Annotated in this window: 44 protein-coding genes (2 of these 44 cut by a window edge); 23 read left to right on the forward strand and 21 right to left on the reverse strand. The window is 71.2% G+C overall.

The features are described from left to right. The 4 genes from VZQ01_RS09685 to VZQ01_RS09700 all read right to left on the reverse strand — a co-directional run. On the reverse strand, positions 1-3,925 hold the 5' portion of the coding sequence (locus VZQ01_RS09685) for an SDR family NAD(P)-dependent oxidoreductase (protein WP_426747648.1). The gene continues 4,097 nt to the left of window position 1, outside the view; 3,925 of the gene's 8,022 nt are visible here — the first part of the coding sequence; the start codon lies at positions 3,923-3,925; the stop codon falls past the left edge of the window. A gap of 75 nt (positions 3,926-4,000) precedes the next feature. Next, on the reverse strand, positions 4,001-7,327 hold the full coding sequence (locus VZQ01_RS09690) for a non-ribosomal peptide synthetase (protein ID WP_426747649.1): 3,327 nt from the start codon (positions 7,325-7,327) through the stop codon (positions 4,001-4,003). Positions 7,328-7,380: 53 nt separating this feature from the next. After that, positions 7,381-13,539, reverse strand: coding sequence for a type I polyketide synthase (locus tag VZQ01_RS09695; protein WP_426747650.1), 6,159 nt, complete (start codon positions 13,537-13,539; stop codon positions 7,381-7,383). Between the two features lie 537 nt (positions 13,540-14,076). Beyond that, positions 14,077-14,208 (reverse strand): hypothetical protein, encoded by a 132-nt coding sequence (locus VZQ01_RS09700; RefSeq protein WP_426747651.1) that lies wholly within the window; start codon positions 14,206-14,208, stop codon positions 14,077-14,079. A gap of 185 nt (positions 14,209-14,393) precedes the next feature. On the opposite strand from VZQ01_RS09700, the gene VZQ01_RS09705 reads away from it, so the two are divergent. Next, the gene (locus VZQ01_RS09705) at positions 14,394-15,386 is read left to right on the forward strand and encodes a phosphotransferase enzyme family protein (protein WP_426747652.1); all 993 of its coding nucleotides are present in this window, start codon (positions 14,394-14,396) and stop codon (positions 15,384-15,386) included. 1 nt (position 15,387) lies between these two features. Here VZQ01_RS09705 and VZQ01_RS09710 read toward each other — a convergent pair whose 3' ends face one another. Then, on the reverse strand, positions 15,388-15,888 hold the full coding sequence (locus tag VZQ01_RS09710) for a hypothetical protein (protein WP_223784630.1): 501 nt from the start codon (positions 15,886-15,888) through the stop codon (positions 15,388-15,390). A 22-nt stretch (positions 15,889-15,910) separates the two neighbouring features. Continuing rightward, positions 15,911-16,723: an aminoglycoside phosphotransferase family protein gene (locus tag VZQ01_RS09715; RefSeq protein ID WP_426747653.1), complete on the reverse strand. Its 813-nt coding sequence runs from the start codon at positions 16,721-16,723 to the stop codon at positions 15,911-15,913. Between the two features lie 89 nt (positions 16,724-16,812). On the opposite strand from VZQ01_RS09715, the gene VZQ01_RS09720 reads away from it, so the two are divergent. Continuing rightward, complete coding sequence (locus tag VZQ01_RS09720) at positions 16,813-17,238, forward strand: PaaI family thioesterase (RefSeq protein WP_223748021.1); 426 nt, start codon at positions 16,813-16,815, stop codon at positions 17,236-17,238. On the opposite strand, the gene VZQ01_RS09725 is transcribed toward VZQ01_RS09720, so the two are convergent. Then, positions 17,227-17,763, reverse strand: coding sequence for a GNAT family N-acetyltransferase (locus VZQ01_RS09725; RefSeq protein WP_426747654.1), 537 nt, complete (start codon positions 17,761-17,763; stop codon positions 17,227-17,229). The two genes, VZQ01_RS09720 and VZQ01_RS09725, sit on opposite strands and share 12 nt — an antisense overlap. A 74-nt stretch (positions 17,764-17,837) precedes the next feature. Between VZQ01_RS09725 and VZQ01_RS09730 the strand changes: the two genes are divergently transcribed. Further along, on the forward strand, positions 17,838-18,263 hold the full coding sequence (locus VZQ01_RS09730; RefSeq protein ID WP_223748019.1) for an ester cyclase: 426 nt from the start codon (positions 17,838-17,840) through the stop codon (positions 18,261-18,263). Positions 18,264-18,322: 59 nt separating this feature from the next. Here the strand turns inward: VZQ01_RS09730 and VZQ01_RS09735 are convergent, their stop codons facing one another. From VZQ01_RS09735 to VZQ01_RS09750, 4 genes are all read right to left on the reverse strand, one after another. Further along, positions 18,323-18,901 carry a HEAT repeat domain-containing protein gene (locus tag VZQ01_RS09735; protein ID WP_223748018.1) on the reverse strand — a complete coding sequence of 193 codons (579 nt, stop codon included), beginning with the start codon at positions 18,899-18,901 and terminating at the stop codon, positions 18,323-18,325. Between the two features lie 152 nt (positions 18,902-19,053). After that, entirely contained in the window at positions 19,054-20,907 is a 1,854-nt protein-coding gene (locus tag VZQ01_RS09740; RefSeq protein WP_426747656.1) for a M48 family metallopeptidase, read from the reverse strand. Positions 20,908-21,017: 110 nt separating this feature from the next. Beyond that, the gene (locus VZQ01_RS09745; protein ID WP_223748016.1) at positions 21,018-21,368 is read right to left on the reverse strand and encodes a nuclear transport factor 2 family protein; all 351 of its coding nucleotides are present in this window, start codon (positions 21,366-21,368) and stop codon (positions 21,018-21,020) included. 114 nt (positions 21,369-21,482) lie between these two features. Beyond that, a complete protein-coding gene (locus tag VZQ01_RS09750) occupies positions 21,483-23,312 on the reverse strand; it encodes a S1C family serine protease (RefSeq protein WP_426747657.1) in 1,830 nt (609 codons plus the stop codon). A 323-nt stretch (positions 23,313-23,635) separates the two neighbouring features. Here VZQ01_RS09750 and VZQ01_RS09755 point away from each other — a divergent pair, with 323 nt between their 5' ends. Then, positions 23,636-23,893, forward strand: coding sequence for a VOC family protein (locus tag VZQ01_RS09755; RefSeq protein WP_426747658.1), 258 nt, complete (start codon positions 23,636-23,638; stop codon positions 23,891-23,893). Positions 23,894-23,906: 13 nt separating this feature from the next. On the opposite strand, the gene VZQ01_RS09760 is transcribed toward VZQ01_RS09755, so the two are convergent. Next, positions 23,907-24,212 carry a hypothetical protein gene (locus VZQ01_RS09760; RefSeq protein WP_223748013.1) on the reverse strand — a complete coding sequence of 102 codons (306 nt, stop codon included), beginning with the start codon at positions 24,210-24,212 and terminating at the stop codon, positions 23,907-23,909. A 135-nt stretch (positions 24,213-24,347) separates the two neighbouring features. On the opposite strand from VZQ01_RS09760, the gene VZQ01_RS09765 reads away from it, so the two are divergent. The 3 genes from VZQ01_RS09765 (at position 24,348) to nhaA (ending at position 27,883) form a co-directional block, all read left to right on the forward strand. Beyond that, positions 24,348-25,178 carry a sigma factor-like helix-turn-helix DNA-binding protein gene (locus VZQ01_RS09765; RefSeq protein ID WP_426747659.1) on the forward strand — a complete coding sequence of 277 codons (831 nt, stop codon included), beginning with the start codon at positions 24,348-24,350 and terminating at the stop codon, positions 25,176-25,178. Between the two features lie 415 nt (positions 25,179-25,593). Continuing rightward, positions 25,594-26,322, forward strand: coding sequence for a hypothetical protein (locus tag VZQ01_RS09770; protein ID WP_426747660.1), 729 nt, complete (start codon positions 25,594-25,596; stop codon positions 26,320-26,322). Positions 26,323-26,473: 151 nt separating this feature from the next. Further along, on the forward strand, positions 26,474-27,883 hold the full coding sequence (nhaA, locus tag VZQ01_RS09775; RefSeq protein WP_223748010.1) for a Na+/H+ antiporter NhaA: 1,410 nt from the start codon (positions 26,474-26,476) through the stop codon (positions 27,881-27,883). Between the two features lie 3 nt (positions 27,884-27,886). Here nhaA and VZQ01_RS09780 read toward each other — a convergent pair whose 3' ends face one another. From VZQ01_RS09780 to VZQ01_RS09800, 5 genes are all read right to left on the reverse strand, one after another. Beyond that, entirely contained in the window at positions 27,887-29,605 is a 1,719-nt protein-coding gene (locus tag VZQ01_RS09780) for a B12-binding domain-containing radical SAM protein (protein ID WP_223748009.1), read from the reverse strand. Between the two features lie 92 nt (positions 29,606-29,697). Next, a complete protein-coding gene (locus VZQ01_RS09785) occupies positions 29,698-30,156 on the reverse strand; it encodes a lipocalin-like domain-containing protein (RefSeq protein WP_223748008.1) in 459 nt (152 codons plus the stop codon). 43 nt (positions 30,157-30,199) lie between these two features. Next, positions 30,200-31,033 carry a hypothetical protein gene (locus VZQ01_RS09790; RefSeq protein WP_223784622.1) on the reverse strand — a complete coding sequence of 278 codons (834 nt, stop codon included), beginning with the start codon at positions 31,031-31,033 and terminating at the stop codon, positions 30,200-30,202. Between the two features lie 517 nt (positions 31,034-31,550). Then, positions 31,551-32,573, reverse strand: a complete 1,023-nt coding sequence (locus VZQ01_RS09795; RefSeq protein ID WP_046711849.1) for a deoxyhypusine synthase family protein — start codon at positions 32,571-32,573, stop codon at positions 31,551-31,553. A 204-nt stretch (positions 32,574-32,777) separates the two neighbouring features. Further along, positions 32,778-33,305 (reverse strand): TetR/AcrR family transcriptional regulator, encoded by a 528-nt coding sequence (locus tag VZQ01_RS09800; protein ID WP_223748006.1) that lies wholly within the window; start codon positions 33,303-33,305, stop codon positions 32,778-32,780. A gap of 171 nt (positions 33,306-33,476) precedes the next feature. Between VZQ01_RS09800 and VZQ01_RS09805 the strand changes: the two genes are divergently transcribed. The 7 genes from VZQ01_RS09805 (at position 33,477) to VZQ01_RS09835 (ending at position 43,064) form a co-directional block, all read left to right on the forward strand. Further along, entirely contained in the window at positions 33,477-35,372 is a 1,896-nt protein-coding gene (locus VZQ01_RS09805) for an FAD-binding oxidoreductase (RefSeq protein WP_223748005.1), read from the forward strand. Then, positions 35,372-37,981 (forward strand): SDR family oxidoreductase, encoded by a 2,610-nt coding sequence (locus VZQ01_RS09810; protein WP_426747661.1) that lies wholly within the window; start codon positions 35,372-35,374, stop codon positions 37,979-37,981. Before VZQ01_RS09805 ends, VZQ01_RS09810 begins: the two co-directional genes overlap by 1 nt. Then, positions 37,978-38,928 (forward strand): NAD-dependent epimerase/dehydratase family protein, encoded by a 951-nt coding sequence (locus VZQ01_RS09815; protein ID WP_426747662.1) that lies wholly within the window; start codon positions 37,978-37,980, stop codon positions 38,926-38,928. Before VZQ01_RS09810 ends, VZQ01_RS09815 begins: the two co-directional genes overlap by 4 nt. 112 nt (positions 38,929-39,040) lie before the next feature. Next, positions 39,041-40,150: an MbnP family protein gene (locus VZQ01_RS09820; RefSeq protein ID WP_408891382.1), complete on the forward strand. Its 1,110-nt coding sequence runs from the start codon at positions 39,041-39,043 to the stop codon at positions 40,148-40,150. After that, the gene (locus VZQ01_RS09825; protein ID WP_426747663.1) at positions 40,147-41,223 is read left to right on the forward strand and encodes a cytochrome-c peroxidase; all 1,077 of its coding nucleotides are present in this window, start codon (positions 40,147-40,149) and stop codon (positions 41,221-41,223) included. The genes VZQ01_RS09820 and VZQ01_RS09825 overlap by 4 nt, the downstream gene beginning before the upstream one ends. 36 nt (positions 41,224-41,259) lie before the next feature. Further along, a complete protein-coding gene (rocD, locus tag VZQ01_RS09830; protein WP_408891384.1) occupies positions 41,260-42,480 on the forward strand; it encodes an ornithine--oxo-acid transaminase in 1,221 nt (406 codons plus the stop codon). Between the two features lie 62 nt (positions 42,481-42,542). Further along, entirely contained in the window at positions 42,543-43,064 is a 522-nt protein-coding gene (locus tag VZQ01_RS09835) for an FmdE family protein (RefSeq protein ID WP_408891385.1), read from the forward strand. 28 nt (positions 43,065-43,092) lie between these two features. On the opposite strand, the gene VZQ01_RS09840 is transcribed toward VZQ01_RS09835, so the two are convergent. Then, positions 43,093-43,977: an FAM151A/B family protein gene (locus VZQ01_RS09840; RefSeq protein ID WP_426747664.1), complete on the reverse strand. Its 885-nt coding sequence runs from the start codon at positions 43,975-43,977 to the stop codon at positions 43,093-43,095. Positions 43,978-44,199: 222 nt separating this feature from the next. Between VZQ01_RS09840 and VZQ01_RS09845 the strand changes: the two genes are divergently transcribed. From VZQ01_RS09845 to VZQ01_RS09860, 4 genes are all read left to right on the forward strand, one after another. Beyond that, positions 44,200-45,324 (forward strand): pyridoxal phosphate-dependent aminotransferase, encoded by a 1,125-nt coding sequence (locus VZQ01_RS09845; RefSeq protein ID WP_426747665.1) that lies wholly within the window; start codon positions 44,200-44,202, stop codon positions 45,322-45,324. 62 nt (positions 45,325-45,386) lie between these two features. Further along, complete coding sequence (locus tag VZQ01_RS09850; RefSeq protein WP_426747666.1) at positions 45,387-46,505, forward strand: sensor histidine kinase; 1,119 nt, start codon at positions 45,387-45,389, stop codon at positions 46,503-46,505. Then, complete coding sequence (locus VZQ01_RS09855) at positions 46,471-47,214, forward strand: LytR/AlgR family response regulator transcription factor (RefSeq protein WP_426747667.1); 744 nt, start codon at positions 46,471-46,473, stop codon at positions 47,212-47,214. The genes VZQ01_RS09850 and VZQ01_RS09855 overlap by 35 nt, the downstream gene beginning before the upstream one ends. A 52-nt stretch (positions 47,215-47,266) precedes the next feature. Continuing rightward, entirely contained in the window at positions 47,267-48,472 is a 1,206-nt protein-coding gene (locus VZQ01_RS09860; RefSeq protein WP_223784614.1) for a serine hydrolase domain-containing protein, read from the forward strand. A 15-nt stretch (positions 48,473-48,487) separates the two neighbouring features. Here the strand turns inward: VZQ01_RS09860 and VZQ01_RS09865 are convergent, their stop codons facing one another. Both VZQ01_RS09865 and VZQ01_RS09870 read right to left on the reverse strand, forming a co-directional pair. Next, complete coding sequence (locus VZQ01_RS09865; RefSeq protein WP_426747669.1) at positions 48,488-49,906, reverse strand: alpha/beta hydrolase; 1,419 nt, start codon at positions 49,904-49,906, stop codon at positions 48,488-48,490. A 195-nt stretch (positions 49,907-50,101) separates the two neighbouring features. After that, a complete protein-coding gene (locus VZQ01_RS09870; protein ID WP_408891390.1) occupies positions 50,102-51,172 on the reverse strand; it encodes a hypothetical protein in 1,071 nt (356 codons plus the stop codon). A gap of 188 nt (positions 51,173-51,360) precedes the next feature. Between VZQ01_RS09870 and VZQ01_RS09875 the strand changes: the two genes are divergently transcribed. The 3 genes from VZQ01_RS09875 (at position 51,361) to VZQ01_RS09885 (ending at position 55,732) form a co-directional block, all read left to right on the forward strand. Further along, positions 51,361-53,394, forward strand: coding sequence for a radical SAM protein (locus tag VZQ01_RS09875; RefSeq protein WP_223784611.1), 2,034 nt, complete (start codon positions 51,361-51,363; stop codon positions 53,392-53,394). A 52-nt stretch (positions 53,395-53,446) separates the two neighbouring features. After that, positions 53,447-54,193, forward strand: a complete 747-nt coding sequence (locus tag VZQ01_RS09880; protein WP_223784610.1) for a DUF2652 domain-containing protein — start codon at positions 53,447-53,449, stop codon at positions 54,191-54,193. 252 nt (positions 54,194-54,445) lie between these two features. Continuing rightward, the gene (locus VZQ01_RS09885; protein WP_426747670.1) at positions 54,446-55,732 is read left to right on the forward strand and encodes a WD40 repeat domain-containing protein; all 1,287 of its coding nucleotides are present in this window, start codon (positions 54,446-54,448) and stop codon (positions 55,730-55,732) included. Between the two features lie 12 nt (positions 55,733-55,744). Here the strand turns inward: VZQ01_RS09885 and VZQ01_RS09890 are convergent, their stop codons facing one another. Continuing rightward, positions 55,745-56,584, reverse strand: a complete 840-nt coding sequence (locus tag VZQ01_RS09890; RefSeq protein ID WP_426747671.1) for a sigma-70 family RNA polymerase sigma factor — start codon at positions 56,582-56,584, stop codon at positions 55,745-55,747. Positions 56,585-56,759: 175 nt separating this feature from the next. On the opposite strand from VZQ01_RS09890, the gene VZQ01_RS09895 reads away from it, so the two are divergent. After that, a complete protein-coding gene (locus tag VZQ01_RS09895) occupies positions 56,760-57,221 on the forward strand; it encodes a carboxymuconolactone decarboxylase family protein (protein WP_141323994.1) in 462 nt (153 codons plus the stop codon). A 253-nt stretch (positions 57,222-57,474) separates the two neighbouring features. Next, a protein-coding gene (locus VZQ01_RS09900; protein WP_426747672.1) for a hypothetical protein crosses the window boundary here: on the forward strand, positions 57,475-57,671 show its start. Its footprint extends 1,153 nt past the window's final position; only the first 197 of its 1,350 coding nucleotides appear in the window; its start codon is at positions 57,475-57,477; its stop codon lies beyond the right edge, outside the window.

Consider the following 57,671-nt stretch of genomic DNA (forward strand, 5'->3'; position numbering starts at 1 on the left):
GCACCGGGTGCGCGCTCACCTCGACGAACAGCCCGTGGCCCGCGGCCACCAGGGACTCCACCACCTGCGACAGCAGCACCGGCTCTCTCAGGTTGCGCACCCAGTACGCGGGCGTCAGCTCCGTCCCCTCCGCCACGCGCCCGAGCACCGTCGAGTGCAGCGCCACCTCGCTCGCGCGCGGGGAGAGCCCGTCGAGCAGCGCCAACAGCTCCGCGCGCAGCGGCTCCATCTGCGGGCTGTGCGAGGCCACGTTGACCTTCACCGGCCGGCAGAAGACCTGACGCTGCGTCAGCGTCTCCAACACCTGCTGGAGCGCCTGGGGGTCTCCGGAGAGCACCGTGGAGCGAGGGCTGTTGCTCGCGGCCACCGAGAGCCGGTCCTCCACGCCGCGCAGCACCTCGCGCGCCTCGTCGAGCGACAGCTCCGTCACCGCCATGGCGCCCTGGCCGCTGGTGCGAAGGAGCAGCCGGCTGCGGCGGCAGATGATGCGCGCAGCGTCCTCCAGCGTCAGGGCGCCGGCCACGTGCGCCGCGGCCACCTCGCCCATGCTGTGCCCCACCACCGCGTCCGGGGTGATGCCCCACGAGCGCCACAGCCGCGCGAGCCCCACCTGCATGGAGAAGAGCGCTGGCTGCACCACGTCGATGCGCTCCAGCCAGCCCGCATCACTCGACGCCAGCACCTCGAGCAGCGACCAGTCCACGAAGGCCTTCAGCGCCGCGTCGCAGTCCTCCATCGCCGCGCGGAAGGCGGGCTCGCTCCGGAGCAGCTCACGCCCCATGCCCACCCACTGGGAGCCCTGGCCGGGGAACACGAACACCACGGGCGTCCGCGAGGACGCGGGCCCCTGTCCCACCACGAGCCCCGGACGCGGCTCCTGCCGCAGGAAGGCCTCCAGTCCCTCGCGCGCGCCCGCCAGGTCCCTCGCCACGAGCGCCAGTCGCTGGTCCAGCGAGGAGCGGTGCAGCGCCAGCGTCGCGGCGATATCCGCGAGCGACGTCGACGACGCGGGGTCGCAATGCGGCACCAGCGAGCGCGCCAGGTCCGTCAGCGCCCGCGGCGTCCGGGCGGACAACGGCAGCAGCACCGCGCCGTCCACCGTCGGCGTCCCCGGCCAGCAGACCGACACGCCCCAGGCGTACAGCGCGCCCAGCGCATCCAGCAGCCCCCCGCGCGCGTCGTCGCGCCGCATCGAGGCCACCGTCAGCGCCTTCCGCTCCGTCCGGGCCAGCGCCTGCTCGAGCGAGCGACGCATCACCGGGTGCGCGCTCAGCTCCACGAAGGTGTCGATGCCCTCCGCCGCCAGCTTCTCCACCGCCTGCGTGAAGCGCACCGGCTGACGGAGGTTGCGGCTCCAGTAGGACGCCTCCAGCGACGCGCCCTCCAGGTCCTCTCCCGTCACCGTGGACACCCAGCGCGGAGCGCTCATCCGGGGCTTCATCCGCGCGAAGGCCGCGTCCAGGTCCTCGCGGATGGCGTCCATCTCCGGGCTGTGCGCGGCCACGTTGACGGGGATGCGCGAGCAGAACACGCCGTGCGAGGACAGGTCCGCGAGCAGCGCGTCGAGCGCCCCCGCCTCACCGGACACCACCGTCGTCGACGGGTCGTTGAAGCCCGCCACCACCACCCGCCCCTCCAGGGGCGTCAGCAGCACCTCCACCTCGACGCCCGGCAGGCCCACCAGCGCCATGCCGCTGCGGCCCGCGGTGCGCTGCTGCAACCGGCTGTAGTGGTGCACCAGCCAGACGGAGTCCTCGGTGCCGAGCGCGCCGGTGATGCAGGCGGCCACCACCTCGCCCAGGCTGTGGCCCACCACCACCTCCGGCTCCACGCCCCACGAGCGCCACAAGGCCGCGAGCCCCACCTGCACCGCGAAGAGCAGCGGCTGCACCACGTCCGCGTCCTCGGCGCGCGGATGCGGCGTCACCAGCGCCTCCACCAGCGACCAGCCCGCCAGGGGCCGGAAGGCCGCGTCCAGCGCCTCCACCTTCGCGCGGAACACCGGCTCGCGGTGCAGCAGTTCGCGTCCCATGCCGTCCCACTGGGAGCCCTGGGGCGTGCACACGAAGGCGATGCGCGGCGAAGGCCGCTCCCCCCTGCCCACCACCAGCCCGACGCGCTCCTGTCCCGCCAGGAAGGCCCGGGCCTCTTCCACGAGCTCGGCGCGCGAGCGGGCCGTGAAGGCCACCCGGTGCGAGCCCTCGCCCACGTCGCGCGCCCACGGCTGGCACAGCTCCGCCAGCGTCTCGAGGGACGCGGCGTCAGACGCGCGGGCCGCCACCTTCTCGACCTCGGCGCGCAGGCTCGCCGCATCCGACGCCGCCAGCGGCAGGAGCTCCGCGCGCGAGCCCGGGGCCTCCTCCAGCACCAGGTGACAGTTCGTCCCGCCCCACCCGAAGGCGCTCACGCCCGCGAGCGCCTTCTCGTCCTCCGCGGGCCAGGGCGACAGCCGCTCGGGGACCTTCAGGCGCAGCGTCCCGAAGTCGATGAGCGGATTGGGCGCGTCGAAGTGCAGGTTGGGCGGCACGCGGCGGTGCGACAGCGCCAGCACCACCTTGAGCAGACCGGCGATGCCCGCCGCGCCCTCCAGGTGACCGATGTTCGTCTTCACCGAGCCGATGAGCAGCGCGCGCTCCGCGTCCCGCCCCTCGCCCAGCACCGTGCCCAGGGCCCCCGCCTCGATGGGGTCGCCCAGGGCCGTGCCGGGGCCGTGCGTCTCCACGTAGTGCACGCGGCTGGGCGTCACCCCGGCGCGCGCGTACGCGTCACGCAGCAGCGACTCCTGGGCCGCCGCGCTGGGCGCCGTCAGGCCGTTGCCGAAGCCGTTGTTGTTCACCGCGCCACCGCGGATGACGCAGTAGATGGGAACACCGGCCGCCTGCGCCGCCGACAGCGGCATCAGCGCCACCATGCCCGCGCCCTCGCCGCGCGCGAAGCCGTTGGCGTCCGCGGCGAAGGCCTTGCTCGCGCCATCCGGCGACAGCCCACCGAACTTGGTGAGCGCCACGCTGGTCTCCGGCGCGAGCAGCAGGTTGACGCCGCCCACCAGCGCCAGCCGGCACTCCCCCGCACGCAGGCTCTGACAGGCCAGGTGCGCGGCCACCAGCGACGACGAGCACGCCGTGTCCAGCGTGACGCTCGGCCCGCGCAGGCCCAGCGCGTAGGAGATGCGGTTGGCCACGATGTTGAGCGCCTGTCCCGTCGCGGTGTGCGGCGTGACGGCCGCGCACGCGTTCTGGTGCAGCACCGCGTAGTCGTGCCAGATGGCGCCCACGAAGACGCCGGTGCTCGAGTCACGCAGCCCCGTCGCCGGCACGCCCGCGTCCTCCAACACCTCCCACGCCAGCTCCAGCATCAGCCGCTGCTGCGGGTCCATCTCCGCCGCCTCGCGCGGGGAGATGCCGAAGAAGAGCGGGTCGAAGCCCTGCACGCCGTCCACGAAGGACGCCCGGCGCGCCACCATCTTCCCCGGGGCCTGCAGCTCGGTGTCGTGGTACGCGTCGATGTCCCAGCGCTCCGCCGGCACCTCGCGCATGGCGTCGTAGCCCTCGCACAGCCGTCGCCAGAACGAGGCCACGTCCGGCGCCCCCGGCATGCGGCACGCCAGGCCCACCACCGCGATGGGCTCATCCACCGGACGCGAGGCCGACGTCGTCGCCACCGGCCGGGCCTCCGGCTCCGCGCGGCCCGACAGCGCCGCCGCCAGCGCGTGAATCGACGGGTGCCGCCAGAACAGCAGGGGCGACACGGGGCGGCCCAGCACGCCGGACAGCTCCGTCATCAAGGCCACGACCTTCACGGAGTCCAGCCCGTAGCGGCTCAGCCGCTCCTGGGGGTCCAGCGTCTCCAGGCCCAGCAGCGCGGTGACTCGCGCGACGAGCCACGCCTGGATGGCCTGCTCCGACATCGAACTTTCAGCCGTCATCTCCACGCCTCTTCCGCCCACGCCGGGGCCATGAACCTTCACGTCGGGCCTCGTCGGCCCGTGCCTCGGGGTGACTCAGCTCCGACGCGCCTTGCGCGCCCGGAAGAACTGCTCCTGCTTGCGCAGGCGCTCGGCCCGCTCGTCGTTCGACGGCTCGGCCTGCTTCTCGGGACCCCGGTCCAGGTACTCGGCCAGCGCGCGGATGGTCGGAAAGCGGTACAGCTCCGTCATCGGCATCTTCCGGCCCAGCCGCCGCTGCAACGACATGTGGATCTGCGTCAGGTGCAGCGAGCTGCCGCCCACGTCGAAGAAGTTGTCGTCGATGCCGAAGTGCGCGCCGCGCAGCGCGTGACCCCACAGCTCGTGCAGCGCGCGCTCCAGCTCGCTGCGAGGCGCGACGGGAGGCATCGCGCTCCGGGAGGCCGCGGCCACCGGCGCCGCCAGCGCCTTCTTGTCGATCTTCCCGTTCGGCGTGAGCGGGAACGCGTCCAGGAACACGAAGTGCCCCGGCACCATGAAGCGCGGCAGGCGCTGCTCCAGGAACGCCCGCAGCTCGCGCGGCTCCACCTTCTCGGAGCACACCAGCCAGGCCACCAGCTCCATGTCCCGCGAGGGCCCGGGCCTGGCCAGCACCAGCACCTCGCGCGTGGCGGGGTGCTTCGACAGCGCCACCTCGATTTCACCCAGCTCGATGCGGTAGCCGTTGAGCTTCACCTGGTCATCGCGCCGGCCCAGGTAGTCGAGGTTCCCATCCGCGCGCCACTGCGCCACGTCACCCGTGCGGTACATGCGCCGACCGGGCATGAACGGGTCCGGCACGAAGCGCTCGGCCGTCAGGTCCGGCCGGTCCAGGTACCCACGCGCCAGGCCGTCCCCCGACAGGCACAGCTCGCCGGGCACGCCCCGGGGCACCAGCCGCAGGTCCTTGTCGAGGATGTAGACGCGCGTGTTCGCCAGCGGCTTGCCGATGAGCACCTTCGGGTCGTCGCCCGGGAAGCGGTAGCAGGTGCTGTACGTCGTGTCCTCGCTGGGGCCGTACAGGTTGCGCACCTGGATGGGCAGGCCCTCCAGCTGGGACATCACGCTCTGCGGGATGGGCTCGCCCGCCATGTTCAGCACGGTGACGTTGCCCAGGTCCGCGCCCGCCGCGAGCAGCTCCTTCACCACGGAGGGCACCGTGTTCACGAGGATGCGCGACTCGCTGTCCAGGTACTCGGAGATCTGCAGGCTGTTGCGCAGCAGGCGGACCCGCCGCCCCACCGACAGCGTGTAGAACATCTCGAAGATGGACAGGTCGAAGCAGTACGACGTGCCGAAGAAGGTGACGTCGAAGTCCGCCGCGCGGAACTCCGTCTGGCACCAGCGCAGGAAGGACACCGCGCTGTGGTGCTCGATGAGCGTGCCCTTTGGCCGGCCCGTGGAGCCGGACGTGTAGATGACGTACGCCAGGTCCTCGCAGCCGGGACGGTGCGCCATGTCCTCGTCCGAGTCCCCCCGCGCGGTGGTGATGTCCACGCACCCCGCGGGCGAGCCCTGGCGCGCCGTCTCCAGGAGCTGCGGCTCGGTGAGCAGGACGCGGCTGCTGCTGTCCTGCAGCAGGTAGCGCACGCGCTCGGCCGGGTACGCCGGGTCGATGGGCACGTAGGCCGCGCCGGACTTGAGGATGCCGAGCGTGCCGATGAGCAGCCACTCGGTGCGGTCCACCATCAGCCCCACCAGCACGTCCGGGCCGGCCCCATGGTGCGCGCGCAGGTAGTGCGCCAGCCGGTTGGCCCGCGCGTTCAGCTCGCGGTACGTCAGGTGCGTGTCCCCCACCGACAGCGCCACGGCGTCCGGCGTGCGGCGCACCTGCTCCTCCACCAGGTCCACCATGGAAGGCCCGTCCACCCAGTCCATCGGCCGGGGGTTCAAGCCCAGCAGCAGCTCCTCGCGCTCGGACGCGGACACCACCTCCAGCGCGTCACACGTGGCCGACGGGCGCTCCACCGCGTCCGCCAGCAGGCACTCGAAGCGCTCCAGCAGCCGGCGCGCGGTCCGCGCCAGGAAGAGGTCCGCGTTGTAGTGCAGCGCCAGCACCAGCCGCTCGCCCAGCTTCAGGCACTCCATGCCCACGTCGAACTGGGCCTCCTGCTGCGGCAGCACGTACGGCGACAGCGTCAGCCCGTGCACCTGGAACGTGCGGCCCTCGTCCACGGACAGGCCGAGCATCGCCAGCGGGTCGCGGTCGCTGACCGGCAGGTAGTTGAACATCACCTGGAAGACCGGCGGGCGCGACGCGTCCCGGGGCCCGCCCAGCTTCGCCACCAGCTGCGGGAACGGGTACGCCTGGTGCTCCAGCGCCTCCAGCACCCGCTTCTGCAGCTCGCGCGCGAAGGCGCCGAAGCCCAGCCCCTCGTCCACCGAGGAGCGCACCACCACGGGGTTGACGGCGTAGCCGACGACCTCCTGCAGCGCCGCGTCCTCCGCGGACATGAGCGTGTTGGTGGGCGTCCCCACCAGCACGTCGCGCTGGCCGGTGTGCCGCGACAGCAGCACGTGGAAGCACGCGAGCAGGAAGGTGTACAGCGTCACGCCCTGCTCACGCGCCCGGGCCTCCGCGCGGCGAACCAGCCCCCGGTCCAGCTCGTGGATGACGGTGTCACCGTGGCAGCCCTGCTCCGCGGGCCGGGGCTTGTCCGTGGGCAGCTCCAGCGCGGGAGGCGCTCCCGCGAGGCGCTCCTTCCAGTAGCGCTCCAGCACCTCGCCACGAGGACCGCCGAGCAGCGCCTGCTCCCACTCCACGAACTGGCGGTACTGCGTGCGAGGCGCCGGCAGGCTCGCCGTGCCCCCGGTGACGAGCTGACCGTAGAGCTCGAGCAGCTCCCGCTGGAGCACCTGCAGCGCCCGCGCGTCGTTGGAGACGTGGTGCTGGGTGAAGACCACCAGGTGCTCGCCGCCGTCCACGCGGGTGACGCTCAGCCGGGCCACCGGCCCCGTCGTCAAGTCGAAGGGCTTGCGCACCTCCTCGATGAGGCGGCGGCGCACCTCCGCCGGGGACACGCCGCGCGAGTCATTCAGGGTGAAGGGGAGCGTGCCCTTCTCCTGGACGCGCTGGAGCAGCCGCCCGTCATCGCTGACGCCGTAGGTGGTGCGCAGCACCTCGTGCCGCTCCACCAGCGCCTCGGCCGCGCGGCGCAGGGCCTCCACGTCCAGCGGGCCGTGCACGCGGAAGGAGAACAGCGTGTGGTACGCGTGGTTGTCCGGGTCGGACTGGTGCAGGTGGAACAGCGCGGCCTGGCCGTAGGAGAGGGCGAAGGGCTCCTGCACCGCCGCCACCCGCGGGGCCGCGTCCTGTCGCGCCAAGAGGCGCTTCAGCAGCTGCTTCTTCTCCTCCAGGGACATCGATTCGGTGTCTCGAGACATGACTCGGCTCTCCTCGCCGACGGCGAGCAATGGATTCGGGAGGCTGTGGACGCTCAGGACGCGAGGCGCTCGCGAAGCAGCGAGGCGAGTCTCGCGACGTGAGGCTCCAGACTCATGGTGAGGTGATTGCCTTCCACCTCGTGGATTTCGATGCCGCCTCGGGCCTTCCCAATCCAGCCGTACTCCGGATGGTGGGGGATGAGGTGGTCCCGGACACTGGCCCGGAAGTAGAGGATGCGGGTGTCGACCGGCTGGGCCGCGTAGCGCAGCAAGGCCTCGTTGTGCGCGCGCCACAGGCGCAGGAAGCTGCCGCCGTTCTCCTGGTTCATCCGGACGAAGGCGTCGGACATCTCCGGCGAGAGCTTCTTCACGTAGTCGAGGACGAAGTCGTCCGTCACCGGCTCCGAGTGGCGCACCGTGCCCCCGTCATCCGAGGGCGTGTCGAGCATCGCCAGGAGGTCCACGCGCTGGCCCAGCGCCGTCAGCCTGCGGGCCATGTCGAAGGCCACGGTGCCGCCCATGGAGGAGCCGCAGAACAGGTAGGGGCCCTCGGGCTGGAGGCCCCGCACCAGCTCCAGGTAGTGCAGCGCCATGTCCTCGATGCGGGTGTCGGGCGGCACCTCGCCCTCCACGCCGCGCGCCTGGATGCCGTACACCGGCTGCTCCTTGTCCAGGTGCCGCACCAGGGGCAGGAAGCCGAACACCGAGCCGCCCGCGGGGTGGATGCAGAACAGCGGCGTGCGTCCGGGCACGCCCCGCTGCAAGCGCACCACGCCAGCGGGCAGCGCGGGCTCGCTCGGCGCCGCCGGAGCGGAGGTCGACGAGGGCCGGGTGGCGGACACCTGCGCGCCAATCTGCGCCGCGGAGGAGTGCTCCAACAGCGCGTTGAGCGACAGCTGCACGTCGAGCCGCTCCCGCAGCCGCGCGCTCAGCTGCACCATCAGGAGCGAGTTGAGGCCCAGGTCGTAGAAGTTGTCGTGGATGCCCACGGCCTCCACGCCCAACAGCTCCGCCAGCGCCTCGCACACCTGCGTCTCCACCTCGTCGCGCGGCGCCACGTAGGCCGTGCGCTGCGCGGGACGCGGCGCCTTCGCGCCCTGCTTCCGGGAGGCGGTGCTCTCGGGGCGCTGGGCGGCGCGGGCCTGGAGGGGCGCGCGGGACACGTAGACGTGCGCGCCCTCGAAGCCCGCGAGGATGCGCGTGAGGGCCTCCACGCCCTCCTGGTTGCTCAGCGCGCCGGGCAGCGTGAGGCGCCCGGGCGTAGCGACACCCGGAGTCCCCTCCGCCGTCGGCGAGGAGAACGTCTGGTGCATGTCGTCGAGCCGCTTGAGGGTGAAGCCCTCCACGTCCACCACCACCCCGCCCTGCTCGTCCATCAGGGTGATGTCGAACACGCGCAGCGACGCCGCGTCCTCGGTGTCATGCCGCCACCGCGTGTGCACCCGCACGCGCGCGGGGACGGGCCCGTGCACGGTCAGCCGACGGTAGGTCAGCGGCAGGAAGAGCCCCTGGGCCGCCGCGCCCGCCGTGCCCTTCTCGCGCAGCTCCAGGAGCCGCGAGTACCCCGTCACCACGTCGAGCAGCGCGGGGTGGAACCGGTAGACGCCCAGCTCCTCCCGGTACGCCTCCGACAGGGAGAAGGTCGCCAGCAGCTCCCGCCCGCCGAAGAACAGCCGCGAGTCCACCGTCGTCCAGCGCGGGCCGAAGAAGATGTGGTGCTCGTCGGCGTCCCCCATCAGCGACTGCGCGGACTCCAGGGCATCGGTGCACCGAGACTCCGCCTGCGCCAGCGGGTGGGCCCGAGCGGCGCCCTCCGTCCAGCGCGCGGTGCCCAGCACGTGCTCCTGCCACACGTCCTCGCGCGAAGAGGCGGGGCGGCTCTGGACGCGGAAGCGAAGGCGCTCGCCCGAAGGACTCAGCACCAGCCGCACCTCGCGGCGCTCTCCCGGCATCACCGTGAGCGGCGTCACGAAGACGACGTCGCTCAGCTCCACCGCCATGCCCGGCCGCTCCGCCGTCAGCGCGGAGACGACCATCTCCAGGTAGCCCGTGCCGGGCATCAACGGCTGACCGAGCACCCGGTGCTCATCGAGCACCCACTGCAGCTCGGGCGCCATCACCTGCGTGTAGACGAGGTCCTCGCCCTCCACGCGGCGCATGCCCAGCAGCGGGTGCCCCGGCAGCAGGCCCCGCGTCGAACGGGCGCCCGCGCCGCGCAGCGCCGCCACGGCCATGCCCGCCTCGCCCCACGTGTCCCAGCCGACGGACACGGCGCGCAGCCCTGTCGAGCGCAGCAGGTGGGCGTAGCCGTCCAGGAAGGCGTTCGCGGCCGCGTAGGCCACCTGCCCCGGCTCGCCGCGCAGGCTCGTCACGGAGGAGCACAGGACGAAGGTGTCCGGAGGGTCGGCCGCCAACAGCCGCCCCAGGTGCAGCGCCCCGAGCACCTTCGGCCGGAACACGGCCTCCACCTGCTCGCGCGTCTGGAGCTGGAGCGCGCCGCCCCCCGGCACGCCCGCCGCGTGGAGGACGCCCTCGATGCGACCGAAGCACTCCCGGGCCCTCGCCAGCGCCGAGGCGAGCTGGGCCTCGTCGCCCACGTCCACCGCCAGGGGCAGCACCTCGGCCCCCAGCCGCTCCAGGGCCTCGAGCTTCTCCAGCCGCTCCCGGTCCTCACCGTGGAGCTCCCCCGAGTCCCGCCGGGGCACCGAGCGCCCCAGCAGCACCAACCGGGCCTGCCGCGTGCGCGCCAGGTGCTCCGCGAAGACGAGCCCCATGCCGCCGAGCCCACCGGTGATGAGCCACGTGCGCCCGGGGAGCGGCGACTCCGCTCCGGAGGCCTCCGTCGCCGGCAACGCCACGGGCGAGACGCGCGGCCCCCAGCGCTGCGCTCCACGCAGGGCCACCACGCCCGCCGTCTCCTCGGCGGAGAGCTCGTCCACGAGCGCCCGCGCCAGGCCCTCCGAGGGCGTCGCGGCCACATCCACCAGCCGGCACGTCAGCCCCGGCACCTCCAGCGAGATGCCCCGGCACGCGCCCAGCAGCGTCGCCTTCTCCGGCCGCTCGCGCTCACCCTCCACCACCGCGTGGACACCGTCGGCCACGGCCACCAGCGCCACGGGCCGTCCACCGCCACGCTCACCGAGCGCCTGCGCCAGCCACAACAGGCTGTAGAGCCCCCGCTCCTGCGCGGGTCCCAGCGTCGAGGGCGTGAGGGAGACCTCCGAGGGCCCCGTCACGCTCCAGGCATGCACCACGCGGTCCGGGAGCCGGCCTTCCTTCGCCAGCGCCTCCACCAAGCGCTGGTGGTCCTCGCGGCTGCCGGGGCGCAGGCGATAGAGCCCGTCCTCCCGCCGCTCGAACACGTCCCCCGACTCCACGCGCGTGACGAGGGCCGCCGCGACGCCCAGCTTCGCGAGCGCCTCCCGCGCCAGCTCCGAGTCGTCCAGGAACCAGAGCCACCGCTCCCCCTCGACGCGAGCGCGCGGCGACGGACGCGGCAGCGGGGCCCACGTGGTGACGTGGAACAGGCCCTCGTGCGCATCGCGCGCGGCGGCGACGGGCGCCTCCGTGGGAGCCTCCACCCAGTGGCGCTGACGCTCGAAGGGATAGGTCGGCAGGTGGACGCGGCGACGAGGCGCCTCGCGCCACAGGGCCGCGAGGTCCAGCGCGCCACCGGCCTCCCACAGCCGCCCCAGCGTCTCCAGCAGCACCCGGCCGTCATGGGCCGCGGCCTTCGGGTGGCGCATCGTCGACAGGATGGTGGCCGTGGCGCCCTTCTCGGGGAGCATCCGCGCCAGCGCGCCGAGCCCGTTGCCCGGCCCCACCTCCAGCAACACGCGCTCCTCGCGCAAGAGCGTGCCCACGCCCCGGGCGAACTCCACCGCCTCGCGCATGTGGCGCACCCAGTAGTCGGGTGACGTGGCCTCCGCGGGGGTGATGAAGCGCCCGGTGAGGTTGGAGACGAACGGGATGCGCGGCGCGGACAGCGTCACCTGCTCCACCACCCGGCGGAACGCCGCCAGCGCGTCATCCACCATGTACGAGTGGAACGCGTGCGAGGTGCGCAGCGCGCGCGCCTGGACGCCCCGGCCCGACAGCGTCGCCGCCAGCGCGTCCACCGCCTCGGGATGACCCGCCACCACGCAGGAGGCCGGGCCGTTCACCGCGGCCAGCGACAGCCGCTCGTTCAGCAGGCTCCGCACCTCCTCGCGAGGCAGCGGCACCGAGAGCATCTTCCCCGGCGGCAACGCCTGCATCAGCTTGCCGCGCAGCGCGATGAGCCGCAGCCCGTCCTCCAGCGGGAAGACGCCCGCGAGGCACGCGGCCACCCACTCCCCCACGCTGTGGCCGAGCATCGCCGAGGGCTCCACGCCCCGGGACATGAGCAGCCGCGCCAGCGCGTACTCGACGACGAAGAGCGAGGGCTGCGTCAGCTCCGTGCGCGCCAGCCGCTCCGTCGCCGCGTCGCTGGCCTCCGCGTGGAGCACCTCGCGCAGATCCAGCCCCAGGTGCGGCCGGAGCAGCGCCGCGCAGCGGTCCACCGTGTCGCGGTACTCCGGCTCCGTCTCGTACAGCCCGCGCCCCATGGACGCGTACTGCGAGCCCTGCCCCGGGAACAGGAACGCCACCGGCGTCTGTCGGGCCGCCACCGGCTCCACCGGGAGCCTCGCCTCCAGCGCCCCGGCCGCCTGGGCCACGTCCGCCGCGACCAGCGAGGCGCGGTACGGCAGGAGCTTGCGCCCCATCGCCAGCGTGAAGGCCACGTCCCCCAGGTCCACCGAGGGCTCCCGGCGCAGGTGCCCGGCCAGCCGCAGCCGGGCGCGCTCCAGCGCCTCGGGCGTCCGCGCGGACAACACCAGCAACTGCTCGCCCTGGCTCGCCGGCATGGACTCCTGGGCCGGAGCCTCCTCCAGCACCACGTGGGCGTTGGTGCCGCCGATGCCGAACGCGCTCACGCCGGCGCGCCGGGGCGCGCCCAGCTCGGGCCAGGGCGTGGGCTGGGTGACGACGCGGAAGTTGCCCGACTCCAGGTCCAGGTGCGGGTTGGGCTTCTCGAAGTGCAGCGACGGAGGGATGGCGCCGTGGCGCAGCGAGAGCGCCACCTTCATCAACCCGGCGACCCCCGCCGCCGCGTCGGTGTGGCCCAGGTTCGACTTCACCGAGCCCAACAGGAACGGCGTCTCTCGGGGCCCCTCCGAGGCGAAGGCCCGCGTCAGCGCGGCGACCTCGATGGGGTCTCCCATGGGCGTGGCGGTGCCGTGCGCCTCCACGTACGCCACGCTCGCGGGGTCCACGTCCGCCAGCGTGTACGCGGTGCGAATCACCTCCGCCTGCGAGTCCACGCTCGGCGCGGTGTAGCCCACCTTCGAGGCGCCATCGTTGTTGACGGCGCTGCCCTTGATGACCGCGTAGATGGCGTCGCCGTCCCGCACGGCGTCCTCCAGCCGCTTGAGCACCACACAGCCCACGCCATGGCTGAAGACGGTGCCGCCCGCCCGCGCGTCGAACGTCCGCGTGGCGCCGTCCTTGGACAGGATGAAGTTCGGGTTGTGCAGGTAGCCGGTGCGCAGGGGCAGCGTGACGGCCGCCCCGCCCGCGAGCGCCATGTCCGACTCGAAGCTCAACAGGCTCTGACACGCCAGGTGCACGGCCACCAGCGACGTGGAGCACGCCGTCTGCACCGTGAGGCTCGGACCCCGCAGGTTCAACTTGTAGGAGACCCGCGTGGACAGGAAGTCCTTGTCGTTGGAGATGAAGGCCGCGAAGAACTCCTCGAGCGGCACCGGCACGCCAGGACGCGCCAGGTGCGTATAGAGGTAGCTGTTGAGCCCCACCCCACCGAAGACGCCCACCGGCATCCCCGTCAGACGGGTCGGGTCATAGCCCGCGTCCTCGAACGCGGCCCACGCGCTCTCCAGGAACACCCGCTGCTGCGGGTCCAGCAGCTGCGCCTCCCTCGGGCTGAAGTCGAAGAAGCCCGCGTCGAAGCAGTCCGCGTCCGCGATGACGCCCTTGGCGCGCACGTAGGCCGGATTGCGCAACACCTCCGCCGGCACGCCCGCGGCCAACAACTCCTCATCGCGAAACCGCGAGATGGAGTCGACACCACCGATGAGATTCTCCCACAGTTGAAGAGCGCTCTCTGCCCCCGGAAAGCGCCCTGCCATGCCAATCAAGGCAATGCCTTGCAACTCCTGGCCCCCTGTATCCATCGACTTCAGCCCCTGATGAAGCGCGTGTTCCCCAAACACACAGTAGCATGTCCTATTCGGATTCAAATCATGCTTTCAGATCTTCCAGTGACAGCGGATTGGGCGAATCTTCCGAAGGAATCAGGGAGTCCTCGTTGCGAGAAATTCACGCATGAATTCCGCGCCACCCTGAACGCACGAGGGCCCTTTTCTTCCTCAGGACCCCCTGAGATTTCCCGCGAGCACCCGGTCGCCACCCTCGAGGGCGACACCATGCAACGCCCCTCTGACAAGCCCCCGTGGACGGGACTCTCCAGGTGGGTCCGGCGAGCCATCCCGGAGGGCTCGAACCGAGCCATTCTGGAGCAGTTCCAGCGCTGTAGCCTCGCAAGCTACAACTGACTCTCGACCTCCGATTGGATGTGATTGCGCATGAGCAGTATTTGGCGGGCAGGCAACAAGGCGCCGCGAAAGGCCACGCTTGTTCCTGACCTGGAGTCATGACTCGGGCCGAGCGAGGTCGGGCTCGAGGCCCGGTGACCTGAACGCCACGTCAACTCAGTCGTGCGGCTCGAGCTCCCGGGCCAGCGCCTCGAGCAGCTCGCGGGTGCCCTCATTGAAGACGCGCGCGGCGTTGGCGGGGCACGTGCGCTCGAGGGGGAAGCTCTTGTGGACGACGGGCGTGTTCATCTCTTCCTCCGGGGTGGGGTGGGGGCTTCGGTCTCTTCGGGCCCTTCCAACAGTGCTCCCAGGGCGTCCAGGCGGGCTGGAAAAGTCCGCGCGCGGGCGGTCCCCTCCCCTGTCCACGGGCGTGCTGATGAACACTGGTTGCGATGAGGCCACGGCGGCTCGCGGGGCTTTGCGACACTCATCCGATGACCGCCTGGCCCGACGAGGAACGCTGCGCCCGGGTGCTCCACGAGCACCACGGCCTGGAAATCTCGGCGCTCGAGCCGCTCACGGCGGGCCTGGATTCGGACGCGCGGGTGCTGAAGGTCACCACCCGGCGGGGCGCGCCCTGGCTCCTCAAGCTGCGGCGGAGGTGGTCGGACGCGCGGCTCCGACTGGCGTGGCATCTCCACCATCGGGAAGGCGTGCGGGAGGTGTCCGCCCCGATGTCCTCGCTGAGCGGGGAGCTCGCGCCGCGCGCCGAGGACGTGGGCTGGACGCTCTACCCCTTCATCGACGCGCCGAGCGGCTTCGAGCGGCCGCCCACCACCGAGCACTGGCAGCGCCTGGGCCAGGCCCTGCGGCGCGTCCACGAGGCGCGCCTGCCGCCGGAGCTGCACGCGGCGCTCCCGGAGCCGGACGCCCCGCCGCTCGAGGCCGCGCGGGCCCGGCACGAGGCGATGCTCCGCGGTGCGCTCACCACGGCGGCCACGGCGCCGCTGGTCGACGCGTGGACCCGACACGCGGGGCGCATCGCGACGGTGCTCCAGCGCGCGGCCGTGCTCGCGGGGAGCGTCCGCGGCTCCGCGGAGCAGGCCGTGCCGTGCCACGCGGACCTGCACGCGGGGAACCTGCTCGTGGGCGATGACGCGCTCACCGTCGTCGACTGGGACTCCGCGACGCGAGGGCCCCGGGAGGTGGACCTCATGTTCATCGGCGCGGGTGTGGGAGGGATTGGCACCCGCGACGAGGAGGTGGCCGCGTTCATGGCCGGCTACGGGGACGTCCCGGTGGACCGGCGGCGGCTGTGCGCCTGTCGCCACGAGCGAATCGTCGTCGACCTGCTGGAGCTGAGCGACCTGCTCCTGGGCGAAGGCGGCGACGCGTCCGAGCGGGCGCGCTGGCTGGGGTACTTCACCGCGCAGTTCGACGAGGACAACGTCGTCGCCAGGGCCGAGCGGTCCTGGGCGGCGCTGTGAATCAGAGCGGCGCGGCGGCGCCCGCGGTGTCCGCGGCGGGGCTCGAGTCCTCGGTCACCGCCGAGTTCAACACCCAGTTGACGCCATATGTCCTTCCCAGGGCCCTGTAGGTGGCGCGCTTGCCACAGCCCGTGACGCCCGCGGTGGCGTCGTCGATTCTCGTGGCGCTCAGCTGCGAGCGCGGACAGCCCAGGTCGAACTCCGCGCGGGCCCGCACGTCGGGAACCCAGCCGCACTGCCCGACGCGGCAGCGCAGCTCGTAGACGCCCTCCGCGTTGCAGCCGGACATCTGGTACTGGTTCTCCCCGAGGTAGGTGGGCGTCAGCTCCTCGGCGCACTTGAGGTCCTTCGCCGCGAGCTTCTCCAGGTTCGCGTAGCGCTTCGCGTTCAGGGACGGCCCCATCTGGGCGAAGTCCACCTTGGGGTGGCTGCGACGCCCGCCGCAGCCGGACGCCAGGACCGCCATGCCCATGCCCGCCAACAACCACCGTGAGAGGTTCATGGCGCAATGACATACCACGCCGTCAACGCCCCAGCGCGGCCGCCGCCAGCGCCGCGACGCGCAGGTCCACGGTCGCGTCCGCTCCCTCCTCCACCAGCCAGGCCGCGGACAGCCCCGTCCACGCGAGCACCCAGCGCAGCAACAGCCCGCGCTCCATCCCCGAGGCCTCGGACACCCCCTGGACGCGGCGCTGGAAGACCTCCGGGAGGACCGCCAGGGGCAGCTCGGGGTTGGCCATGTCCGGGTTGGTGAAGATGTTGGCGAAGTCGAAGCCTCGCGCACCCAGCAGCCGCTTCGGGTCGATGGCCAGCCAGCCTCGTGCGCCGAAGTCCAGGACGTTGTCGTGGTGCAGGTCGCCATGCAGCACGACGGATGGCGCCGGCGTCGCGAGCACCTCGCGCGCGGCCTGGGCCGAGCGGGTGAACGCACCCCCGTGCGTGGCAGCGGCGAGCGCCAGGGGTTCGAACCAGCGCGGCAGCGGAACCAGGTCCTCCGGAGGCGGCGTCGAACGAGGCGCATGCAGCCTGTCCGCGACCGCGCAGAGGATGCGGCACGCCTCGTCATCCTCGCCACCCCGCGCCATCTGGGTGAGTGAACGGGCGCCCTCCGCGCGCTCCAGCAGCAGCGCGTGGCCCTCCGCCGCGAACACGCGCGCGGCGCCGTCTCCCGCCCACCACGTCATCACCCGGGCGCCGTGTTGCTCCTCCGCGTCCAGCGCGAGCTTGAGCATCGCGGGCGTTTGCCGCCAGCGCACCGGGAGCAGCCGCGCACCCGGGGTGACGATGGGCCCGCCCTCCGGTGTCAGGGACCAGCGGCGCAGGAATTCGTCGAACATGGGCCAAGCATAAGGCCCCGTGCGCCACGCGCCGTGCGGCCACGTCAGCACCGCTACTCACGCGCGCGGGTTTCGCTCACACTCGCGACATGGCGACCCTGCGTGAGCTGTCGGACTTCATCACCGCCGAATTCCCCCAGACGCGCGTGCGAATCCTGGAGGTGGGCCACCGGAGCGCCACCGTCGCGCACGAGGTGGGCCCCGGTGAGCTTCGGCCCGGCGGCACGGTGTCCGGCCCGGTGCTGATGGCCACCGCGGACGTGGCGCTCTACGTGGCCCTGCTGGGCGAGATTGGCCTCGTCCCGCTCGCCGTGACGACGAGCCTGAGCTTCAACTTCATGCGCAAGCCCTCCGCGGACCGCCGCATCATCGGCGTGTGCACGTTGCTCAAGGTGGGGCGGAGCCTCGCGGTGGGCGAGGTGTCGCTGTACTCGGAGGGCCTGCCGGAGCCCGTGGCCCACGCGGTGGGGACGTATGCCATTCCCCCTGCCTCGCACGGTGGCTCAAGGCCCTGAGGGACGCAGGCGTGCATAGAGCGCCTGGTCGTGCACGACGCCGTCCTTGACGGCGCTGCGCCGCAGCACGCCCTCGCGCTGGAAGCCCGCCTTCTCCAGCCCCCGACAGGACGCCGCGTTGTCGGCGAAGGGCAGCGCGAAGAGCCGAAGGAGGTCCGTGTTCGCGAAGGTCCAGCCGCAGAAGGCGTCGAGGCCCGCGCTGACGATGCCCCGCCCCCACAGCGAGCGGCCGAGCCAGTACCCCACCTCCGCGGAATGGCGCTCGATGTCGGTGCCGGGAATCATCCCCATGGAGCCCACGGCCTCGCCGGCCACCTCGATGGCGAAGTCACGAGGCGGGGACACCGCGCCCGCGCAGCCCACCCAGCCCGCCGCGTCCTGGGCGGTGTAGGGGTGGGGAAACCGGTCGCGGAGGTTGCGCCACACCTCGCGGTCGTTGGCGTGATGGACCAGGGAGGCCTCGTCCCCGCGCCGCCAGGGGCGCAGGACACAGGGGCCACACTCGATGCGGAATGGAGGGGTCATCGGACGGAGCATGCCACGCGGCCGATGTCCGCTTCGTTCAAGGCGCACGGCGGAGACGTGCCCATCCTCAGCCCATGCCCCTCTCCACCAAGGACGCCGCGCGCAGGCTCTATCGCCGACTCGAAGAGGCCATCCACTCCGGCGACTTCGACGTCGTCGATGACGTCATCCAGCAGGACGCCGTCGACCACCATCCGGACCCGGACATGATGCCGGGGCCCGAGGGCATCAAGCAGGGCTTCGCCGGCCTGCGGGCCGCGTTCCCGGACATCCGCTTCGAGCTCGAGGACCTGGTCGCCGAGGGGGACAAGGTCGCCTGTCGAATCACCGCCCGGGCCACCCACCGGGGGCCTTTCATGGGCTTCGCCGCGACCGGGCTGCCGGTGAGCTACACGCTGCTGGACCTGCTGCGCTTCTCCCCCGAGGGGAGGTTGGTCGAGCGCTGGGGGCTGGTGGAGGAGGGGCACCTGCGCCAGCAGCTCGGCCGTCCTCCGCGCTGAAGTCGCCGCGATGCGAAGGTGGAGGAGCCGAGCCGCCAAGGTCAGCAGGAGCCTTCCGCCTACGGCCCCTCGCAGTGCGGGGACGCGGACTTGCCCTTGAGGTGTTCGAGCGCATTCGCCGCCGAGGTGGCCACCGTGCCGACCCAACCGGGCACGGGCGTCTCGTCCACGAGCATCGCTTCCATCGCGGGGACGAGCGGCGGATGCGCTGTCGCGCCGAGCGCGAAGAGCGCGCAGTAGCGGACCTCAGGCGATGAGTCCTTCAGTGCCGCCAGCAGGGCCTGGACTCCGGCCTCGAACCGCGAGGAGCCCACCTCGACCTGCGGGAACATGTAGGCGAGCCCCTCCGAGGCCTGTCCCCGAACCTTCTCGCCCTCCGTCGGGTCGGACAGGACCCGAATCATGAGGTCCCACAGGGCGTCGGGCTCCGCATGCCAGGTGAGCGCGAAGAGAATCCCCTGGCGATTGTCCGCGCGTCGCTCGAGCGCAAGCAACTCGAGCAGTCGGGGCATGGTGGACGGATCCGACGAGAGGAGGTTCGCCGCGGGGATGATGCGCGCCCGCTCGGAGGCGAGGAGGTCCGCGAGCGCGGCGTCACGCTGCTCGGGTGACAACCGCGGGCGCTGCTGAGTGGCCAAGGTCTACCTCGAAGGGAATCGCCGCCAGGTTCATGGGCTTCGAGCCCACCGAGCCCCCGCATCGCGGCCTGCGGACATCGAGGCCGCGATGGGGCGAAAATCCCTCTCCGGAACTGACACCCTGGCGCCGCGACGGCGGGCGCCCTGGAACCTCACGCCGCGTCGCGCTCGGCGCTCTGTTGGTGTTCCTTGCTGGCGCGGTGGCGGCCCAGGTAGTGACCGAACGCGGCGAGCAGGGCCTCCGAGTCCTTCAGCTTGTTCAAGCAGATGGACACCTTGCCCTGCGTGGCCCCCGTCCCGTTCAGGAGCAGGTCCAGGTACTTCTTGAACATGCGGTCCTCGGTGGTCGCCGTCGTCACCTCGTCCAGGTGCACCGGCGCCGCCCACTCCTCGCAGTACACCTCCGCGAAGGTCAGCCGGACCTCGTGGCCCTCCTCCTTCGCCTCGAACGTCATCGGCGGGAAGTACCGCTCCACGTGCTCCCGCTCCTCGTCGTTGGACGGCGCGTACCGGTACGCCAGCGCCACGTCATGCGCCTTCGAGAAGCGCGACTCGTACGCCCGCCACAGCCGCGCCTCGATGCCGTCCGCGTCCTCGAACGCCTCCGCCCACGAGGACGTCACCGGCTCCACCAGCATCTGCCCCATGTCCTCCGGCGACAGCTTCACGCCCACGTTCTCCAGCCGCGCCGACAGCGGCGGGTGCGAATCGAACGGGTGCGGCGTCACCGAGCCATTCAAATCGCCCTGCAGCGCCTCCGACTGCGCGTACTCCGCGAAGCCATGCGCCACCCGCTGCGCGATGGCCACGCTCTGGTGCTGCTCGTCACGGTTGAACAGCGCCGCCTCCACGCGGTCCCGGAAGTTGGCGTACGCGACCACCTTCACCAGCGAGTGCGCCACGTCCCGCCCCGAGGTGACGCTCGCCGCGAGCCGGTCCGCCGCGAACTCACTGGCGCGCCGGCTGCGCCCCAACGACAGCTCGAACAGCCCCCGATAGGACAGCATGAAGTAGTAGACCGGCCGGGTCAGCCCACCCTCGTGGAGCGCCTCCAGGTACTGGCCGAACCGCGCCAGCATCGGCGCCAACCGCTTGCCATGTCCCGTGTCGCCGCCCAGCAGGTGCCCCATCTCGTGCGCCAGCACCGCCTCCGCCTCGCGCCGCTCCAGCTGCCGCAGCAGCGACAGGCTCACGAACAGCGTGCGCCCCCGCAGCGTCCGCTCTCCCACGCGGATGTCGCCCTCGGTGACGAAGAAGTTCGCGTCGATTCCCGCCAGCAGGTGGTCCGGCGGCGGCGTCTGCAGCCGCTGACACAGCTTGCGCACGTGCGCCCAGAGCTCCGGCGCCTTCGACTCCTCGACGACCTCCGCCTCCACCTCGAAGTCCATCGGCGGACGCTTGAAGATGGCCACCACCACCAGGAACGCCGCACCCGCCGCCATCAGCCCCACCGCCAGGATGAGCTTCACCGAGTAGCGCTGCGTCAGCACCGCCGTCACCCAGTACGACAGCCACACCGCCAGCGCCCCCTGGCCGATGACCTGGAGCGCGGTCGCGATGCGCAGCAGGTTCCAGCCCACCACGAAGCTCAGGTACTGGATGGGCCGGGAGATGAACGCCGCCAGCCCGCACATCAGCGCAATCAACGCGGAGGCGAGCCCCAACAACACCAACCCCAACGCCCCGCGGTACGCCCAGCCGAACTGCATCGCGTCCGTGCACCCGTCACCGAAGCTCGCGCGAAACCCCGCCCGCTCCTCGTCCGTGCTCATGCACGCCTCCACCGCGGAGAAGGTGCTGTACGCCTCCAACACCTCCTTGCGCTGGACCTCGTCGAGCTCCCGGTCCTGCATCACCTGCTGCGAGATGGCGGAGCGGATGCGCTCGTCGAACCAGTTGCTGGCGTAGCCCGTGAACCAGAGCCCGAACACGGGAAGGGCGAACAGCAGGAGCGCGGGCAAGACATAACCGCGCAGGACACCGGAGACGGAAGAGGTCGTGGCCATGGTCTGTGGGAAGCAGGGCCCTTATCCCATGGATGGGTTCCCGCAAACCATGGCCTCCCAGGGCCCCGAAAGACAGCCACCGGGAATTCCCATCCCGCCAGACCTTCGCGTCAACGCTTCTCGAGAATCGAGCGTGGATCGAACGTGACGCGGATGTGGGTGATGCGTCCCTCCTCCACGTGGCACCAGTTGGCCACGGGCGTGGGCGCTCCGTCGTACGGATGAATCTCGAACCAGGTCAGCACCTCCGGGCCGTCCACGAAGCGGTGCAGCACGCGCATGCGGGGGGACACCTTCCACATGCCGTTGACGAGCCCCTTCACACAGGCCTCGGCACCCTGCGCCGTGCCGAGCGCGCCGACGAAGCTCACCTCGGAGGCGAGCGTCCCACGCAGCTTCGCCTCGTCCTTCGTCGTCCAGGCCTCGAAGTACGCCTCCACCACCTCCACGGGACTCTCCACGCTCCACCTCCTGGAATGGCCGACACGTCGATGTGTCGGAGTCACCGTATTCATGGTCCTCGGCGCCGACAGCCCTGTGTCAGGTTTCCGCGGCCCCCCGCGCGGAGCGGCGCGCTACCGCCGCCATTCCGCGGGCACGTTCTTCTCGGTGGCGTAGCGCTCCAGCTCGGAGAGCTGCTGGCTCGCCAGCTTCAGCTCCGCCTCCACCTCCTGCTGGCGCCGGGCCACGGGCTTGCCCGAGGCCTCGTCCTGCCGCAGGCGCGTGCGCTCCTCCTCGAAGCGGGCGACGCGCGCCCGGGCCTTGCCGAAGGACGTGCGCCACCGCTCCTCCTCCTCGCGCGACTGCGTCCCCACCAGCCGCTGCTTGAAGCGCTCGCGCTCCCAGCGCTGGATGCCCGTGGGGTTGCGGTTCCACGTGTCGCGGGCGTCCCGCACGTCCTTGAGCGACACCTCGATGCGCTCCAGGTTCTCACCGCTGCCCTGCCCCGCCTTCAGTGACGCCGTGCCCGTCGCGGGCAGCGCGCACGTCTCCACGGGCAGCCGCGCGCCGCCGACGTGGATGCCCCGGGTGAGCCCCTTCGAGAGGAACCAGCGCAACCGCCGCGAGTCCTCCTGCGCCGCCAGGGACTGGCTCAGCGGCCGCCAGTCCTCGAACTCCAGGTCCAACGTGCACGTCTTCCCCTCCGCCTCCAGCTCCATGCGGCGCTTGAGCGACGTGGGCGGCGAGTCGAACCGCTCGAGCACCAGCACCACGAGCCCCAGCCCGTCGACCCGCTGCACGGAGAGGAGCACCTGCTGCTCGGTGTCCATCTGGAAGCGTTGCGCCTCGCGCGCCTCGTCGCGAGCCACGCGCTCGAGCAGCGCCTTCCAGCGCTCCGTGGACTCGGGCGTGGTGGGCACCGGGACGAGCTTGCTCGCGTAGGCGATGGGCAGCGCCAGCCCCAGGCCATCCGAGTTCTCGATCTTCATCGAGACGACGCCCACCACCTCGCCCTGTCCGTTCAGCAGCGGCCCACCGCTGTTGCCCGGGTTCACCGAGGCGTTGAACTGCACGTAGCCCGTCCCCAGGTAATGGCGGCCCACGTAGCCCACCTTCCCCTCGTGCACGGTGAAGTCCAGCCCCTGGGGGCTGCCGATGAAGACGAGCGGGTCTCCCGGCTCCAGGCGCGTGACGTCGCCCAGCGGCAGCGGCGCGGCCTTCGCGCCCACGACCCGGACGGTGGCGAGGTCCAGGTCCACGTCGCTGGCCACCGTCTCGCCGAGCAGCTCGCGCCCATCCGCGAGCACCGCCGTCATCATCTTGCCCGGCGGGCACACCACGTGCTCGTTGGTCAGCACCAGCTCCGGCTCCACGAAGAAGCCGGAGCCCGTCTTGCTCCCACACCGCAGGGTCAGGGTGCTCGGCCCCGCGCGGCGGGAGATCTCCGCGGTGGAGAGGGCCACGGGCCCAGGGGCCTTGTCGCCCGGAGGCGCTTCACCCGAGGCGAGGGACAGGACCTCCGAGCGCGCCTGCGCGAAGCGTGGGGAGCGGGCCACCCACACGCCCACCGCGACGGCGACCAGGAGCAGCACGCCGAGGAGCGCGCGGCGACCGCCCCTCGCGGGCTCCTCGGAGAGGACCGCCACCTCCACGAAGGGGCGCAGCTCCGCGCGGGCGCCCTGGGCGCGAAGCACCGTCAGGAGCTTCTCCGCGAAGGCGCGGAAGACACCGTGGGCCAGGGGCGCGCCCGCCCTGGCGAGCAAGCTTCGAGCCTCGGAGAACGAGGGAGCAGGCGGGCCCAGCTGCGAGATGGCCCGGGCGAGCGCGAAGCGCGCCCGTTCGTCCACCACCGCGTCCCGCAACACCACATCGACCCGGAGGCTGGCGCCGCACACACATCGCGCCACGTTCCCCGCATCCGGCGCACCACACCGGAGGCACCTCAGCTCGACCGACTCCGACATTCCCGCGCTCCCCCAGCCACCGCCCGTGGCTCCTGGCGCGCGTGCGTCCTCCGCGAGGTCGACGGCGCTCGTCCATCATGCCTCCGAACGCGCGCGCCGTCGCGTCCGTGCGTGCCCCCGCCGGAGGCCCCTCGCATGCTCGAGAAACCCGGGCTCGTGTGGGGACAGGGCTTCAGGAAGCTTCCGTTCGTGGCGAGCCTCCCGCCCGCTCGAACCCTGGAGGGACACAGCGTGATTGACCCCACGGGAATGGGCGTCGCGGATGTCGCACTCTCGGCCTGCGGCGGGTCGAACAGCTCGCGGAGGACGGGCAGACCGTCGGCGTGGGCTATGGCATCACGTATCCCATCTTCTGGATCGACCGCCTCCACCCGCACGGCGTGCGACAGCACACCGCCTTCGCGGCGCGCAGTCGCGCGGAGGTGGACGCCTTCCATGCGGCGGCCGTGCAAGCGGGCGGCATCGACAACGGCCCGCTGGGGCTGCGCGACACCGCCCAGGGCTATCCCTCGGGCTACGACGCGGCCTTCGTCTTGGACCCCGATGGCAACAACATGGAAGCCCTCTATCGGGAACGCTGAGCGCGCCTCGGCCTCAGCGCGCGAAGCCGTGGGAGCCGAGCTTCACCCAGGGCTGAGGCGTCGGGGCGCCTCCGAGGGCATGTCGCGCCACGGTGGCCTGCAGGGCACGGGCTTCGGGGATGCCGAGCAGGGGGTTCTCGGCGCCCTCCTCCAGCTCCAGCAGCCCGAAGAACTCGTGGCCCTCGGGCTGGTGGAAGTACTCGAACCGCAGGCCCGGCGGTCGCTTCGCCTCGATGGCCGCGAAGGCTGCCTGGACCGCGGCCAGCACCTCGGGAACACCTTCCTCCTTCACCTTGTATCGGACCATCAGCGTCGGCATATTCGGCTCCTCGTCGCGTTCGTGTCGTTCATCGCTTCCACCGTGTTGATGAACCACGACCTCGAAAGGTGACCGGTGGGAATTTCCGCTGAATTTTCCGCGACCTTCGAGCGCGCCCGGAGTCGTCTGCGCGCGGTGGCCTTCCGCATGCTCGGCACCGCGGAGGAGGCGGATGACGCCGTGCAAGAGTGCTGGCTGCGCGCCAGCCGGGTCGACACGCACGCCATCGCCAATCCCGATGGATGGTGGACGACGGTCCTCAGTCGCGTCTGTCTGGAGATGTTGCGCGCTCGCCAGCACCGAGGCGAGACACCGGCAGACACGGAGCTGCTCGAGGAGTCCTTCGCCCAGGGCGAGACGCCGAGCCTGGAGGACGAGGCGGTGCGAGCCGAGTCCGTGGGGCTCGCGCTCCTGGTGGTGCTCGAGACGTTGGGCCCCGCCGAGCGCATCGCCTTCGTGTTGCATGACCTGTTCAGCCTGCCCTTCGAGGACATCGCCACCATCGTGGAGCGCTCGCCCGTCGCCGCGAAGAAGCTGGCGAGCCGTGCCCGGCACCGCGTGCGAGGCAGGCCGCTGGGCTCCCCAGCGGAGCTCGACCATCACCGGCAGGTCATCGAGGCGTTCCTCGCCGCCTCGCGCGCCGGTGACCTGGACGCGCTCCTCGCGGTGCTGGCCCCCGACGTCGTCCGGCGTGCGGACGCGGGAGCGCTGCGGCCCGCGACACCAGCCGAGGTACGCGGTGCCCGCCGCGTGGCCGAGGAGACCCTCACCAACACGGGCCGGGCGCGCTTCGCCCGGGTCGCGCTCATCGACGGCAAGCCCGGCATCGTCGTCGCTCCACGGGGACGGCTGCGGCTGGTCCTCGAAGTCGACATCGCGGGAGACCGCGTCGCCGCGTTCAACGTCATCAGCGAGCATGCGCACCTGCGCAGGTTGCACATCACCCTGCTCGCGCCTGGGTCCTGAGCTGCCGCGATGGAGGTCGGATGGAGCTGCGCACGCCAGGGTCGCACATGCGGCCCGGCTCCTCGCGCCGGCCCCCTTACGATGGGGTCGCGAGGGCGCCTCACTCACGCCGAAGCCCGACATGACTCGCCGGCTCCTCGCGCCGACCTCTTCACGAGGAGGTCGCGAGGGCACCTCACTCATGCCGGAGCCCTCACGGGCCCAGGCGCCTTTCGCCGCCCCCTCCACGATGAGGCTGCGCGGGAGCGTCACACACGCCGGAGCCCTCACGGGCCCAGGCACCTCGCGCCAACGCCCACGGCGCGTCCTCGCGGAAGCCACGCGCACCAGCGCTCGCGAGGTCCTCGTCCCCTCGCTGAACACTCACACGCGGGCCCGTGCCTCAAACACACACGTCTGGCATAGACTGCGCGCCGTGCTCGAGCCCTCGCAGTCCGACCTCACCGCGATGGAAGTGGCGACGATGCGCGGCCTCGCCGAGCAGGCCGTGCTCGCCCAGCAGGGCGAGACCACGCTCGACGTGGAGACCCTGAGCGCCCGCCTGCGCGACGTGGCCCAACGAGGCGGGCCGCCCGAGCTGGGCGCTGTCCTGTGGGAACTGCTGAGCTCCGGCACCCTGACGACCGTGCGCGACCGGAAGGGACGCTCCTGCCGGATGCTCGCGGTGAAGGCGCTGCTCAAGCTCGATGGCCCCGAGGCACGGCGCCTGGCACCCGAGGACCTCACCTTCGGGCGCACCCCCACCCTCGCACCGCCGCGATGGGTCCTCGTCATCTCGGCCGCGCTCACCACACTGGGGGGCCTGGGCACCGTGGTCGTGAGCCTGGTCGGACACACCATGATGAGCCTCGCCTTCCACAGCTCCCCCATCCCCCCCTTCTCCCAGTTCGTGGCAGCACTCACCGGGGGCCTGACAGCCTGGCGAGCCCTCAAACTGGTCATCGCCCCAGAAGCGCGCCCCTCGGACCTCCGGGCGCTGCTGCTGCTCGCCGCCGCGGGCGGGCTCCTCGTCACCCTGGAGATACCCGCCAGGATGAATGGCGGGCCCAACGGCCTGCTCTCCCCCCTGCTCGCCGCGCTCCCAGCGGCCCTGACGGCCGTCTTCTTCCGCGCCTCGGGCATCCCCTTCCGAGGCAACACGTGAGCCCTCCACGCGCCGGTATTCGTCGACCCACGAAGCCGCCTGTGAGAAGGTGCCCGGGCCTCACACAACGCAAGGGTGCAGCACACCGCTGCAGGACAGTGGATGGTCGGGCCGCCATCCGAGCCGGTTGAATCGCCGGCGAGGATGCGCCATGTCGACCCCTGTTCCTCCCCGTCCCACATCTCCGCCGGAGGCCTGGGAGCCCCTGCTCCGCCTCGTGCGCCTGGCAAGCCGCCCCCTCGAGCGCTTCCTCCACATCCAGGCCGCGAGCGGAATCCTCCTGCTGGTGGCCGCGGCCGTCGCGCTCGCCTGGGCCAACTCCCCGTGGGCGGAGAGCTACACCCGCCTCTGGCACACCCCCGTCGGCTTCCGGCTCGGCGCGTTCAGCTTCGAGCGCTCGCTGGAGTGGGTCGTCAACGACGGGTTGATGGTCATCTTCTTCTTCGTCGTCGGCATGGAGATCCGCCGCGAGGTCCACCACGGCGAGCTGTCCGAGTGGCGCCGGGCGGCGCTCCCCATCGCGGCGGCGCTCGGCGGGATGCTCGCGCCGGCCCTGCTCTACCTCGCCTTCGCGGGAGCCCCCGAGACGAAGAGCGGCTGGGGCGTCCCGATGGCGACCGACATCGCCTTCGCGCTCGGCATCCTGACGCTGCTCGGCCAGCGCGTGCCGCCCGCCCTGCGCGTGCTGCTGCTGGCCCTGGCCGTCATCGACGACCTGGGCGCCATCGTCGTCATCGCGCTCTTCTACTCCTCGGGTGTCTCGCTCGTCGGGCTGCTGACGGCCGCGCTCGGCTTCGTCGGCGTGCTCGCGATGCAGCGGGTGGGCGTGCGCTCGAAGTGGGCCTACGTCGTCCCCGCGCTCGTCGCGTGGGCGGGCATCTACGCCGCGGGCATCCACCCGACCATCGCCGGGGTCATCGTGGGGCTCATGACGCCCGTGCGCGCGTGGCTCGGCCCCCAGGGACTCCTCGTCGACGTGCGCCAGGAGCTGGAGACGCTCGGGCAACAGGCCAAGGGCGCGCACTCGCCCGAGGACCTCTCACGGGTGCTCCGGCACGTGGACGTCGCGCGGCGCGAGGCCCTGTCTCCCGCCGAGAGCCTCATCGAGTCCCTCCACCCCTGGGTGGCCTTCGGCATCATGCCGGTGTTCGCGCTCGCCAACGCGGGCGTCCAGCTCTCGGGCGGGACGCTCGGCGCCTCCGCCTGGAGCGTGGCGATGGCCGTGGCCGTGGGCCTCGTCGTGGGCAAGCCCGTGGGCGTGCTGCTCGCCATCGGCGCGACGCTGCGGCTGCGCATCGGCACGCTGCCCGCGGGGCTCACCGTGCGCCACCTCGTGGTGCTCGGCCTGGTCGCCGGCGTGGGCTTCACCATGGCGCTGTTCATCGCGCAGCTCGCCTTCACGGACCCAGGCCTGCTCGCGGGCGCGAAGCTGGGCGTGCTGGCCGCGAGCGCCTGCGCGGCGGTGCTCGCGCTGGTGCTCGGCCGGCTCCTGCTCTCGCCCGTCCCCCCGGGCAACGCGGCGAGGAGCGCGGACGAGGCGGAGAGCTCCACCGAGCTGTGAGGCTCAGCCCGGCTGCAGGAAGCGCCCCTCCACCAGGTGGTCGATGACCTCCCGGGCGGAGTGGGGGTCCAGCCGGGCCTTGCTGCCCAGGTGAGACACCGCGCTGGACACCGTGGTGGGGCGCTCGAACGCGGCGAGGGCCGCCAGCAGGATGGCCCCGTCGTCGCCCTGGACCAGCGTGGGGTCGGAGAACCTGCGCGGGTTGACGGTGGGCGCGCAGCTCAAGGTGATGCCGTCGACGGAGCGCAGGACGGTCACCTCCTCCCGCGCGACCTTCACCGGAGCCCGGTGGCTGCCCAGCCAGTCCCCCAGCGAGAAGCGCCGGGGCGAGGACGCGGTGTTGACCAGCCGCGTGCGCCCGTTGACGTCGAGGTTGCGTCGGGCGTCCCGGTGCTTCCACGCCAGCGCGTCCACCTGCTCGGAGGTGCGCTGCACCGCCGCCTCCAGCTTCGCGTCGCGGAAGCGAATCATCGGGACGGACACGTCCCCCGGCTCGCGGCGCTCGAAGAAGTCGAGGAACTCGTTGAACGTGCGCGCCTCGCTCACCATGTCGAACCGCGCGGGGTGCTCGGTGACGAGCGCGCCGGGCTGTGACTCCAGCCGCTGGTAGCCCACCACGCAGTCCTGGTCGATGATGCGCTGGACCAGCGCCAGCTCCTCGACGAGCGTGGCCTCGCTGGCGAACGGCAGCCCGCCGATGCCGGAGATTTCGACGCCCAGGTTCTTGTAGCGGCGGCAGCCCTCGATGAGCTCGAGCAGCTCCCGGTCCTTCGCGCACGGCTTGAGCAGCCCGCGGCCCATCTGCTCCAGGCGCTGCTTCTCGGAGAAGCAGCCGATGTCCACCACCATGTAGACGCGCTCGAAGGTGTTCGACAGCGCCTCGACGAGCTCCAGGCGCGGCACGCCCCACAGGAAGTACGTGCAGCAGTGGCGCGACAGGTCCACGCCCGCCCAGGTGCTGCCCAGGAACTCCGCCGAGCTCCCCGCGAAGTCGTAGCGCATCTGCCACGTCTTGCCGGCGATCTCCTGATGGTCCCTCCGCACGCTCTCCTCGGAGCGCAGGAAGGGCTTCGCCCGACCGAAGGCGGCCTTCTGGTTCCCGCGCGCGCCGCCGCAGTACAGGCAGTTCTCGCCGCAGCCCTTGCCCGGCGCCACCCAGCCGGAGAAGGAGCTCAGGTCCAGCTGGCTCAGGAACATCTCGTCGAAGTGCGAGTAGAAGACGTCCTCGGTGTTGGTGGCGCCCTGCACGTACTCGAGCGGCAGCCGGCGCGCCCGGCCGTCCGGGTCCCGCCTCACGCAGTTGGGCGGCGAGTCCTCCCCCTGGCACAGGGCCAGCAGCGGCCGCTCACCGTCCCCCAGCACCACGTGGTCGATGCAGTCGAACGCGTGCAGCTCCCGCCACCAGAAGGAGGCGGAGTTGCCGCCCACGACGACGCGGATGGACGGGTCGATCTTCCGCAGCGTCCGCGCGATGAGCAGCGCGCGGTCCACGTGGTGGAACCACTTGAGGCTGATGCCCACCAGCTTGGGGCGCACGCGTCGCACCAGGGCCTCGAACGAGCGGATGACCTCGGCCTCCGTCTCGTCGCCGTCGTACAGCCGCACGAAGGCCTCGATGCCGCCGCGTCGCAGGTAGCTCGCCAGGTAGAGGATGCCGCACGTGGCCTCCCCCATCCCGGCACCGACGAGGAGCACTGGCGAGAGCACACGACCACCACCCATGGGACACGCACCGACCTTTCCGACGAAGGCCGCCCAGCGTAGTCCATCCGGGGCGGTGGACGCGCTCCAGGTTCGAGCCTCGGAGCGGGCCCTCAGTGGCTCGGCGTGCCCGCCCGGCCGCTCAGCCTGCGCCAGGTCAGCACCATCACCCCGCTGCCCCCCGCGAAGGGCATGGGGTCGGTCCGGAGCGAGAGCTTCTCGCCCTCCACGAGGACATGCCGCCGTTGCACCACCCCCACCCAGTTCGGGAAGAGGCTCCCCTCGATGGCGTGGGACACGACGCGCGCGTCCTCGTCGACGGAGTAGGTGCCGAAGTAGAAGGCGGCCCCATCCATCGCCGCCTTCGCCTCCTGGGGCTTGCTGGCCAGCGGGTCCGGGGACTCGAAGAAGGCCCTGTCTCCGCGCATGAGCTGGACGGACATGTTCGCGTGCGCGTCGTACATCAGGCAGCCCAGCAGGTGGATTCCGAAGGGGTGGCTGCGCCGGCCATCCGGCTGCACGTACTCCATGGACACGAGCTTCCAGGTTCCCACCAGTTCATCCTTGAGCATCACGTCACCTCCATGTGGAACATCGGGAATCACGTCGCGGGTCTCAGGCGGGCACGACCTCGAGCTTGAAACGGCCCAGCCGCTGGCCCGCGTCGCTCTCCACGGTGATGACGAACCGGCCCGCCCCGTCGGAGACACAGACGATCCGCTGCGCCTGGCCCGGGTCCACCACGTCCTTGCAGGAGATGGCACAGCGGCTGATCCAGAACCTCCCGTACCCGGGGAAGTGCCCCACCAACGAGCACGCATTCGCCAGGGTCAGGGTCAGGGGACAGAGCGGACGGAGGTCGAAGTGGCCCGCGAAGTCCTCGCGAGCCAACCCCGGCAGTGACGCCCGGAGCATCCTCCCGGGCTCCATCCACTCCAGCGTCATGGGCCGAATGGGGTCCGCATACGGGCTCGGCTGCCCGGGGGACCACGAGGGCCGCGCCGACGCATCAGCGCCCTTGAGCCCCACGAACTCCTCCTCCGTCAGGACCAGCAAGGCTCCGTCCAGCTCCGCGTAGCGCTCGCCCTTGTCCGTCAGACACATCCCGCTCACCCGATAGATGGGGAACTGGTTCGAGCGGTCGATACCCTCCAGGCGTCCCACGCACTGGAAGACCTCCGATTCGGTGGCCTCCACCGGGAACACCCGGAGTTCGGCGCGGCTGCCCAGGTAGTAGTGACGGGCCTTCACCGGGTTCGCCGCGGCGCCAATCAGGGCGCCGTGGAGGGCCATGGAGCGCAGCGTCTCGGAGAGGCTCAACAACGTCGTCTCGGCGTGACGCCGCTGCTCGGGCTTGAACCAGCCGAGCACGACATCATCCTTGACCGTCACGTCGAACGCCCTGGCATACGGCGCGGTCTCTCCAATGAGTTCGAGCAGAGGCTTCATTGCACGCGTCCCTTCCTGTCCACGCCTGACGACAGCGCGGAGCGAGCCACTCGGGCAGGTGATGAATCACGCCCGGTCGGAAACCCGATGTCTCCCTGGATGAGCACGGCACGATTCACGACCGGGCGGCTCATACATCACCACGCCCGTCCCTGACGTCAACCCGAAACACAGACGTACTCCAGGGCAACAATCACAGACAATGCGGGCGCCGACACACCCCGCATCACGCGCCCCGCCTGTGTTTCACCCGCGCCCCGCACCCGCGCCCGGGGCTCGCCCGCCAGGGCCAGTGCCCACCGGTCGACACCGGGCCTCACCGGGCCTCCAGGCGCGCCAGCACGGCTCGCGGGAATGCGCGAGCACCCGAGCACGTCGACCCTCGAGGAGCGTCACCTCGGCGCCGGAGCGGCCAGGCCTCGTGGGAGCATTCCACGAGGCGGCCACGTCACGGCGAATCCGGCGCGGGGCGGAGATACGGACCGCCCCGGCAAGCCGTCACAGCCCTGCGAACGTCTCAGCCGCGGTGCTTCGCGATGAGGGCGCCCGCCGCCTTGGGGTTGCCCTGGCACTCGAGCAGCGCGCGCAGCATCAGCGGGACGACGATGGTGGCGTCCGACTCGATGACGAACATCGGCGTCGTCTCCGTCAGCTTGTCCCAGGTGATCTTCTCGTTGGGCGTGGCGCCCGAGTACGAGCCGTAGGACGTCGTCGAGTCGCTGATCTGGCAGAAGTACGCCCACGGCTTCACGGGCTTCTGCAGGTCGTACTTGATGGAGGGGACGACGCAGATGGGGAAGTCACCGGCGATGCCGCCGCCAATCTGGAAGAAGCCCACGCCCTGGCCCGCGGACAGCTCCTCGTAGCGGTCATAGAAGTCCGCCATGTACTCGATGCCGGACTTGACGATGCTCGCGCTGCACTCGCCCGACTTCACGTAGGACGCGAAGATGTTGCCGAACGTCGAGTCCTCATAGCCGGGGACCACGATGGGCAGCTTGCGCCGCGCCGCCTCGAGCAGCCAGCAGGCCTCCGGATCTCCCTCGTACGCCGAGGGGTCCAGCATCTGGATGACCTCGTAGAAGTACTCGTGCCAGAAGCGGCGCTGGCCCTTCTCCGTCGCCGTCTTCCACATCGGGACGATGAACTTCTCCACCGCGCGGAACGCCTCGTCCTCCGGGATGCTCGTGTCCGTCACCCGGCGCATCCGCTGCTCGAGGATCTTCGTGTCGTCCTGCTTGGTGAAGTAGCGGTACTCCGGGAAGTCCTTGTACGCCGCGTGCGCGACGAGCCGGAAGAGCGACTCCTCCAGGTTCGCGCCCGTGACGGACAGGCCGTGAATCAGGCCCGAGCGGATGGCCGGCGCCAGGGTGATGCCCAGCTGCGCCGACGACATCGCGCCCGCGACGCTCCAGAACATCCGCCCCCCCGTGGAGACGTGGTCCCAGTAGGACAAGAGCGAGTCGCGCGTCGCCCGCGCGTTGAAGTTCTTGTAGTTCGCGAGGATGAACTCGAGGACGGGCAGTTCGGACGTCGACATGTAGGCCTCCAGCAACAACGGGGTCGATGCTCGGGAGGCGCCAGCCGAAGAAATGCCACCCGAGGACACCCTACGGTCGCGACGAGATGCCGCGCCGCCATCGGAGCGTCGAGTGGCTGGGCGCTAGCTAGCACAGCGGGAGCGGGCCGGCCAACTTCGTTCAACCCCGCCCCCAGGCGGGGCCCGCCCGGCCGCCTGCCCCCTTCAGATGCGCTCCACCACCCTCAGGGCGAAGCGCACGAAGCGCGCGTCGAGCGGCTCGTTGAGCATCAGCCGCTGCCACACCAGCCCGGAGAGCACGTTGACCACCAGCTCCCGGTCCGCCGGCCGCCGGTCGACGAGGCAGGCCCGGAGCTCGTCGCCGCGCGGCCGCACCAGCTGGGCGACCAGCCGCCGGTGGAGGTCCTCGTCGAACTGCGCCTCCGCCATCAGCGCGCGCAGCACCGGCGCCGCCTCCGAAGCGCCCCGGCACAGCTCCACCAGCGTGGAGGACAGGGACGGCCTGCGCGGGCCGCGCAGCCTGGGCGCCTGGCTCACCCACTCCGAGAACGCGTCCAGCACCAGCGCCCCCTTGCCGGGCCACCAGCGGTAGAGGGTCTGCTTCCCCGCACCGGCCCGCTTCGCCACATCCCCCATGGTGACGGCCGCATAGCCCCGCTCCAGCACCAGCTCCTGCGCCGCCACCAGGATGGCCCGGCGCACGCCCTCGTCCCTCGGTCGGCCTGCACGCATGGCTTCTCTTTACGAGACTTCCTGTCTCGGAAGAAGCCGGATTACGAGACCACGGGTCTCGTTAGCCCATTTACGAGACGATGCGTTCCGAAAGTGCGTAACGCGGTGCGCACCTGCGCAAAGCGCGCGCGTTGACGCAGCGAGCAACCCTATGTACCACTGCGCGCGACCATGGCTGACAAATCAGGATTGCTGCACCGTCTGGGTAATGCGGTGCAGAGCGGAACCGGCGAGCGCCTCGACGGCAAGTCGTCCACCGTGTCGTCTGGAGACACGCGCTTCACGCCCCCCGTCTCCCCCGCGTCCCAGGACGTCGAATCCCTCGAGGGCTGGGGCTTCGAGGACACGCGCTTCGTGGTGCAACCCGATGGCAGCACGCTGCTGACGGGCACCCGCTACAACATCAGCAACGTGGCGCTGCCGGAGCTGATGCCGTGGTTCGCCGCCAAGCTGGCCTCGCCGCTGGGCTACGACAACCGCAACGAGCCCCACTACCCGCCCCAGATTCCCGAGGCGAAGAAGGACGAGGCGCTGCTCACCGCGCTGCGCGCCTTCCTGAAGGAGGACCAGCTCACCGACGACCCGAAGCAGCGGCTGCGCCGGGGCCACGGGCACACGGGCGGGGAGATCTGGGCCATCCGCTACACGAAGCTGGACCGCGTCCCGGACCTGGTGGTCTTCCCGCGCGGCCACGACGAGGTCGTGAAGCTGGTGGAGACCGCCTCGAAGCACGGCGCGTGTGTCATCCCCTTCGGCGGCGGCACCAACGTCACCGAGGCCCTGCGCATCCCGCTGTCGGAGGCGCGCCTGGTCATCGCCGTGGACATGCGGCAGATGAACCGCGTCCTGTGGATCGACACCGTCAACCGCATGGCCTGCATCGAGGCGGGGGCCACCGGCCGCCACCTGATGAGCGAGCTGGCGAAGTTCGGCTTCACCATGGGCCACGAGCCCGACAGCCTGGAGTTCTCCACGCTGGGCGGCTGGATTGCGACCAACGCCAGCGGCATGAAGAAGAACCGCTACGGCAACATCGAGGACCTGGTGCTGGACATGCGGGTCGTCACCGCCCAGGGCATCGTGGAGCGCCCGCGCCAGGCGCCGCGTGAGAGCGTGGGCGTCAACCCGCGCCAGTACATGTTCGGCAGCGAGGGCAACTTCGGCATCATCACCACGGCGGTGGTGAAGCTCTTCCCGCTGCCCGAGGTCCAGCGCTACGGCTCGGTCATCTTCCCGGACCTCGCCGAGGGCCTGGCGTTCCTCTACGAGCTGCAGCAGTCCGGCGCGGTGCCCGCCAGCGTGCGGGTGATGGACAACACCCAGTTCCACTTCGGCCAGGCGCTCAAGCCCGCCAAGCACGGGCTGGCCGCGAAGCTGAAGAGCGAGCTGGAGAAGGTCGTCGTCACCAAGCTCAAGGGCTTCGACCCGTACAAGCTCGCGGTGGCGACCATCGTGTTCGAGGGCTCGCGCGAGGAGGTCGACTTCCAGGAGAAGACGCTCTACCGCATCGCCGCGGCGCACGGCGGCATGAAGGGCGGCGGCGCCAACGGCGAGCGCGGCTACCAGCTCACCTTCGGCATCGCCTACATCCGCGACCTCACCTTCGAGCACTGGGCCATCGCGGAGAGCTTCGAGACGAGCGTGCCGTGGAGCCGCGCGCTGGAGCTCTACGAGCGCGTGCAGCGTCGGGTGGAGAAGGAGCACGCCCTGCTGAAGCTGCCCGGCAAGGTGTTCTTCACCGGCCGCCTCACCCAGGTCTACCAGACGGGCGTGGTCATCTACTTCTACCTGGGCTTCTACGCGAAGGGCGTGGAGGACCCGGTGGGCGCCTACGCGGCGCTCGAGCACGCGGCGCGCGAGGAGATCCTCGCCGCGGGCGGCTCACTGTCGCACCACCATGGCGTCGGAAAGATCCGCCGCGACTTCCTGCCGGAGGTCTACTCCGAGGGCGCGCTGGCGCTGAACCGCAAGGTGAAGGCGGCCATCGACCCGCAGAACGTCTTCGGCGCGTCGAACAGCGGCATCAACGGCCCGGTGGCGCTCACCCCGAACGAGGAGCCTCACTGATGTCCCGCCATGTCTTTCTCACCGGCGTCACCGGCTTCGTCGGCAAGGTGGTGCTGGAGGCGCTGCTGCACCAGGGCGTCGAGCGCGTCACCGTGCTGGTCCGCGAGTCCAAGGACCGTCAGGGCCGCGTGCAGTCGGCCGCGGAGCGCTTCGCCAAGGTGGCCCAGGCCGCGTGCTTCTCACGCCTGCCGGCCGGCTGGACTCAGCAGGTCGACGTGGTGAGCGGTGATCTGGAGCAGCCCGCCTGCGGCCTGTCCGCCGCGGACCGGGACGCCGTGCGCGGCGGCGTCACGCACGTGGTGCACTGCGCGGCGAGCGTGGAGTTCGACCTGCCGCTCGCGCAGGCGACGTCCGCCAACATCCGCAGCGCGCTGTCCGTGCTGGAGCTGGCGCGCGAGTGCCCCAAGGTGGTGGGCATGGTCGACGTGTCGACCGCGTACGTCAGCGTCTGGCGCCCCGGCCCCGTCGAGGAGAAGCTGGCGCATCTGCCCAAGCCCGCCTCGGAGCTCTACGAGGCGTTCCAGGTGGCGGAGGGCGACGGCCGCGAGTGGCTGACGCTCACCGGCCACCCCAACACCTATACGCTCACCAAGAGCGTCGCCGAGCACCTCATCTGCGAGCGGCGCGGCCACGTGCCCGTGGTCATCGTGCGCCCCAGCATCGTGTCGGCCGCGCACCGCGCGCCCTTCCCCGGCTGGCTCGACAGCCCGGCGGCGCTCGCCGGGTGCCTGCTGTACAGCGGCCTGGGCGTGGTGCGGGCCTTCAACGCGGACCCGTCGGTGCGCCTGGACGTGGTGCCGGTGGACGTGGTGGCCAGTGAAGTGGTGCGCGCGGTGTTCGGCCCCATGCCGGCCGAGGGTCAGCCGGTGCCCATCGTCCACGCCACCATGGGCGTGCAGCGGGCGCTGCGCATCGACATGGCGGCGGCGGCCACCATCGAGTGGTTCAAGCACCGCCCCGGCGTGGTGAAGGCGCCCGACATGTTCGTCGGCCGCAAGGACCACGGCTTCGACGCCGCGGACCTGGTGCGGCGCGAGCTGCCCGTGCAGCTGCAGAAGGCCGCCCTGACGGTGCTCGGGCAGAGCAAGGCCCTGCGCAAGCTGGTGCGCGCGGACCAGAAGGTCCAGTACCTCAACGAGGGCTTCTCGTACTTCACGCACCACACCTTCGACTTCGTGCGCTCCGCGCCGCTGGAGGTCCCCGGCTTCGAGCCGCGCGAGTACGTGCGCGTGGTGAACGAGGGCATGTACCGCCACCTGCTGTCGCGCGACGAGTCCCAGGTGTCCTTCGCCGGGCCCAAGCACGATGACGGGCGGGCGGACAGCACGTGGCTCAAGGAGCGCCCGGCCGCCAACACCACGCTCAAGGTGTTCGGCTATGCGCTGCGCAAGACGTTCCGCCACTGCACCAGCGACGTGACGTTCGACCGGCCCTCGTTCGAGCGCGCGATGGCGCAGGTGCCCCCGGGCGCGCTGGTGGTGCTGGCGCCCACGCACCGCAGCTACTTCGACTTCCTGCTCACCAGCTACCTGTGCTTCCAGCACCCGGAGCTGGGCATCTCCATGCCGCACATCGCCGCGGCGGAGGAGTTCGGCCGCATCCCGGTGGTGGGCCCCATCCTCAAGGACTCGCAGGCCTTCTTCATCAAGCGCGGCGTGGGCCGCGAGGTGCCGGAGCTGGGCGAGGAGCTGCGCCGGCTCACCGAGAAGAACGCGTCGCTCATGTTCTTCATCGAGGGCCAGCGCAGCCGCGCGCGGCTGATGCTGCCGCCCAAGCGGGGCCTCTTGCGCGCCCTGCAGAACACGGGGCGCCAGTTCGTCGTCCTGCCGGTGGCCATCTCCTACGACCGACTCCCGGAGGAGGCGTCGCTGTGCGAGGAGCTGTCGGGCAAGCCGCGCCCGAAGATGACGCTCACGGGCGTCATGTCGTGGCTGGGCCGGCTCGCGCGTGGGCAGGTGCAGCTGGGCCGCGTCCACGTGGCGTGCGGCCAGCCCCAGGCGATGGGCCCGGACACGGACGTGCGCGCGCTGAGCCACACGGTGATGGCCGAGCTGCAGCGCCACACCACGGTGAGCAGCTTCCACCTGCGCGCGTTCCTCGCCGAGCACCCGATTCCGGGCGTCGACGAGGCCTGGCTGAAGGACGCCATCGAGCGGCGGGGCGGGCGCGTCATCGCCAGCGAGCTGCCGGTGCCCTCGCCCCTGACTCCGACGCTGGCGCACTCGCTGCGCAACCAGTGGCAGAACTGGTTCGCGGGCGACGTGCTGGCGCGCCAGCCGGGCAACCCCGCGCTGGAGACGCACCTGTCGCGTTACCGCTGGTGCGCCACGCCGCTGGCGGAGATGGGCGACGCGCGCGTCGACGCGGTGGTGAAGGCGCTCTTCGAGCCCGTGGTGCGCGACTACCTGGAGGCGACGAAGGTGAGCGCGCCGTGCGAGCTGAAGGCCGTGCCGGTGGCGCACCGTCCGCACCTGGACGGCGTGGTGCAGGCACTCTTGTCGCTCGACATCGTGAAGCCCTCGGGTGACGACCTCGAGTGGGGCCCGAACGCGGCGCAGCTCGCCCAGTTCCAGCAGGCCTGCGCGTGGCGGGGCGAGGTGCAGTCGTGAAGACGCTCGTCACGGGTGCCAGCGGCTTTCTGGGGCGAAACCTGCTCGAGGTCCTGGGCGACGACGCCATTGCCCTGGTGCGCTCGCCGCTCGACGCGAAGGTTCAGCAAGTGTCCGGCACTCCGATGGAGCCCGACGCGTGGCTGTCCCAGGCGAAGGGCACGCGCGTGGTGATTCACGCGGCGGGCATGGTGCACCACAGCCGGCACCACGCCGAGGAGATGGTGCGCTTCAACATCGAGAGCTCGCTGGCGATGGTGCGCGCGGCGAAGGCGCTCGACGCGCGGATGGTGCTGGTGTCGACGTCCGGCACGGTGGGCTGCTTCCCCCACGCCACCATCGAGGCGGACGAGCACTCGCTCTACGCGGAGGGCGTCGTCGGCCGCTGGCCCTACTACCTGTCGAAGATTCGCGCCGAGGAGCAGTCGCGGAAGCTCGCGAAGCAGCTGGGCGTGGAGCTGACGGTGGTGCGGCCTCCGGTGCTGCTCGGGCCGGGCGACACGCTCGGCCGCTCGACGACCAACGTCGCGCGCGTGCTCAACGGCCGGCTGCCCTTCATCCCCGCGGGCGGCATCGCCTTCACCGACGTGCGCGACGTGGCGCACGCGCTCGCGCGGCTGGCGAAGCGCGACACCTGGCGCGACACGTACCACCTGCCCGGGACGTCCCTGCCTCTGCGCACCTTCTTCGAGCGCGTGGGTGAGGTCGCCGGCATCAAGGTGGACAAGCCCGACGTGCCCACGCTCGTCGTGCAGGGCCTGGCGAAGCTGGGCTCGAAGGTGCCGCTCAAGAAGCTGCCGGACCCCGTCGTGCTCGAGATGTCCACGTGCCACTGGGGCTTCAAGACCCTGTGGAGCCACGATGAGCTCGACTACCAGCCGCGCGCCCACCGCCAGACGCTGAGCGACACGGTGGCGTGGCTGCGACAGTCCCAGCCCCGCGCCTGACGAGACGGGCGGGACGCGCGCATCGTGTCCCGCACCGCGCCCCGTGGCAAATTGTCGCGCGGCGGCGTGCCACACTCCGGCCGCGCGAGGCCTCTGGCAAGAGGAGCGCATCATGCCCTTGCCCGCCTGCTTCTCGAGTCCCTCCCGCTTCGCCTCCTCGCTCCTGGTGGCGTCGCTGACCCTCGGTGTCCTCGCCGCCTGTGGCGATGACGCCATGCCCGAGCCCTCCGCCCTCTCCGTCGAGGAGCGCCAGCAGCTCGAGCGCCAGATTACGGAGCTGGAGGCGGAGGTCACCCGGCTGCAGGCCCAGGTGAGCCGGCAGCAGCAGGAGCAGGGGCAGGCGGAGCAGGAGAACGCGGCCCTCACCACGCAGGTGCAGACGCTGCAGACGCAGCTCGCCGAGGCCCGGGCCCTGCTGGAGTCCCAGGACTGGGATGGCGTCCTGCTCCGGCTCGACGAGGCGCGCGCGGAGGTGGAGCGACTCAAGGCCCTGCTGCTGGCCACCCAGGGCAGCCTGTCGCTCGTGGCCAGGCTCGTCTTCGGCGACCGCCCCTTCGAATTGGACCAGTCCTTCACGACCGCGGGTGGTGACACCGTCCGGTTCAGCGAGCTGCGCTACTGGCTCACCAACGTGAAGCTGCGCAAGCAGGACGGCTCGACGGTGGCGCTCGCCGACAGCTATCACCTGATGGACGTCCTGAAGGAGCAGCCGGTGGAGGGCACCGCGTCCCCCACGGTGCTCCCCGCGCGTCGGCGCGAGCAGGTCGACGTGTCGTCGGTCCCCGCGGGGACCTACACGGGCATCGAGTTCAGCGTTGGCGTGGACCCCACCCACAATGACGACCTCAGCCGGCAGGCCGGAGAGCTGCACGTCCTGTCGAACATGACGTCCGTCAGCTGGATGTGGTTCACCAGCTACATCTTCACGAAGACGAAGGGGCAGTACGTCCCCTCGGCGGGCGGCCTCGCGGACTTCGCCTGGGAGACGGGCACCAACCCGGACTACCGCACGGTGAGCCAGACCTTCCCCTCGCCCGTCACCGTCAACTCGCAGAAGCAGCTCACCGTGCGCCTGCGCGCCGACGTGGCCACGCTGTTCTCCACGCTCAGCCCCCGCACGACGGCCACCATCAACGCCAGCAACGCCGGTGCTCGCGCCACGCTGTCCGACGCCTTCCAGTCGATGTTCTCCGTGGAGACGGTGGAGAACCCGGACCGATGACTCGCGCCCGGGCGCCCTGGCTCGCGGCCCGGCTCTGCGTCTGGCTGCTGCTGGGCGCCTGTGGCGGGGCTCCAGGGGACACCCTCCCGTCCTCTCCCGAGGGGCCCCTGGGTCTCGTGCTCCCCGCGGGGTACTCCCTCCTGCCGGAGCCGGAGGACAACCGCATGACGCCCGAGGGCGTCGAGCTGGGGCGCTGGCTGTTCCACGCGCCCCAGCTGTCCGGCAACGGGCGCGTGTCGTGCGCGACCTGCCACCTCCAGCCCCATGCGTTCGCCGCCCCAGAGGCCCTCTCCACGCAAGGCGTCTCGGGCAGACCGCTGGCGCGCCACGCGCCCACCCTCATCAACCTCGCGTGGGCGGATGGCCTGTTCTGGGATGGTGGCGCGAGGAACCTGGAGTCGCTGTCACTCGCGCCCCTCACCCATCCGGACGAGATGGGACAGACGGACCTGGAGGGAATGCTGGCGACGCTCGCCGCGGACACGTCCGCCGTCCGGAGGTTCGAGCGGGCCTTCGGTCCTGGAGCGCCCACGCTCGGCCACCTGCTGCGCGCGCTGGCGCAATACCAGCGCACCCTCGTCTCCGCGCGCTCGCGCTACGACGCGTGGCGCAGGGGTAAGCCCGGCGGCTCGCTGACGGCGCACGAGCGCCGGGGGCTCGACGTCGTGCGCCAGCGCTGCGCGCCGTGCCACGAGGGAGAACTCTTCACCGACAACGCCTTCCACAACAACGGCCTGGATGCGCGCTTCGGCGAAGGCGAGGACGTGAGCCGGGGCCGGGGGCGCGTCACACTGCGGGAGGAGGACGCGGGCCGCTACAAGACGCCCACCCTGCGCAACGTCGCGGTGAGCGCGCCCTACATGCACGACGGGCGCATCGCGACGCTCGAGGACGTCCTGCGGCACTACCGACACGGCGTGACGCCCTCCTCGACGCTGGACACCGCCTTGCGGCGCGCTGGGAGCGGCGTGGGCCTCGCGCTGGACGACGAGGAGACCGCCGCGGTGCTCGCATTCCTACAGACGCTGACCGACGAGGCGTTTCTCACCGACACCTCCGTGGGTCCGAGGTAGTGAGGGGGGACTGGCCCCACACTCCGAGGAACCTCGATGAGCACCCAGCACGCCACCGCCCCTCTCTCCACTCGCGACTACATCGACCTGGAGGAGCGCTACGGAGCGCGCAACTACCGGCCGCTGGACCTGGTCATCGAACGCGGGGAGGGCTGCTGGGTCCATGACGTGGAGGGCCGCAAATACCTGGACTGCCTGAGCGCGTACTCGGCGGTGAACCAGGGCCACTGTCACCCCCGCATCCTGGAGACCCTGCGCGAGCAGGCCGCGAAGGTCACCCTCACCTCTCGCGCCTTCCGCAACGACCAGCTCCCCCACCTCTACAAGGCCCTGCGGGAGCTGTCCGGCCTGAGCCGAGCGCTGCCGATGAACACGGGCGCGGAGGCATGCGAGACGGCCATCAAGCTGGCGCGCAAGTGGGGACACACCGTCAAGGGCATCCCCGAGGACCGGGCGGAGGTCATCGTCTTCGCGAACAACTTCCACGGGCGCACCATCAGCCTCATCAGCTTCTCCACCGAGCCGAGCTACCGCCACGGCTTCGGCCCCTTCACCCCGGGCTTCACCGTGGTGCCCTACGACGACGTGGAGGCGCTGCGGAGGGCCATCACCCCCAACACCTGCGCCATCCTGATGGAGCCCATCCAGGCGGAGGCCGGGGTGCTGATTCCACGAGACGGCTACCTGAAGCAGGCGTCCGAACTGTGCCGTCAGCACCGGGTGCTGTTCATGGTGGATGAAATCCAGACGGGCCTGGGGCGCACCGGGAAGATGTTCGCCTTCCAGCACGAGGACGTGCGGCCGGACGTCATCGTGGTGGGCAAGGCGCTGTCGGGCGGCTTCTACCCCGTGTCCGCCGTCATGGCGGACGACGAGGTCATGGGCGTGCTCAAGCCCGGGCAGCACGGCAGCACCTACGGGGGCAATCCGTTGGGCTGCGCCGTGGCGCTCACCGCCCTGGACGTGTTGCGCGACGAGCGCCTGGTGGAGCGCTCCGCCGAGCTGGGCAGGACGTTCCTCGCCGCGCTCAGGACGCTGAAGAGCCGCCACGTCGTGGAGGTGCGCGGTCGGGGGCTCATGGTCGGCCTGTCCCTGGACATCCCCGCGCGCCCCGCCTGCGAGGCACTGATGAAGGAGGGGGTGCTGAGCAAGGAGACCCACGACACCGTCATCCGCCTCACGCCCCCGCTCGTCATCACCCAGGCCGAGCTCGACTGGGCCTTCGAGCGCATCAAGAAGGTCGTCGAGGCGCTGTAGCGCTCCCCGGCGCAAGGGGCTCGGGGTAGAAGGCCCTGCCCCTCGCCTCGGAGCGTCCCCGAATGTCCCAGCGTCCCGGCCTGCTCATCGCCCTCACGTTGCTCGCGCTGCCTGGCTGCGCGGGCTCCCGCCCGTCACCTTCTACCGAGGACGCGGCGCTGGCGCGCGTGGCCGCCATCCACGGCGGCGCGGGCCCATGGGCCGTCGCGGGCTACCGCATGGGCATCCATGCGCTCCAGGCGCTGGGTCTGTCCGCTGGAAGCTTCGACGTGGAGGTGGTGCACCACAGCCCCGAGAAGGTGCAGTACGCCTGCATCGCGGATGGCGCCGCCGCGGCGACGGGCGCGAGCCTGGGCAAGCTCAACCTCACCCTCGTGCACTCGGCGCCCGCCGACGCCATCTTCACGACCTACCGCAACCGCGCCACGGGGCAGCGCCTCACGCTCAAGCCCGCGGCGAGCTTCGCCACGCGCTACCTCGACGTGCCCCGCGCGCACCTGCCGGCCGCGGGCCGGGAGGTGCTCACGCTCACGGATGCGGAGGTCTTCGAGGTCGTCGACACGGCGGACACTCCAACGCCGTGAGCCGCGCCGACGTCGCGTCCGCCGCGACTCAGCCGCCGAAGGCCTTGTCCCACTGCGTGCGGAACCAGTTCTTCGCGGCGTCCACCTTGCCGCCCCAGTTGTTCCCGTGGGGCCCGGCGATGTCGACGACGCCGTTGACGCCCCGCTCGCGCAGCGCTTCGGCGGCCTTCACCGGGTCGTCGGCCTCGCCCCACACGGACACGGTGCCCGCGGGCAGGAAGGTCTCGATGGCCTCGTCCGACAGCTTGTCGTGGCGCACCACGAAGGTGACGGGGCCGCCCAACTTCTCGGCCTGCTCGACCATCCTCCGGGCGTCGGCGGCCTTCACCTCGCCTTCGGTGGGCGGGTTGATGGCGAGGATGGCGTTGGGGAAGCGCTCGCGAATCTCCGGCCCCCACTTCTCCATGGCCTCGAAGCCCAGGTTGAGCATCAGCCTGTCCTGCGGAATGCCCACCTTCTCGATTTCATCGAGGACGGCCGGCACCTGGTCGCTCTCCTTGATGTCGAGCTTGAGCCCGCGCCCCGACTCCTTCCCCATCGTCAGCCATTCATTGAGGGTGAGGTTGTCGCCGTCCTCGTGCGCCTTGTCGTGACGCATCTCCGGCGTGTCGTTGTTGATCTCCTTGCGGACATCCCCCTCGAACCAGTTGGCGTCGCTGTCGAGCGCGGCCTGGAACTCCTCCTTGGTGTTGGTGCGGTGCGCGTTGCGGGCCTCCGACAACGGCAGGTCTCCGGACCAGGTATTGCCCGCGGGTGCCGAGGACTCGGCGGCGGGCTTCGCCTCGAAGGTGTCCGCCTGGGAGTAGCCCGTGGGCTTCGTGGCGGGCTTCGCTTCGACGGGCGGCGGAGGAGGACTGCGCCTGGGCAACTCCACCACCGGACGACGGATACGGCCGACGGAATCGAAAGACATGGCTCGAAGCCTCCCCATCACATTCTCGGGAATCGACGCGCGAAAGGTGCTGCGTCCATCCCGGCTGTAAGCCCGAGGAATGCCGCAGCTCGTCGACGCGGCTCGCCACTCACCGACGCCGGGTGCGCCTCACAGATGCCCCTCCCCCGGAAGCCCGCGGGAACGTCTAACCTCCCCCTGGCGCGAACCCACACCCCGCCCACTCGCGCAGGGAGAACCCTCGTGCCCCACCCCCTTCCCACCCGCCGGGCCCTCCTCGCCGGCGCCACCGCCGCGCTCGTGGTCCGCCCCGAGCTGTCGATGGCCGCGCCCGCCCCTCGCAAGAACTGGAGCCAGGACCCCGTCCGCCTCTTCTTCAACGAGAACCGCTACGGCCCCTGCGAGGGCGCCCTGCGGGTGATGCGCGAGTCGCTCCACCTCTCCAGCCGCTATGCCTCCCAGCACCGCGTCGACGCGCTCAAGCGCCTCATCGCCGAGCAGGAGGGGCTGACGCCGGAGCACGTCCTGCTCACCGCGGGTGCCTTCGAGGCGCTGGTCCTCATCGCCAACGAGTTCGCGTCCGGAGGCGGCGGCGTCATCTGTCCCGACCCGTCCTTCCCCATCGTGGCCACCTACGCCGAGCGGGCCGGAGGCAAGGTCCAGCGAGTGCCCCTGGACGCCACGATGACGCACGACCTGGACGCGCTCGCGGCGCGCGTGGACGCGGGCACGAAGCTCGTCTCGGTCTGCAATCCCAACAACCCCACCGGCACCATCGTCGACTCCGCGAGGCTGCGCGCCTTCTGCGAGGCCGTGGCCCCCCGCGCCACCGTGCTGGTGGACGAGGTCTACCTCCAATACCTGGAGCCCGCGCCCGGGCTCTCCATGGTCGACCAGGTGCGCGCGGGGAAGGACGTCGTCATCACCCGCTCCTTCTCCAAGATTCACGGGCTCGCCGGCATGCGCGTGGGCTACGCGCTCGCCCAGCCCGCGCTCGTGAAGAAGCTCTCCGAGCGGCAGATGACGCTGCCCAACGCCCTCTCCATCGAGGCCGCGCTCGCCAGCCTCCAGGACAAGGCCTTCGTGCCGCGCATCCGCAAGCTCATCACCGACGCGCGCCGCATCACCACCAAGGCCCTGGACACCGTGGGGATGAAGTACGTGCCGGGCCACGCCAACTTCGTCTGGATGCCCCTGCCCCCGGAGCTGCTGGATTTGCCCGTGCGCTTCGCGCCCCACGGCTTCCACCTGACGACCCAGCCCAACGTCCCCATCGCGGCGGAGGCCGCGCGCCTGCGGCTGACGGTGGGCACGGTGGAGGAGATGACCGCCTTCGCCGCGCTGCTGCGCTCGATGCTCGGGCGATGAGGCAGCCAGGCGAACATGTCGGTCCGTCGTCGGGCCCGGAGCCCTCTGGTACCCTGCCGCGCATGGACTCCCGCGCGGCGTCGAGGCCCTCCTTCTGGCCGATGCAGTTCGGCGGCTGGGGGCTCTACGCGCTCCTGCTCATCGTCACCTTCCTGCCCGCGGCCGCCTCCGATGGGCGGGCGGCGCACCTGCTCATCGCCAAGGGCAGCCGGGCGATGTTCGGCCTGGTGCTCACCTCGTTGATGCGGCTGGGCTACCAGCGCATGTTCCCCGGCAGCTTCACCCGTCAGGCCGCCTGGGCCATGGTCACCAGCGCGGTGTTCGGCGTGGTGTGGATGGGCCTCGCCGAGGTGTGGGCCACGTGGCTGTATGACACGTACGACTGGCGCACCAACCGCATGATGTTCGGCAGGGCCGCGCTCGACTACGCGGTGACGCTCTTGGGCTGGAGCGGGCTGTACTTCGGAATCAAGCACGCCCAGGCGTGGCAGGACGAGCGCGAGCGGGCGCTGAAGGCGGCCACCCTGGCGCAGGAGGCGCGGCTGGCGTCCCTGCGGCACCAGGTGCGTCCGCACTTCCTGTTCAACGCGCTGACGTCGGTGCGCGCGCTGATTGGCGAGGACCCGGCGCGCGCCAAACGCATGGTGACGGAGATGGCGGACTTCCTGCGCTTCTCGCTCCAGAAGGGGGACAGCCCGCATGTGCCCCTGGAGGAGGAGCTCGCCATGGTGCGCAGCTACCTGAGCATCGAGTCGGTGCGCTTCGAGGAGAAGCTGGACGTGCGGGTGTCGGTGATGCCGGGCACCGAGCGGCTCTCCGTGCCGGCGTTCCTCATCCAGCCGCTGGTGGACAACGCAGTGAAGCACGGGCTGGCGTCGGGGAAGCTGCCGGTGCGGGTGCGGCTGGGAATCACGCGGGAGCACGACGTGCTGCGCATCCTGGTGGAGAACACCGGCGTGTGGGCGCCGCCGGCTCGGGAGATGGGCCCCGAGGGCACGGGCACGGGGCTTCGCAACGTGCGCGAGCGGCTGGCCCAGCTCTACGCGGAGCGCGCGCGGCTGGAGACCTCCGAGGAGGACGGCTGGGTGCGCGTCCGCGTGGAGCTGCCCGCCCAGGAGTGGACCCCGATTCTCGCCGAGGAGTCACATGACGCCCCCGCTGCGCGCGTTGCTGGTGGATGACGAACGGCTGGCGCGCGCCGAGCTGCGCGAGATGCTGACGCCCTTCCCCCACGTGAAGGTGGTGGGCGAGGCGGACAGCGTGGCCAGCGCGCTCGCGCGAATCGACGAGCTGAAGCCGGAGCTGCTGTTCCTGGACGTGCAGATGCCGGGAGAGAGCGGGTTCGACCTGCTCGCCCGGCTGCCGGAACCTCGCCTGGAGGTCATCTTCGTGACGGCCTTCGACGCGCACGCGCTCCGGGCGTTCGAGGTCAACGCGCTCGACTACCTGCTCAAGCCCGTGCACCCGGAGCGGCTGGCCCGGACGCTGGCGCGCCTGGAGGACACGGAGAAGGACAAGCCCGCCCCCGCGCAGGGACCCTCGCGACACAAGCTGACCGAGACGGACATGCTGTTCCTGGAGAACGGCGCGAAGTCGCGCTTCGTGCGGGTGGACCAACTGGTCTGCCTGCGCGGCGCGGGCGACTACGTGGAGCTGGTGACGGTGGGCGGGATGTGCACGCTCTCGCCTCGGCCCCTGAAGGAGTGGGAGGCCCGGCTGCCGGAGCGGACCTTCGCGCGCATCCACCGCTCCGCCCTGGTCAACCTGACGCTCGTCGAGCGCGTGGACCGGGGGCTCGGCGGTGGGGGCGACGTGTACCTGCGCGGAGTGGAGTCACCGCTGCCGCTCAGCCGCAGCTACGCGGCCGTGCTCAAGGAGCGATTCGGCTGACGTCTCCGCGACATCCTCACGACGTGCCCGTTCCTTCCCCGGAGCGTATGCCATGAACCCGATGACACGCTGGACCTGCTTCCTGGGATTGCTCTTGCTGGGATGCGCGAGCTCCAACCCGGGCCCCGAGCGCTGCACCGGAGAGCGGACCTACCGCGGCCCCACCCGCCGCGGCGCCCCCGAGTCCGTCTGGCCGAAGCTCGCCGCCCAGCGCTCCCTCACCGGAGCGCTCGACGCCGGGCTCACCCAGGCGCTGGACACCGCGCTGGACTCGGTCCTGAAACACGTGCCCGCGGCCAGCGTCGCGGTCGCCCTGCCGGGAGAAGGGCTATGGACGGCGACACGCGGCGTGGCGCGCACGGACACGCGCGAGGCGGTGGGCCCCGACTCCCTGTTCCAGGTTGCCAGCGTGACGAAGAGCTTCACGGCGGTGCTCGTCTCGCAGCTCGCGCGCGAGGGGCGCCTCTCGCTGGACGCGCCGGTCTCCACCTGGTTCCCGCAGGTGCAGGGCGCGGAGTCGATGACCGTCGCGGACCTGCTGGAGCACACGCACGGGCTGGTGAGCTTCAACGCCCTGCCCGGCTTCGAGGACGGTCCCCACCACGCGCCGGAGGAATTGATTCAGGTCGCCGCCGAGCATCCGCGCCAGTTCTGCCCGGGCACGAACTGGGCCTACAGCAACACGGGCTACGTCATGCTCGGACGCATCCTCGAGCAGGTGGAGGGCAAGCCCTTCGCGGACCTCCTCCAGGAGCGCATCGCCGGGCCGCTCGGGCTCACGCACTCGCGGATGAGGACGGTCGACGCTCCGCTCCCCCAGGTCGTCAGTGGCCATCTGGCGGGAGCACCCATCACGCAGGTCGACTACGCCACCCCGTACGCCGCGGGCTCGCTGGCCTCCAGGGCGGAGGACCTCGTGCGCTTCTGGCATGCGCTGATGTCGGGCGCGCTGCTGCCCATGGACACCGTCCAGCGCATGTTCCAGGACATGCACTCGATGGACGTCATGTACCCGCCGTCCCAGCCGGGCAACACGATGTCCTACGGGCGCGGCGTGCAGCTCTACGAGGTGCCCCAGGGGCCGGGCCTCATGCTGGGCCACAGCGGCGGCATCCAGGGCTTCACCTCGGTGATGGCCTGGCTCCCCGAGGACGACGCCTTCGTGGCCGTCATCTTCAATGACAACCAGGTCGCCGCCGAGGCGGGGCTCTGGGCCCTGGTGCGCGCCCTGCGCGAGCACCGGAGCGCGCGGCCCTGAGTCACGCGGGCCGCATCACGACACGGGGCGCTGCGTCTCCGGGTCGATGACGCGGTTGCCCTTGAACCAGTCGTGCTCGCCGTAGCGGTGCTTCGCCGAGTCCACGCCGCCGTAGTTGCCGGTGACGATGTCGGCCAGGTTGCCCAGGGACTCGGAGCCCGCGCGGTAGTACTTGGAGTGGTCCTCGAAGTTGCTCTTGTCCCCGCGGTCCGTCGCCTCGGCGGTGAAGCGCCTGGCGCCGAACAGGTCCTCGGTCGGGTCCTGGCCCAGCGGGTCTCCCGGCAGGTTGCTGCCGTTGAGCCAGGAGACGAAGTCCCGGCTGGCCGAGCCGGACCAGACGTGCCCGTTGGCGAGCGGCCCGTCGTAGTCCTTCACCGACTTCGCGCTGCCCGCGCCCGGGCTGCCGATGAGCACCAGGTCATCCGCCCGCAAGCCGTTCTTGTCCGCGGCGATGGAGGCCGTGGTGCTGCCGTAGCTGTGGCCAATCACCGTCAGGTGGGGCTGGTTGCCCTCGCGGCTGGCGCGGATGCCGGCCACGTCCGCGGCGAGCAGCTTCGCGCCATTCTCCGCGGCGTTGTCGGACGCCACGTTCTGGAAGCCCGGCGCGTCGTAGCCCATCCACGCCACCGTCGCGACCTCGCCGTGCTCCTTGCCCGCGGCCTTGTGCAGGTTCAGCGCGTCGCTGGTGATGTTGTCCATGTAGTCGCGCACGTCCGAGTTGAGTCCGGGCACGCTCACCGACACGTGCTTCGCCGTGTCCAGGTTGCCAGCGACGATGGCCGCGCGCCCCTCGCCCTTGACGAAGGCGGAGTCGTAGACGAGCAGCTGCGCGGAGCCGACCTCCTTCTCCGTCCGCTCCAATTGCTTCTGCACCGCCCGCGCGTTCTCCAACTGGTGCTGCTTCTCCTTCGGGAGGAACTTCTCCGCGGGCTCGTCCGCGGCGCTGCCCGGACGGAGCGCGTCGCGCAGCTTGTCTCCCAGCGAGCGGTTGTCCAGGTAGTCCTTCTTGGCCTTGTCGGCCTCGGCGGTGAGCTGGGTCAGCTCGTTCTTGAGCTGCTGGCGGTTCGCGGTGTCACGCACGGAGGCGGGCAGGCCATCCAGGGAGCCGACCTTCTTCGGGTCCGAGCTGACCGCCTGCATCTGCTCCGTGGGAGACAACTGCTTCCACCAGCCCGCGCGAGCCTTCGGGTCCGCGGGCGCGGCGTCGAGCGGGCCCTTGGCCACGGGCGAGGCCTTCTCCCCTGTCAGCCGCTCCGCGCCCACCTTCCGAGGCCCCTCGAACGCGGTGAGCGTCTGCTGGGGCTGGGGCTTCCGAGCGGCCTTCTCCTTCGCCTTGGCGGCGGCGGCCTGGGCCTGGGCGGCGATTCGCGCCGCCTCCGCGCGCCTGCGGGCTGCCTCGGCTGCTCCACGGTCGACAGATGAGATGGGGGCCATGACATCGCCTCGAATGGCTGGGGGATGCCTTTATCATCGCGACGGGTAGGAATTAGTTTCCCGATGTGCGCGAAAATCAGCTGACGCACAAAGACAAACACTCCAGGACGTGGGCTCTGTCACGCAAAGACAGAAGGCCCGGGGCCGCATCGACGCGACCACCGGGCCTTCATGGATACAGCGGGAGGACGTGCGCTACTTGTTGGGGTTGTCCACGCCGTTGCTCGTCCAGACGAAGTCCTGGATGAAGCTGCCGCCGATGCCCAGACCCCGCTCGCGCTCGACGTCGCCCACGAGCGCGTCCGGCAGGCCCTTGTCCTGGAAGGACTGGGGCACGCGCGTGCCCGACTCCAGGTGGGAGTTGTTCGTCACCTTGTATTCGAGGTTCGGCTTGCCCGTCTTCGGGTCGATGCCGGTGCACTCGATCTGGGTCCTGTACGAGCCCATGAACCACTCGAGCGCGGTGTACGGCGCGTCCTTGTTGTTCTCCGAGGTGCCGGGGCCGGTGAAGCGATACAGGGCCTTGTCGTTCGCGTCGGCGATGACCTTCGGGTCCCCCTGCGTGGGCGGGAAGACGTCGCCGGGCTTGGGGTTGGGGTACATCTTGAAGAACTCCTCGGTGAGCTGCTGCTGGTGCGGACGGCCCGCGAGGTCCTGGGTGTACTTGTCATCGGTGATGGTGACGCGGTCGACGGTGCGGCCCTCGCCGTCCGTCGTCTTGTCCCACGTGCCCAGGTCCGCCGGCTTCTCCTCCAGCAGCCACGTGCCCCACAGCTTCGTCCAGTCGGCCTCGAGCTTCTGGCCCGTCACCGGGTCCGTGGTGCGGTTGATGGCCTCCAGGTCGACCTCGCCCAGCTTCTTGAGGCTGTCGGTGAGCGAGGCGTCCTTGCCCAGCACGACCTCGGACGTCTTGGCGAGCGCGTCCACGCCCAGCTCCGTGCCCTTGAGCAGCACGTTCGTCGCGCCGTCCGGGAGCAGCGCGTTGGCGCCGTGGTAGGCGGTCCGCAGGCCCGTCTGGAACACGTCCCGCGCCAGGTCCTTGGGGTCGGTGATGGCCTTCTTGAAGGCGTCCGCGACGGGGTTGCGCTTCACGTCCTCGAAGACGTCGCGCGAGGTGTCGACGACGGCCTTCTTCGCGTCCTGGGCCTTGTCGACGACGGTGTCCTTCACGCCCTTGGCCTTGTCGACGACGGTGTCCTTCACGTCGTCCACCGTGCGGGTCACCGTCTTCTTCACGTCGTTGAAGCTGGGGAGCCGGATGCCCATGACTGGAACCTCGGGGGGTGGGGATGAGCGGGGCGTCTGTCCGGTTATCGGCCCGGTCCCCGCAAAGGTTTCTTGTGGTGTGAGAGCACGGACTTCCAGGAACTGAGCGAGCGTTCGACCGGGCGCGCCATCGAGTCAGGGCTGTGCGAAGGTGGACGTATGGGGGCCGCTCTCCCCACGAGGTCCCCATGCAGCCGCAGCCCGACTGGCGCCCCCATGCTCTCGACGGTGCCCTCCTCTGGTTCCATCGGAAGACGGGGACGAACCTCCGGCTCGATGCTCCCGGGACACGGCACCTGCGACGCCGCGCGCCCCGGCTGGTGCTCTTCGGCATCACCAACGCGTGCAACCTGGCGTGTGGTTTCTGTTCGCGGGAGCGCGAGGCGCGCAGCGACTGGACGGTGGACTCGGCGTTCGAGGTGCTCTCGGGGCTGGCGCGCGCGGGGACGCTGGAGGTGGCCTTCGGTGGCGGGGAGCCGCTCGCGTTCCGGGGCTTCGATGCGCTCGTCGAGCGGCTGGCGACGCACACGCCGCTGGCCATCCACTTCACCACGAACGGGGTGCTGCTCTCGGAGGAGCGGCTCGCGCGACTGCAACCCCACCTGGGTGAGGTGCGGGTGTCCCTGTACGAGGACAACGACTGGGAGGCCAGCGTGGCGCGGCTGGCCCGCGCGGGGCAGACCTTCGGGGTGAACCTGCTCGCCACGCCGGAGCAGGTGTCGGGCCTCCCGGAGCGGCTGCGGAGGCTGGAGGCGCTGGGGTGCCGCGATGTCGCGCTCCTGCGCTACGTGGGGCGGGATGCGGCTCTGCGGCTCGGCGCGGACGACGAGGCGCGGCTCACGGACATCGTGGCGGCGAGCCCGGTGCGCACGCGGCTGTCGGTCTGCTTCGGGGACATGCTGCTGGAGGTGCCCCGGCTCTTCGGCGGTGACTGCGGCGCGGGACGCGACTTCGTCACGCTGACGTCGGACCGGAAGCTGAAGTCCTGCTCGTTCCATGGCGCGGGCCTGCCCGTCGGCTCGGCGGAGGACGTGCTCCGGGCGTGGGAGGAGAATCAGGCGACGCTGTCCACGCCGTCGCCCCTGCCGGGCTGCGCGCGCGTGAGCTCGCCACGCGCGGATGCGCTCGAAGAGGGCGTCCGGGTGTGGCGCGGGTTCTCCGGCAACAACAGCGGCGACTGCGTGCTCGTGGGCCGCTTCGATACACCCGAGGAGGCGACGGCTTATCTGGAGACGCTCGTTCCGGATTGGAAGCCAGGGGGTGAATACCCCGAGCGGTGGAAGGCGTTGCTGGAGGCCGAGGGCATCCGCGTCGCGGCGGATGAGTACGCGCCCCAGGTGATGCTCGCGATGGGGCGCGCGGTGCTGATGCACACCGACATGACGCTGGGAGACGACTTCCGCGCGCTGCGGTCGCGGGTGTGGAAGCGCAAGGGCCGCCTGGTCCACACGGGCATCCATGTCCACGCGCAGGTCCTGCTGGCCACGGTGTTCGGCGTGAAGGACGCGGCGGCGCTCCCGGCGCTCGCGCGCGCGTTGGACGCGGCGGAGTTCGGCCCCTTCGTGCGCCATGCGAACCAGCTCCACGGGCTGGTGGATTTCTGGGGCGGGGCCGGAGACGAGGAGGCGCTCGATACGCGCGCGGCCCGCCTCTCCGCGATGGCGCAGGAGCATGGCGCGGTGCTCGCGGCGGAGCTGGTGGAGATGCCACGGGAAGCCAACCTGAAGCAGGCCCTCGCGTCGAGGCATCCGAGGGCCACTCGGACGCGGCTGTGGGCCCTGTTCGATTCGGCGGAGGCCGCGGCGCGCTACGCGCGGGATTTGGAGGGCGCCGTCACCGTGGCGGGCGCGCACGTGCTGCTCGAGGAGGGCCACTTCGGTCCTCGGCTGGGGTACCTGGCCCATCGCCAGGGAGGACGGGCGCTCATGCTCACGGGCCAGCGCGTCATCGTCACCGGGTACTTCGCGAAGAAGAACCCCGGGGCCGCGGACATGGTGCCCCGCCTTCGGCCGTACCTGTCCGCGGATGACCGGCTGGAGACCGTGTCCTGGGAGAAGTCCCTGATGATTCAGGTCGACACCCAGGCGCCGGGGCCGGTGTTGAAGGGGTTCACGGAGCTGGAGGTGCTGCTCGGGATGCCCATCCAGGTGAGGCTCCATCCCGACAATCCGCTCGCGGAGGCCCTGCACCGCCTTCGTGAGGAGGTGGAGTCGGAGCGCTGAGCCCGGGTGGGCGGCTTGCCTCTCCGGGGCGCTGGGCTACGCTGCTGGCCGAATGGCGACAGAGAAGGCGCTGCTGCTCATCGCGGACATCGGCGGCTACACCCGCTTCATGAAGCACCACCGCTTCAGTCTTGCGCACGCGCAGGACTCGGTGGCGCAACTGCTCGAGGCGGTCATCGACGCGTCGGGGAAGCTCAAGCTCGCCAAGCTGGAAGGCGACGCGGCGTTCTTCTACGCGGTGGGAGAGGACCACGGCTCGCTCGCCCAGCGCATCGCCGACATCCGGCGTGCGTTCCTCGCGCGGCGGACGCTGTTGGACGTGGACCGGATGTGCAAGTGCGACGGGTGCACGCAGGTGGGCTCGCTGACGCTCAAGTTCGTGGCCCACTCCGGAGAAGTCGCGTTCCAGCGCGTGAAGCACCTCACGGAGCTGGCGGGCGTCGACGTCATCCTCGTGCATCGGATGCTGAAGAACGACGTGCCGGTGTCCGAGTACGTCCTGATGACCGACGCGGTGCACCAGCGGCTGGAGCCGGAGCTGCGAGGCAAGGCCCAAGGGCTGGAGCACGAGTTCGAGGGCCTGGGGCGCACGACCTGCCACTACCTGGACCTCAACGACAGCGCGCTGACGCTGCCCGTCTCCGTGAAGCCGAGCCTGCCGCGCAGGCTTTGGAACAAGCTGCTGCTGGAGCTGCGCACGCTGAAGTACGTGCTCGGCTTCGCCAAGCCCTGTGAGGACTTCCGCAACGTGGAGGTCGTCGACGCGAGTGACGCGTCCAAGGCGGACCACCGCGCCTGACCGGACGCGCGGCGGAATCTTCCAGGCTGGCCCAAGGCTCGATGCGTCGGCGCTCAGGTAGGCCACCCGCTCACCGGCGCACGCACTCGAGCGCCCAGGTGAAGCGCGGACGGAGTTTCTCGACACAAGCGGACCCGGACGCCAACGCACGGCCACCACGCACGCCATGGCGCGCCTCCGCGACCCGCGTCGGATGCGACGACAACGCGGCTCGGGTACCTTGCCGACCTCACCTTCACCTCGAGGTCCGCCGTGGAGACACTCGCCTGTGGCCATGCCGCGCCCGTCGCGGGTCTGTGCTGCGTCCACCTGCTCGAGAACGAAGACGCGGGTTACTACGTCCGCTTCACCGGCAGGGGCGCCTGGATGGACCTGCTCTGTGAGGACTGCGGCCGCGTCAGCCACCCCGGACAGGCCCACCGCGCCGTCTGCACCGACTGTCAGCAGGCCACCGTCGCCCGTGGCTTCGACCTCATCGGCGTCATCGGCCGCCCCGAGTCCCGCTCCCGCGCCACGGACCTGCGCTTCGAGCATCGCGAGCACAGCCTCTCCGCGCTCACCGGACGCACGCCGCTCGCCGTCGCCGCCCTCGGCGCGTCGAGCTGGCTCGCGGTGGACCCGGAGGGCGCCCTGCTCCGCCTGGACCTCGACGAGGCCCCCCCCGCCCGTCTGGGCTCGGTGAGCGACACCGCGCTCGACCTCGCCGCGCCCCTCGCGCTGCACGTCTCCGCCTGCGCCCGCTTCGCCGCCGTGGTCAACCTGCGCGGCAGCCACGGCGTCGTCGTCGACCTCACCACCGGCGCGGTGACGATGCGGCTCGACCGGGGCTCGTACCACACGAAGCACTGCGACTACTCCGTCGCCTTCTTCCGCGATGGCGAGCGCACGCTGCTCGTACACGCCACCGGGTGGAACCGGCTGGACCTGTCGGACCCCGCCAGCGGCGCGCTGCTGAGCGCCCGCGAGCCGCCGTCCCGAGGCGAGCCCAATCAACCCATCCGCGCGCACGAGCTCGACTACTTCCACTGCGGCCTCACCGTGTCCCCCAACGACGAGTGGCTCGTGGACGACGGCTGGGTCTGGCACCCGGTGGGCATCCTCACCAGCCTCTCGCTGCGGCGCTGGGTGCGGGAGAACGTCTGGGAGTCCGAGGACGGCCCCTCGCAGCGACGGCTCCGCGAGGTCCCCTATTACTGGGACGGCCCGCGCTGCTTCGTCGGCCCCCGCATCCTCGCGACGTGGGGCTTTGGTGGAGACGTCGACAAGCTCATCGACGCCGCGCTCTTCCACGACGTCTCCACCGGCAAGCTCCTGCGCTGGTTCCCAGGTCCCCGAGGCGCCTTCGAGTGCGACGGCAACCTGCTGCTCGCCAGCGCGGCGGACACCGGCACGGCCGTCTGGGACATCGAGACCGGTGAGAAGCTGCACGAGGACGCCACCCTCAAGCCCACCGCGTGGCACCCGGTGTCGCGCCGCTTCCTCACCGTGCTCCCCCAAGGCGGCCTGCGAGAGAGCAGCCTGAGCGGCACCGCCTGGTGAGCCGCGACGGACTCAGGCGGGGAACACCGCCACCTCGAGCTGGCTCAGCCGCTCGGGGTCGAAGATGGACTCGATGGCCACCACGCGCCCTGCCTCCACGGTGAAGCGCAGCACGGAGACCAGCCGGCCTCCCGGCGCGATGACCAGCCCCACCTGCCCATCGATGAGCGCCAGCTGCGTGAAGCGCGCACGCGCCGACGCGAGGGTGGCCTGACGCGCGACGAACGCCGCGCCCCGGACCTCCCGCGACGCCCCGGGTGGCAGCACCCGCGCATCCGTGCGCGCCACCACGTCCGGGTCCAATATCGCGAGCAACGCGTCCAGGTCCCCGCCCCGCGCCGCCGCATGGAAGGCCGCGACCAGCTCCCGCTGCCGGCCCAGGTCCGCGTCTGGAGAGAGCGCGGCCCCATGCACCCGGCGCCGCGCCCGGCTGGCCAGTTGCCGGGCCGCCGTCGCCGTGCGCCCCACGATGGGCCCGATGTCGTCGAACGACAGCGAGAACAGGTCGTGCAGCACGAAGGCGATGCGCTCCGGAGGACTGAGCGCGTCCAGCACCACCAGCAGCGCCACGCCCACCGAGTCCGCCATCAGCGACGCCTGCTCGGGGTCGCCCGCGGCGGGCACATGCTCCAACCGGGAGACGCCCTGCAGGTCCGCGGACTCCTCGCGGCGGGAGCTGCGGGTGCGCAGGAAGTCCAGGCACACCCGCGCCACCACCGTCGTCAGCCAGCCCCGGGGATTCACCACATCATGGGTGTCCGCCCGACTCACGTGGAGCCAGGCCTCCTGCACCGCGTCCTCCGCCTCGCTCACCGAGCCCAGCATCCGGTACGCCACGGCCCGAAGGTGCATCCGGTGGGACTCGAACTCCCTGGCTCGCCGAATTTCTTCGTCCATCGGTCACATTCCTTCGCGGGGCTCCGTCATCGCGGCGCCGGACGCAGCACGGCGTCGATGTGACACGCAGACAGCGGTTCAGCAACTCCCTTCCACCGGAGCCCTTCGAGGCTCCCGGAGCACTCCTGTCATGAACTCCCGCATGAAGAACCCCGCGATGGTCGTCCCCGAGGCCATGCACGCGCTGATGGCGCTCTCCAAGGCCACGAGCCAGGGCGGCGTGCCGCAGAAGACGCTGGACCTGGTCCACCTGCGCGCCAGTCAAATCAACGGCTGCTCGGTCTGCGTGGACATGCACCCGCGCACGGCCAGGAAGGCCGGTGAGAGCGAGGAGCGGCTGTTCGCCGTCGCCGCCTGGCGCGACACGCCCTACTTCACCGACGCCGAGCGCGCCGCGCTGGCGCTCACCGAATGCGTCACCCGCTTGAGCGACCGTTCGGACGCGGTGCCCGACGACGTCTGGCAGGAGGCCGCCCGGCACTACGACGAGCCGGCGCTGGGCGCGCTCGTGATGTCCATCGGCCTGGTCAACCTCTGGAACCGCCTCAACGCGGCGACGCGCCAGCGGGTGGACCCGAACGCCCGCTGGTAGGTGACATGCGACGTGTCCTGAACGGGAACCCCTCCCCACGGAGCACGTTGGAAGTCCGGGCCTCCCACCCCACCGTCCGTTGCTTTTTTGGACCCGGAAAGGAACGGACATGCGGGCAAGACTCTGGTGCACCTTGTTGGGACTCGGACTGGCGGGGTGCGGAGTTTCCACGAGCCCCGAAGCGACACAGGCTGTCGACACGGGCGCAAGCGCAGCCCGTGCCCAGGCCTGTCCCCAGGGCACGGCCTCCCGGTTGAAGGTCATCACGCCACCGGGCTCGGGCCCCGTCCTCATCGCCGGCAAGCAGCGCGGGACGGACCTGCTCGTCGACATGGGCGGGATGCTCTACTTCGGCACCAACTTCCAGGATGGCGGCGCCACCCTCTGGCGCACGGATGGAACCCCCGGGGGCACCGTGGAGGTGAACCGCTTCGCCCCCGCCCCGCGTCG

It is taken from the genome of Myxococcus faecalis (genome assembly GCF_050039385.1).
Classification (GTDB): Bacteria; Myxococcota; Myxococcia; order Myxococcales; family Myxococcaceae; genus Myxococcus; species Myxococcus fulvus.

What these genes read in the sequence shown, in the direction of transcription:
- VZQ01_RS09690 (WP_426747649.1), bottom strand. Translation starts at nt 7,327, where the DNA reads ATGTCTCGAGACACCGAATCGATGTCCCTGGAGGAGAAGAAGCAGCTG.
- VZQ01_RS09695 (WP_426747650.1), bottom strand. Translation starts at nt 13,539, where the DNA reads ATGGATACAGGGGGCCAGGAGTTGCAAGGCATTGCCTTGATTGGCATG.
- VZQ01_RS09700 (WP_426747651.1), bottom strand. Translation starts at nt 14,208, where the DNA reads ATGAACACGCCCGTCGTCCACAAGAGCTTCCCCCTCGAGCGCACGTGC.
- VZQ01_RS09705 (WP_426747652.1), top strand. Translation starts at nt 14,394, where the DNA reads ATGACCGCCTGGCCCGACGAGGAACGCTGCGCCCGGGTGCTCCACGAG.
- VZQ01_RS09710 (WP_223784630.1), bottom strand. Translation starts at nt 15,888, where the DNA reads ATGAACCTCTCACGGTGGTTGTTGGCGGGCATGGGCATGGCGGTCCTG.
- VZQ01_RS09715 (WP_426747653.1), bottom strand. Translation starts at nt 16,723, where the DNA reads ATGTTCGACGAATTCCTGCGCCGCTGGTCCCTGACACCGGAGGGCGGG.
- VZQ01_RS09720 (WP_223748021.1), top strand. Translation starts at nt 16,813, where the DNA reads ATGGCGACCCTGCGTGAGCTGTCGGACTTCATCACCGCCGAATTCCCC.
- VZQ01_RS09725 (WP_426747654.1), bottom strand. Translation starts at nt 17,763, where the DNA reads ATGACCCCTCCATTCCGCATCGAGTGTGGCCCCTGTGTCCTGCGCCCC.
- VZQ01_RS09730 (WP_223748019.1), top strand. Translation starts at nt 17,838, where the DNA reads ATGCCCCTCTCCACCAAGGACGCCGCGCGCAGGCTCTATCGCCGACTC.
- VZQ01_RS09740 (WP_426747656.1), bottom strand. Translation starts at nt 20,907, where the DNA reads ATGGCCACGACCTCTTCCGTCTCCGGTGTCCTGCGCGGTTATGTCTTG.
- VZQ01_RS09750 (WP_426747657.1), bottom strand. Translation starts at nt 23,312, where the DNA reads ATGTCGGAGTCGGTCGAGCTGAGGTGCCTCCGGTGTGGTGCGCCGGAT.
- VZQ01_RS09760 (WP_223748013.1), bottom strand. Translation starts at nt 24,212, where the DNA reads ATGCCGACGCTGATGGTCCGATACAAGGTGAAGGAGGAAGGTGTTCCC.
- nhaA (WP_223748010.1), top strand. Translation starts at nt 26,474, where the DNA reads ATGTCGACCCCTGTTCCTCCCCGTCCCACATCTCCGCCGGAGGCCTGG.
- VZQ01_RS09780 (WP_223748009.1), bottom strand. Translation starts at nt 29,605, where the DNA reads ATGGGTGGTGGTCGTGTGCTCTCGCCAGTGCTCCTCGTCGGTGCCGGG.
- VZQ01_RS09785 (WP_223748008.1), bottom strand. Translation starts at nt 30,156, where the DNA reads ATGCTCAAGGATGAACTGGTGGGAACCTGGAAGCTCGTGTCCATGGAG.
- VZQ01_RS09790 (WP_223784622.1), bottom strand. Translation starts at nt 31,033, where the DNA reads ATGAAGCCTCTGCTCGAACTCATTGGAGAGACCGCGCCGTATGCCAGG.
- VZQ01_RS09795 (WP_046711849.1), bottom strand. Translation starts at nt 32,573, where the DNA reads ATGTCGACGTCCGAACTGCCCGTCCTCGAGTTCATCCTCGCGAACTAC.
- VZQ01_RS09800 (WP_223748006.1), bottom strand. Translation starts at nt 33,305, where the DNA reads ATGCGTGCAGGCCGACCGAGGGACGAGGGCGTGCGCCGGGCCATCCTG.
- VZQ01_RS09805 (WP_223748005.1), top strand. Translation starts at nt 33,477, where the DNA reads ATGGCTGACAAATCAGGATTGCTGCACCGTCTGGGTAATGCGGTGCAG.
- VZQ01_RS09810 (WP_426747661.1), top strand. Translation starts at nt 35,372, where the DNA reads ATGTCCCGCCATGTCTTTCTCACCGGCGTCACCGGCTTCGTCGGCAAG.
- VZQ01_RS09820 (WP_408891382.1), top strand. Translation starts at nt 39,041, where the DNA reads ATGCCCTTGCCCGCCTGCTTCTCGAGTCCCTCCCGCTTCGCCTCCTCG.
- VZQ01_RS09825 (WP_426747663.1), top strand. Translation starts at nt 40,147, where the DNA reads ATGACTCGCGCCCGGGCGCCCTGGCTCGCGGCCCGGCTCTGCGTCTGG.
- rocD (WP_408891384.1), top strand. Translation starts at nt 41,260, where the DNA reads ATGAGCACCCAGCACGCCACCGCCCCTCTCTCCACTCGCGACTACATC.
- VZQ01_RS09835 (WP_408891385.1), top strand. Translation starts at nt 42,543, where the DNA reads ATGTCCCAGCGTCCCGGCCTGCTCATCGCCCTCACGTTGCTCGCGCTG.
- VZQ01_RS09840 (WP_426747664.1), bottom strand. Translation starts at nt 43,977, where the DNA reads ATGTCTTTCGATTCCGTCGGCCGTATCCGTCGTCCGGTGGTGGAGTTG.
- VZQ01_RS09850 (WP_426747666.1), top strand. Translation starts at nt 45,387, where the DNA reads ATGGACTCCCGCGCGGCGTCGAGGCCCTCCTTCTGGCCGATGCAGTTC.
- VZQ01_RS09855 (WP_426747667.1), top strand. Translation starts at nt 46,471, where the DNA reads ATGACGCCCCCGCTGCGCGCGTTGCTGGTGGATGACGAACGGCTGGCG.
- VZQ01_RS09860 (WP_223784614.1), top strand. Translation starts at nt 47,267, where the DNA reads ATGAACCCGATGACACGCTGGACCTGCTTCCTGGGATTGCTCTTGCTG.
- VZQ01_RS09865 (WP_426747669.1), bottom strand. Translation starts at nt 49,906, where the DNA reads ATGGCCCCCATCTCATCTGTCGACCGTGGAGCAGCCGAGGCAGCCCGC.
- VZQ01_RS09870 (WP_408891390.1), bottom strand. Translation starts at nt 51,172, where the DNA reads ATGGGCATCCGGCTCCCCAGCTTCAACGACGTGAAGAAGACGGTGACC.
- VZQ01_RS09875 (WP_223784611.1), top strand. Translation starts at nt 51,361, where the DNA reads ATGCAGCCGCAGCCCGACTGGCGCCCCCATGCTCTCGACGGTGCCCTC.
- VZQ01_RS09880 (WP_223784610.1), top strand. Translation starts at nt 53,447, where the DNA reads ATGGCGACAGAGAAGGCGCTGCTGCTCATCGCGGACATCGGCGGCTAC.
- VZQ01_RS09890 (WP_426747671.1), bottom strand. Translation starts at nt 56,584, where the DNA reads ATGCACCTTCGGGCCGTGGCGTACCGGATGCTGGGCTCGGTGAGCGAG.
- VZQ01_RS09895 (WP_141323994.1), top strand. Translation starts at nt 56,760, where the DNA reads ATGAACTCCCGCATGAAGAACCCCGCGATGGTCGTCCCCGAGGCCATG.